The 40,815-nt window shown below is 67.3% G+C and carries 30 protein-coding genes and 3 pseudogenes; 15 read left to right on the plus strand and 18 right to left on the minus strand.

What is annotated here, in order from left to right:
* The 5 genes from KVT44_RS52060 to KVT44_RS52080 form a co-directional block, all read left to right on the plus strand.
* Positions 1 to 641 (plus strand): alkane 1-monooxygenase (locus KVT44_RS52060; RefSeq protein ID WP_217575754.1); only part of this gene is annotated, 641 nt, incomplete at its 5' end.
* The gene (locus KVT44_RS52065; protein WP_217575756.1) at positions 638 to 808 is read left to right on the plus strand and encodes a rubredoxin; all 171 of its coding nucleotides are present in this window, start codon (positions 638 to 640) and stop codon (positions 806 to 808) included. The genes KVT44_RS52060 and KVT44_RS52065, both read left to right, overlap by 4 nt.
* A complete protein-coding gene (locus KVT44_RS52070; protein ID WP_217575758.1) occupies positions 805 to 978 on the plus strand; it encodes a rubredoxin in 174 nt (57 codons plus the stop codon). Before KVT44_RS52065 ends, KVT44_RS52070 begins: the two co-directional genes overlap by 4 nt.
* A gap of 133 nt (positions 979 to 1,111) precedes the next feature.
* Positions 1,112 to 1,429: an FAD-dependent oxidoreductase gene (locus KVT44_RS52075; protein WP_217575760.1), complete on the plus strand. Its 318-nt coding sequence runs from the start codon at positions 1,112 to 1,114 to the stop codon at positions 1,427 to 1,429.
* Positions 1,411 to 1,755 carry an FAD-dependent oxidoreductase gene (locus KVT44_RS52080; RefSeq protein ID WP_217575761.1) on the plus strand — a complete coding sequence of 115 codons (345 nt, stop codon included), beginning with the start codon at positions 1,411 to 1,413 and terminating at the stop codon, positions 1,753 to 1,755. The genes KVT44_RS52075 and KVT44_RS52080 overlap by 19 nt, the downstream gene beginning before the upstream one ends.
* A 202-nt stretch (positions 1,756 to 1,957) precedes the next feature.
* On the opposite strand, the gene KVT44_RS52085 is transcribed toward KVT44_RS52080, so the two are convergent.
* Both KVT44_RS52085 and KVT44_RS52090 read right to left on the minus strand, forming a co-directional pair.
* Positions 1,958 to 2,620, minus strand: a complete 663-nt coding sequence (locus KVT44_RS52085; RefSeq protein WP_217575763.1) for a TetR family transcriptional regulator — start codon at positions 2,618 to 2,620, stop codon at positions 1,958 to 1,960.
* A 955-nt stretch (positions 2,621 to 3,575) separates the two neighbouring features.
* On the minus strand, positions 3,576 to 5,738 hold the full coding sequence (locus KVT44_RS52090) for a carbohydrate-binding module family 20 domain-containing protein (protein ID WP_217575765.1): 2,163 nt from the start codon (positions 5,736 to 5,738) through the stop codon (positions 3,576 to 3,578).
* A gap of 707 nt (positions 5,739 to 6,445) precedes the next feature.
* Here KVT44_RS52090 and KVT44_RS52095 point away from each other — a divergent pair.
* Positions 6,446 to 7,303 (plus strand): annotated as a pseudogene (locus KVT44_RS52095) (cytochrome P450); the annotation flags it as partial.
* Positions 7,304 to 7,906: 603 nt separating this feature from the next.
* Here KVT44_RS52095 and KVT44_RS52100 read toward each other — a convergent pair.
* The 7 genes from KVT44_RS52100 to KVT44_RS52120 form a co-directional block, all read right to left on the minus strand.
* On the minus strand, positions 7,907 to 8,803 hold the full coding sequence (locus tag KVT44_RS52100) for an NAD(P)H-binding protein (RefSeq protein ID WP_217575767.1): 897 nt from the start codon (positions 8,801 to 8,803) through the stop codon (positions 7,907 to 7,909).
* 366 nt (positions 8,804 to 9,169) lie between these two features.
* Entirely contained in the window at positions 9,170 to 10,015 is an 846-nt protein-coding gene (locus KVT44_RS60375) for a hypothetical protein (RefSeq protein WP_302832242.1), read from the minus strand.
* A gap of 48 nt (positions 10,016 to 10,063) precedes the next feature.
* Positions 10,064 to 10,225, minus strand: coding sequence for a hypothetical protein (locus KVT44_RS59470; protein WP_254651076.1), 162 nt, complete (start codon positions 10,223 to 10,225; stop codon positions 10,064 to 10,066).
* On the minus strand, positions 10,210 to 10,854 hold the full coding sequence (locus tag KVT44_RS59475; protein ID WP_254651077.1) for a hypothetical protein: 645 nt from the start codon (positions 10,852 to 10,854) through the stop codon (positions 10,210 to 10,212). The genes KVT44_RS59470 and KVT44_RS59475 overlap by 16 nt, the downstream gene beginning before the upstream one ends.
* A 197-nt stretch (positions 10,855 to 11,051) precedes the next feature.
* Positions 11,052 to 11,690, minus strand: coding sequence for a bifunctional 2-polyprenyl-6-hydroxyphenol methylase/3-demethylubiquinol 3-O-methyltransferase UbiG (locus tag KVT44_RS52110; RefSeq protein WP_254651078.1), 639 nt, complete (start codon positions 11,688 to 11,690; stop codon positions 11,052 to 11,054).
* A 541-nt stretch (positions 11,691 to 12,231) separates the two neighbouring features.
* Positions 12,232 to 12,873, minus strand: coding sequence for an NAD(P)-dependent oxidoreductase (locus KVT44_RS52115; protein ID WP_217575769.1), 642 nt, complete (start codon positions 12,871 to 12,873; stop codon positions 12,232 to 12,234).
* Positions 12,874 to 12,878: 5 nt separating this feature from the next.
* Entirely contained in the window at positions 12,879 to 13,661 is a 783-nt protein-coding gene (locus tag KVT44_RS52120) for an MBL fold metallo-hydrolase (protein ID WP_217575799.1), read from the minus strand.
* Between the two features lie 99 nt (positions 13,662 to 13,760).
* On the opposite strand from KVT44_RS52120, the gene KVT44_RS52125 reads away from it, so the two are divergent.
* The 6 genes and pseudogenes from KVT44_RS52125 to KVT44_RS52150 all read left to right on the plus strand — a co-directional run.
* Positions 13,761 to 14,630, plus strand: coding sequence for an AraC family transcriptional regulator (locus KVT44_RS52125; protein ID WP_217575801.1), 870 nt, complete (start codon positions 13,761 to 13,763; stop codon positions 14,628 to 14,630).
* A gap of 347 nt (positions 14,631 to 14,977) precedes the next feature.
* Entirely contained in the window at positions 14,978 to 15,739 is a 762-nt protein-coding gene (locus KVT44_RS52130; RefSeq protein ID WP_217575803.1) for a MerR family transcriptional regulator, read from the plus strand.
* A 129-nt stretch (positions 15,740 to 15,868) separates the two neighbouring features.
* The gene (locus KVT44_RS52135) at positions 15,869 to 16,231 is read left to right on the plus strand and encodes a hypothetical protein (RefSeq protein ID WP_217575771.1); all 363 of its coding nucleotides are present in this window, start codon (positions 15,869 to 15,871) and stop codon (positions 16,229 to 16,231) included.
* A 92-nt stretch (positions 16,232 to 16,323) separates the two neighbouring features.
* Positions 16,324 to 16,989 (plus strand): annotated as a pseudogene (locus KVT44_RS52140) (transposase); the annotation flags it as partial.
* Between the two features lie 537 nt (positions 16,990 to 17,526).
* Positions 17,527 to 19,308: a reverse transcriptase/maturase family protein gene (locus tag KVT44_RS52145; RefSeq protein ID WP_217575773.1), complete on the plus strand. Its 1,782-nt coding sequence runs from the start codon at positions 17,527 to 17,529 to the stop codon at positions 19,306 to 19,308.
* A gap of 109 nt (positions 19,309 to 19,417) precedes the next feature.
* Positions 19,418 to 19,591 (plus strand): annotated as a pseudogene (locus KVT44_RS52150) (IS5/IS1182 family transposase); the annotation flags it as partial.
* Between the two features lie 3 nt (positions 19,592 to 19,594).
* On the opposite strand, the gene KVT44_RS52155 reads toward KVT44_RS52150, so the two are convergent.
* The 3 genes from KVT44_RS52155 to KVT44_RS60895 form a co-directional block, all read right to left on the minus strand.
* The gene (locus tag KVT44_RS52155; RefSeq protein ID WP_217575775.1) at positions 19,595 to 20,200 is read right to left on the minus strand and encodes a TetR/AcrR family transcriptional regulator; all 606 of its coding nucleotides are present in this window, start codon (positions 20,198 to 20,200) and stop codon (positions 19,595 to 19,597) included.
* A gap of 935 nt (positions 20,201 to 21,135) precedes the next feature.
* The gene (locus tag KVT44_RS52160) at positions 21,136 to 23,166 is read right to left on the minus strand and encodes an alginate lyase family protein (protein ID WP_217575777.1); all 2,031 of its coding nucleotides are present in this window, start codon (positions 23,164 to 23,166) and stop codon (positions 21,136 to 21,138) included.
* A gap of 518 nt (positions 23,167 to 23,684) precedes the next feature.
* Complete coding sequence (locus KVT44_RS60895) at positions 23,685 to 26,573, minus strand: LuxR family transcriptional regulator (RefSeq protein ID WP_217575779.1); 2,889 nt, start codon at positions 26,571 to 26,573, stop codon at positions 23,685 to 23,687.
* Between the two features lie 451 nt (positions 26,574 to 27,024).
* Here KVT44_RS60895 and KVT44_RS52170 point away from each other — a divergent pair, with 451 nt between their 5' ends.
* Both KVT44_RS52170 and KVT44_RS52175 read left to right on the plus strand, forming a co-directional pair.
* On the plus strand, positions 27,025 to 27,726 hold the full coding sequence (locus tag KVT44_RS52170) for a hypothetical protein (RefSeq protein WP_217575781.1): 702 nt from the start codon (positions 27,025 to 27,027) through the stop codon (positions 27,724 to 27,726).
* 88 nt (positions 27,727 to 27,814) lie between these two features.
* Positions 27,815 to 28,843: a hypothetical protein gene (locus KVT44_RS52175; protein WP_217575783.1), complete on the plus strand. Its 1,029-nt coding sequence runs from the start codon at positions 27,815 to 27,817 to the stop codon at positions 28,841 to 28,843.
* Positions 28,844 to 29,071: 228 nt separating this feature from the next.
* Here KVT44_RS52175 and KVT44_RS52180 read toward each other — a convergent pair whose 3' ends face one another.
* From KVT44_RS52180 to KVT44_RS52195, 4 genes are all read right to left on the minus strand, one after another.
* On the minus strand, positions 29,072 to 33,334 hold the full coding sequence (locus tag KVT44_RS52180) for a S8 family serine peptidase (protein WP_217575785.1): 4,263 nt from the start codon (positions 33,332 to 33,334) through the stop codon (positions 29,072 to 29,074).
* A gap of 43 nt (positions 33,335 to 33,377) precedes the next feature.
* Positions 33,378 to 33,668, minus strand: coding sequence for a hypothetical protein (locus KVT44_RS52185; protein WP_217575787.1), 291 nt, complete (start codon positions 33,666 to 33,668; stop codon positions 33,378 to 33,380).
* A gap of 59 nt (positions 33,669 to 33,727) precedes the next feature.
* Complete coding sequence (locus KVT44_RS52190; protein ID WP_217575789.1) at positions 33,728 to 36,331, minus strand: tetratricopeptide repeat protein; 2,604 nt, start codon at positions 36,329 to 36,331, stop codon at positions 33,728 to 33,730.
* A gap of 472 nt (positions 36,332 to 36,803) precedes the next feature.
* Complete coding sequence (locus KVT44_RS52195; protein WP_308314382.1) at positions 36,804 to 37,628, minus strand: TetR family transcriptional regulator; 825 nt, start codon at positions 37,626 to 37,628, stop codon at positions 36,804 to 36,806.
* Here KVT44_RS52195 and KVT44_RS52200 point away from each other — a divergent pair.
* Complete coding sequence (locus KVT44_RS52200) at positions 37,609 to 38,553, plus strand: NmrA/HSCARG family protein (RefSeq protein ID WP_217575791.1); 945 nt, start codon at positions 37,609 to 37,611, stop codon at positions 38,551 to 38,553. The two genes, KVT44_RS52195 and KVT44_RS52200, sit on opposite strands and share 20 nt — an antisense overlap.
* 85 nt (positions 38,554 to 38,638) lie before the next feature.
* Here KVT44_RS52200 and KVT44_RS52205 read toward each other — a convergent pair whose 3' ends face one another.
* Together KVT44_RS52205 and KVT44_RS52210 are read right to left on the minus strand one after the other, a co-directional pair.
* On the minus strand, positions 38,639 to 40,057 hold the full coding sequence (locus tag KVT44_RS52205) for an aldehyde dehydrogenase family protein (RefSeq protein WP_217575793.1): 1,419 nt from the start codon (positions 40,055 to 40,057) through the stop codon (positions 38,639 to 38,641).
* Between the two features lie 33 nt (positions 40,058 to 40,090).
* A partial coding sequence (locus KVT44_RS52210) for an aldehyde dehydrogenase family protein (RefSeq protein WP_217575795.1) occupies positions 40,091 to 40,815 on the minus strand: 725 nt, incomplete at its 5' end.

A 40,815-nucleotide genomic window follows, 5' to 3' on the forward strand; every position in this document is an offset into this window, starting at 1 on the left:
CCACCCCCGAGGACCAGGCCAGTGCCCGGCTCGGCGAGAGGTGCTGGCGCTTCCTGCCCCACACCGTCGCAGGCAGCCTGAGCTCCGGCTGGCGCTTGGAGAAGACCCGCCTCGACCGTCTCGGTAGGAGCACCTGGACCCTGCGCAACGACGTACTCAATGCCTGGGCAATGTCACTCGCCCTTTTCGGCGCACTGGTGGCCTCGTTCGGCCCGGCCGTCCTGCCCTACCTGGCCCTCCAGGCCGTCTTCGGATTCTGCCTGCTGGAAGTCATCAACTACACCGAGCACTACGGCCTGCTGCGGCAGCGGACCTCCGGCGGACGCTACGAACGCTGCACTCCCCAGCACAGCTGGAACAGCGACAACGTCGCCAGCAACGTCTTCCTGTACCACCTCCAACGGCACAGCGACCATCACGCCAACCCCACCAGGCGCTACCAGGCACTGCGCCACTTCGAAGAGGCCCCCGAACTGCCCACCGGCTATGCCGGAATGATCGTGCTCGCCTACTTCCCGCCGCTGTGGCGCCGGGTCATGGACCATCGTGTCCTCACCCACTACGACGGCGATGTCACCCAGGCGAACATCCAGCCCTCGAAGCGTGCCGCCCTCCTCACCCGGCACGGAGCGACCGTATGAGCCGCTACGGCTGCCCGGTCTGTGGCTACGTCTACGACGAGGAGACCGGCGCACCCCGGGAGGGTTTCCCGGCCGGTACCCCCTGGCCTCAGGTGCCGGACAACTGGTGCTGCCCTGACTGCGGCGTACGGGAAAAGATCGATTTCGAGCCCGAGGGGGCGTCATGAAGTCCTGGCGGTGTCTGGTGTGCGGATGGGTCTACGACGAAGCGGAGGGATGGCCCGACGAGGACATCGCTCCGGGTACGCGCTGGGAGGACATTCCCGTCGACTGGTCCTGCCCGGACTGCGGCGCCGCCAAGGCGGACTTCGAGATGGTCGAAATCACGCATGCCTGACCCTCTCGTCATTGTCGGCAGCCGAATCGTCGGCGCCCCGGCGGCCCTCACCGCGCGCAACGAGGGCTTCGACGACGCCTTGTCATGATCGGCGAGGAGCTCGAGGCCCCCTACCGGCGACCGCCCCTGTCGAATGGAAGTGCTGCGCGGCAGCCAGGCGCCCGCCAGGACCCTGCTGCGCCCGGCGGCCACCTGGTCGACGCAGGACATCGAGCTCCTGACGGGCACCACCATCGCCGATCTCGACACGGCCGCCCGGAAGATCACTTTGGAGGACGCCACCCACATCCCGTACCACCGGCAGCTGCTCCCCACCGGGAGCCAGCCCCGCCGCAGGCCGGGGACCCGTGGGCTGCGCCAGGTCCATTATCTGCGCACCCTCGCCGACACACAGGCGCTGCGCGGAGCCCTGATCACCGGCGGTTCGCTCTGGTGGTCGGTGCCAGGCTGATCGGGCTCGAAGTCGCCGCAACCGCCCGGGCCCTGGGATGTGGCATCACCGTGGTCGAAGCGGTGCCCGAAGCACTCGGCCGGGTATTGCCCCCAATGATCGCCCAAGCCATCACCAGGCTGCACCAGCACCACGGCGTGGACATACTCGCCGGCCTTCAACTCAACCGTTTCGAGCAGGTCGGCGGCATGGTGGCAGCCATGGACCAGAACAGCACATCCATTGTGGCGGACACGGTCGTCACCGCAGTCGGCATGACTCCCGCCACCTCACTCGCGGAACGGGTGCGGTGCCCCCGGCCTTCACCGTGTCACGGCAGCTGTTGAGCCCACATCCTTCTTCTCCTGTTCTTGCTCAGGTGCGCGGGACAGAACGGTGACGGGCGCGGACGTCTGCCGTCAACAGCGAGTACGTCTCGATACGACGTAGGGCGGTCGCAAGATCTGCGACGATCATCTGTGCGCCGACCACCAGATCGCCTTGGCCGCTCCGAACGCGTAGGGCGCGAGCGGACGGCCACTGGCCAGACTAGGTCTCAGCTGAGTGCCCCTTGTCAGGGGTCGTCTTACGCAAGGCGATGCTCGCCTGAGTAAAGGCGGTGTGCATATAGGCAGCCAGCGGGGTATCAGCGTCTGCCGCGTCCACCCAGCAGCGGACTGCTGCCATGCTGGTGAAGATCACCGCGTTGGCCGTTGCCCGAGCGGTGATCTCGCGGTCCGGGCCGGCTGGCAGGTGCTCCTTGAAGAGACCGGCAAGTTGGTCGGCCCAGCGTCGCGCGCCGACGGCGGCCGGCGCGTAGAAATGCGGTGACCGCATGGCTCGCTCCAGCCGACTCCAGTTCCCTTCTTCTGCAGCGAAGTCGGCAAACGCCTCGGTGTAGGCAGCGAAAGCAGCGGCGGTCATCTCCTGGCCCTCCGCGATGCGCTGCGCAGTCACCGCCAAGTGCTCCTCAATCGGGTTGTCCAGATCGACGTAGATGACGTCTGCCTTGGTGCGGAAGTACCTGAAGAACGTACTCACCGAGATGTCGGAACGCTCAGCAATGGCCTCAACTGTGGTCTTCTCGAAACCACCGCCCCCCTCACCGCCGTTCTCCTCAAACAGTGCAGCGGCCTCTTGGACGATCCGTGCTCGCTGCCGCGCCTTGCGGCGCTGCGCTGGGCTGAGTGCTGTGGCCCTCTCGGGACTCACGGATGTCGTCTCCTCGTCGGTTCGGGCCGTCGCCGCAGGAGCATGCACCGCAGTCGGCTGACACTGATGTCATAACGATAGTCGATGCGCGGACGGTCAAAGCGGGCTCGGAGGCGCGGGGCGAAGCCTCGTCTGTGCGATCCTCCCGCTCCGCGGCGCGAGATACGCGAATCGTTGCCGGCCCCCGTCGGCCGAAGGGCAGGAAACTGCGACACGAGCCGCTGGGGGTACCTGGGCTCATTGAATGAGGCGACGACGCTGTCGCATACGCAACAACACCGCCAGCGCACTGCGACCGAATTACGCTGGTTTAGGATCAGTCGCTCACCTCAAACATCCGTATTGCACCACATCGAGCAATCATTGGCGTTCCCGTGCCTGTTCTGCGTGACGGGAGCGGCCCCGGGCGACGGTCCACACGAGGACGCCACTCGCGGAAACGAGGTCGGGCTTGGATGCAGTCTTTGGCAACCGAATGCTTTCAATGCGCAAACTCCTTTCATGCGCCACCGGTTCGAGGGATCGGGACCTGCGTGAATCGATTCGCGGCGATCTGCGCTCCTGTCCCGCATCCGGGAGGAAGCGTGAACCGACACCAGCGCATCGCCACCGCCAGCCCGGCACCGGCAACAACGGCCGGGCATCGGCCCACTCCGCGTCCGGCAGGTCGAGTACCGGCGCTCGCGCATCCGGGCGGCAGCGTTTCCGAACCGGTGAGCCAGGCAGTCACACTCCCGCGTGATTGCCTGGACTGCCCAGCCCTCGACACGGAGCACTGCCGCACCAGGGCCTCCTGGTGTTGCTCGGTGATTCGACACCGTCGAGCTGTTCAGGAGGCCCTGCTCGTATGCGCCGAACACCCCGCGACCAACAGCCACTCAGCTCACACAACCGACTCTGATTTCTTCGCGGGTCCGCTGGACGAACTCCCTGACGGTCGGCTGGCGCAGAAGTGCTATTTCCAGGTGTCGTTGAGGTTGACTGAGCCGGAAGCACCCGTGGTGTATGTGCGGTTGGTGCCCGATTCCCAAGTGACGTTGCCCGCACTGTCCTTGACGATGTACTTGTACTCGAAGGCCGTATTGCCGGGGATCGCGACGGTGCCGGTCCAGTTGGGGTAGTTGGCCGAGGACAGGGCGACCGCGGAACCGGGCGCCCAGTTGCCGAGCTGGGGGATCGAGCCGACGACGTACACGTTCTGACCCAAGACCGTCGTCTTGTTCTCGCTGAAGTTGACGCTCACCTGCTTTGTGCTGCCGCTGCCGTTCCAGGTGTCGTTGAGGGTGCCGTTGCTCGAACCGGTGCTGGCAGTGTGATTGGCACCGGATTCCCAAGTGACCTTGCCCGCACTGTCCTTGACGATGTACTTGTACTCGAAGGCCGTGTTTGCGGGCAGGTCGACGGCGGCACTCCAGGTGGGGTAGCCGGCCGAGGAGAGCGGGATGGCGTCGGCAGGTGCCCAGTTGCCGAGCTGGGGCAGCGAGCCGGCCAGAAAGACGTTCTCGCCCCAGACCGTCTGCCGGGTCTCGTTGAAGGTCTCCGAGACGGTCGCGTTGGTGGGCGGGGTGGTCGGCGGATTGGTGGGGCAGTCCGTGGTGCATGGCGTGCCGAGTGCGTAGAGAGCGAGAGCGTCGTGAGCCTTGACTGTGGCGGTGGCCTTGCCGGCGCTGTCCACGGTCACCGTCGGCCCGGTGCAGGCGGTGCCGGTGGCATCGCCATGGATGACATCGCAGTACGTACCGGGGGCCAGGCCAGTGGTGAACGTCTGGGTGACGTCGGAAGAGCTGTTGTTGAGGGCGACCCAGCCCTTGTCGCCGCGACTGAAGGCGATGGCGTTGTTGCCGTTGTCCCACCAGTTGGCGACCTGCTGGCCCTTGGTGGCGTTGTGCCAGCCGACCATGTTGGCGATGCCCTGGTTACGGTCCGTGCACACCCAGCTGGTGGAGCAGTTGGTGTCGGTGACATAGCCGCCCGCGTCGGCGGGCGGTGAGTCGTCGCGGTTGGCGAAGGCGAAGCCGGCGTAGACCTGCGGGGTGCCGTAGTTCCAGGCGAGTTCGAAGATGTGCGCCAGGGTGTACTTCGCGCCGTCGGTGTAGGTGATCGTGGTCTTGTCGCGCTCCAGGTCGTGGTTGGTGACCATGACCGCCGACTTGTCGCTCGGCTCCAGGCCCCAGCTCTGGCCGAACGTCTTCAGGTTGGCGATGTTCCCGTTGAACTGGTCCTTGAGCTTGTACGCGTAGGTGAACTCCAGCACGCTGCCATTGGATTCGAAGGCGGACGGGGCGAGCTGACCGCTGCTGCCCGGGAATACCTCCTGGTAGACGTACGGGCGGGCGTTCCACGTGGTGTTGTGCAGGCGGGAGATGATGTTGGCCATGTCGGCTTGTGCGATGTGCTTGGCCGCGTCGACGCGGAAGCCGTCCACGCCGACGTCGATCATGGTGTTGAGATAGCCGGCGATCTTTCCGCGGACGTAGTCGCTTTCGGTGTACAGGTCGGACAGGGACAGCAGCTGGCACTCCTGGACCTGGGTGACGTTGTTCCAGTCGTTGATGCCCAGATTGGAGTTGGGGCACGGCGGTGAGAAGTGGAAGTCGGACCGGCTGTAGGGGACGTCGTTGTAGGTGTAATTGGCCGGGTTGAACGAGGCGTCGCCGTAGGAGTTCGTGCTGGTCTGGTTCGAGCCCGCCATGTGGTTGATCACGGCGTCGGCGTAGACCTTCACCCCGGCGCTGTGGCAGGCCGCGACCATGTCCTTGAACTGGGCCTCCGTGCCCATGCGGCTGTTCAGCTTGTACGAGACCGGCTGGAAGACCTCCCACCAGGGGTGGGCGCCGCTCAGCTTGATGGAGTCCTGGGGCGGGGCGACCTGGACGGCGCCGTAGCCCTTGGGGCCGGGCACCGTGGTGCACTCGTTGGCCACGGACTTCCAGTTCCACTGGAAGAGGTTGGCGATCACATCACCGCCGTTGGGTGCGGTGGCGGCCTGCGCACTGCCGTGGAGGCCGAGCGGCAGCAGGCTGCCGACCAGCATGGCACCGGCGGTGAGCAACCCGATGCGCAGGCGGCGGGTTCGGAGCGCGGGTGGTGGGGTGTCGGCTCTATGGGGTGAACTCATGAGTGTACGGCTCCCGGTATGTGGTGGATGTGGGCATGCCTGCAAGCGTGGCCATGCCCAAGCGCGGGCAGGGTCAGCGGCCACCGGCGGGCACGCACTGGTCCGGGCGGATTCGGGGAATGACAGCTCCTCGGTTCCACCGGTGCCACCGCGCGAGCGATACCTGCCGGTTTCCCAGACGCCCCGTCCGGAAGGTGGCCAGTATCCGCGCGGACGCCGTGGCACCGACTGCGTGTGCCACGACCCGCCGTCCGCGGGGAGGCGGCCGCCGGGTGCGCGAGGAAGACGATCCCCCCGCGCCCGACACATCGTCAAGGGTTCAAGCAAAGATATTCAGCAAGTTTCCGCAACAACTTACAGTCGTATAGGGGGACTTCAACGCGCCGGTCAGCGGGGTATCGCGGATTTCGGCCGACCTGCCAGGCCAGCCGGACACTGCACATGCCGAGGCGGCACAGCCCCCGCCTCACAGGGACCGTCGGTGGCCGGCTCCAGCGGATCGCCGATCATCCGGCAGCTGCCCGGCTTCGGGCCGCCTCGGCGCCTCTCTGGGGCCCCGCGCCAGGGGAGAGTACGCCCGTCGATCCGGGCTCCAGATCGGAGCAGTCGGCGGCGCGCCACGGCCAGGTACGCCGACGGCGATCGGGTGGGCGGCGGAGCCCCGGCTGCGGCGGTATGCCACGGTCGCCGCGAAGAGCACCGACCGGAAGGGCACTTTCGACTTCGTCGCCGATGTCTCCGCCGACTTCCCCATCAACGTCCTGGCCCGACTGCTCGACGTACCGCCCGAGGACAACCAGCAGCTCATCGACTGGGGCAACCGGATCATCGGCAACACCGACCCCGACTACGCCGACGTACTGCTGCACAGCGCGGAGAGCGAGAAGTACCGCGACCTGCCCTTCCAGTCCCCCGCCTCGCTCGAAGTCTTCGAGTACGGACGGGAACTGGCCCGGTAACGGCGCGGCGGCGAGGGCACGGACCTGGTCTCCAAACTCGTCAACACCACCCCGCGCGACGGTGTCCCGCTGTCAGCGCAGGACTTCGACAACTACTTCCTGCTCCTGGTGGTCGCCGGCAACGAAACCACCCGGCACACCATCACCCACTCCATGCTGGCCCTCCTCCAGCACCCCGAGCAGCTCGCCCGCCTCCGGGCCGACCCGTCGCTCATCCCCGGCGCGGTCGAGGAGTTCCTGCGCTGGGCCTCCCCCGTCTACCACTTCCGGCGCACCGCGACCCGCGACGTCGAGCCGGGCGGCAAGCAGATCAAGCAGGGCGACAAGGTCGTCATGTGGTACGCCTCCGGCAACCGTGACGAGGCCGTCTTCGGCAATCCGTACGACTTCGACGTCGCCCGCACGGACAACGACCACGTCACCTTCGGCAAGGGCAGTCCGCACCTGTGCCTGGGCAATCTGCTGGCCCGCACCGAGATCCGGATCATGTTCGAGGAGCTGATCCCGCGCCTCGCCGACATCCGGCTGACCGGGGACGTCCCCCGAGTGCGCTCGAACTTCGTCAACGGGATCAAGAAGCTACCGGTCGAGGTCACCCTCGTCTGACGAAACGATCGAGCGGATGCGCCGGGCCGTTGCATCCACCGTCGTGGTCCCACCGCTCCCCCGGTGGGACCACGACACCACGCGTGCACCGTTTCAACGGCAACTGCGAATCGGGGCTGACCTCGGCCGGTATGCCGCCGCGGAGGAGAGCCCGGTCGCCACCGCGGAGCCGACTGGCCGGGGCTCGCTGGACGACCTGCTGGCGGTGTGACGCCCGATCGGACCGGCCATGTCTGGGGGATACCTTACGAGCGGTGTACGGCATCACCGGTCGGACCCCGGCGGGCTGTACCGCGAACTCGACGGGAAGCGGTCCAGCACAACAGCCCGTCCACCCGGACCGGGCTCGAGGCCCCCCGCATATCCATCACGCCTTCATCCCCGTCGGCGTGCACTGGCTGAACCCGCCGGAAGGCTGGTGGCGCATCTTCCGCAAGGCCGCCCTCGCCGACCGGTCATTGACCGACAGCGATGACATCGACCAGGCCACCGCGACTCTGACCGAGCAGCCCAACTCCCGTGCCAACCAATGGATCTGGGGCAGACCCGCCCCACCCACACACACCGACGGCGATACACGTATGTCCTTTGACGAACCCAGCGTCAGCGGGCCGTCATCTTCTTCAAGAATCCAGAAACGGCCTCCTCCGCCGTGGGTACAGCGCCGAAGACCACACCCTGACGCGTGGTGTCGGCCACGTATCGCCCCGAGTTGATGTACCGCAGCATGGCCGCCACGTCCTTGATCCTCGGTTTGAACCTCCCGAGCACCCAGTCCGCGCCATTGACCAGACCCGCTGGGATGGTGCGCACAGCGAACGCCTGACCCGACTGCTCCGCCAAGATCCTCGCGAGGCCGTTCATAGTCACCGGCTGATCCCAGCCGAGGTCGAGAATCTCGCCGTCGACGCCTGGCGCATCGACGGCGAGGGCAAGGGCGTCTGCGACATCGGCACTCAGGACACAGGTGAATTCAGCGTCCGGGTTGCCGACCCAGTTCAGCCGCCCCTTGCTGAGGTCCGCGCTCTTGACCAAGGAGTCGAGAAATGCCCCCGGACGCAGGGAAACGAAGGGAACACGCTTCTCAGCAAGTCGATCCTCGACGAGCTTCTTGTGCCAGAAGTGCGGAACGTCCACGGCCTGGTCGCAAGTGAGGACGCTGGTCAGAACGAAGCGTCGGACACCGACCTGGCTCGCTGCGTCGACAAGGTTGCGATTGCCGATCGTGTCGATGTCTCCATCATCGCCCTTCGTGTGGCGGGTATACCCGGCCGCCGAGGTGACCACGGAATCGGCGCCGTCGATCGCGCGCACCAAGGACGCCGGGTCCATCAGGTCGCCACGCACAATCTGCACTCCGGCCTGCTCCAGACGCTCAGCGTTGGATGCCGGCCGCACCAGAGCGCGCACCGGAAGATCTCTGGCAAGAAGCGCAGAGACGACCTGGGCACCGAGAGCGCCGGTGCCACCGACCACAAGCACGGGTGCATCGCTTGCCATCTTGAAAACCTCCCGAGGTTCAACGCTCTGTCAATCGACTGACACAGTCAGCTATATGAATGTCAGCCCAGAATGGCAGTATAGTCAAATTGAGATGGAAGCCATCACGGAGGGGCCCATGAGCCTCGACCAGACCCGGCGCCTCACAGCGGCGCAACGCCGACGGGCTCATCAATGAGCACGGACCCATCCAGAAGCGACGGCACTGTTCGATGGGGAACGGCGACGAGGACGGCGACGAGCGCGAGAAGACGACGGTCGAGGCGATCGCCGAGCGCTCTGGCATCTCGGTGAGCACGTTCTTCCGATACGTCTGCGCTCGAGCGGCTGCGGCCGCCTGCTTGACACCGCTTCCGCCGTCGTCCGCTACTGGGCGGAGCCAGGCCATGGCAGCGCTCCGATCGCTCCAGTGCTCCGCGCGGCGTACCAACAAGCTGGCGCAGAACTCACTGCCGCGACCTGCACTACGACGGCCCCACAGACGGTCATCCCCTGAGAAGCCATCGCCCTTCCGGACTTGAGGACTGCGCTTTCGATGGTCGGGCATAGGGGCGGCGATCCCGTGGGAGGCGTGCGGCTTCCTCCCGCAGCCCGTCGACTCCCTGAAGGAAGTCGAGGTGGCCGAGTTCGCCGCCGTGGGCCTGGGCGAGGCGGGCATCGAGGGTCTCCAGCATCCCCGACAGCCGCAGGGACTTGATGACTCGCGCACTTCTTCCGCAGCCCGAGAACCCCCTGGGCGGCACGGAGCCGGTAGAGCGCGTTGACCTCCAAGAGCTGGTCGACGACCTCGCGGCAGGCGTCACCGATCTCGGATGCCTGGGTGCGGCACCAGACGGGGGTCTTCATCTGGAAGGCGATCTTCTCCGGCGGGTAGTCGCTCCTGTCGGTGCGTTTTCCCTGGTCAAGTGCCGCGTGGGTCTTGACCAGGTCGCCGTCGAGGAAGACCTGCACCATGGTGGCGGTGGAGCGGACGTCGACCTTGCGGCCGATCAGTTTCCAGGGCACGGAGTAGAGGGTGCGGCCGACCTTGATGATGTCCGGGCCGACGGTGGCCGTCGACCAGCGGGCCAGCGTGAACGGGGTGGGCGGCAGCGGCAGCAGGGCGGCGGCCTCAACGGCGCCGAACAAGGCCATCGGCGCCACCCCGCCCAGTGGCCGGCACTGCCGGCGCCCGGCGACCTGCTGGGCCCAGGTGACGGCCTCGGTCTGCATGTGCTCGATCGGGGTGAACTCCCGCCCACGCCAGAACGAGTCGCGAACCTAGGGCATGGGCCGCTCCACCCTGGGCTTGCCCTTCGGCTTCAAGGCTCTCGCCGGATCCACCAACGCCCCGTAATGGGTGGCGAGTTCGGCATACGCTTTGTTGATTTTCGGGTCGTAGAGGTCGGGCTCGTCGACGCCGGTCTTCAGGTTGTCGGGCACCAGACGGCGCGGGACGCCTCTGATATGCGGAAGGCCGCGACGTGCGCCTCGGTCCACGCGTGCTGGTCCAGGTTCAGGACCGGGCGGACGAACATGTGCCGTGAGCAGGGCAGCACCATCACGAACGCCCAGACGCGGTGCCGTTTTCCGGTGCGGGGGTTGGTCCACTGACCCAGGAAGCCGTAGTCGATCTGGGCCTCCTCGCCCGGCTCGACCTCGTCGCGCAGGACGGTGACCTGTGAGCGGCTCACCTCGTCGGGCAGTGTGGCGTGCACCCAGCGGCGGAACGAGGAGACCGACACCTTCAGTTTGTGCTCGTCCCGCAGTCGCTGGTGGATCGTGGAGACCGTCACCGTTCCCAGCAAGTCCTTGATGTAGTCGCAGTGTTCGTCGATGTCGGACCATGTGACCTGCCGCAGTCTCCTGTCGACGAGGCCGGGGAACCACCCCTCGATCAGCCCGGCCCAGTCGGCCTCGCTCATCGGCGGGCCGCCCAGGGTGATCCCGGATGCCTCCGTCGGCGCCAGGTACTTCCTGACCGTTTTGCGGTCCACCCCCAGCGACGCGGCCATCGCGCTCTTCGAGCGGCCCGCGTACCAGTGGACGTAGATCTCGGTGATGTCGACCACGACGAACGTTCTCCTTGCCAGCCGGGCTGCCCATCGGCCTGCCGAAGCACGGGGCGAGGAACACGGACAGCTCCGCGACAACCAGGTCCCTCGGTCCCGGACTCCGCGCTACCCATAGAGATTCAGGAGGAAACGGCATAGAGGATCACGTGACATTCAAAACGCCCAGGGCGGGGAAAACCGTCATCAATGATGGATCAGCGGGCGGGTTTCTCCCAGGTCAGCGAGTACCGGCGCAGCAGATGCCGGCGGTAGCGCACGCCGGGCAGCAGCAGCCGGACAGCTGCCCGCACCTGCCCATAGCTCATCTGCGGGGCGGTGACCGGCATGCCCTGCGGGTCGCGCGCGCGATGCAGCATCTTCGTGATCTGCACGATCGGGGAAGCTGCGATAAACGCCGCCCACTCCGTCACGCTCGCCTCGCGGGCCAGACCGACCACCACCAGCGTGCCGCCAGGCCGCAGCAGCTCACGCATGCGGACGAGTGCCGCCTCGAAGTCCATGTGATGGATCGTGGTCACCGAGCAGACTAAGTCGTACTCCGCACCGGGAAGTTCCGCGGTGAGGAAGTCTCCCTCGACGAAGGTGAGTTGCGGGTCGCCGGCAGCGGACTCGCGTGCACGGGCGATCATGTCCAGCGACTTGTCGATCCCAGTGACGTGTTTCGCCCGCCCGGCGAGCTTCCGCGCCAGCAGCCCGTCCCCGCAGCCAACGTCCAGGGCATCGCCGCACCCGTCAGGAACAGACCGGAGGATGCCCGGGTGCCGGGCAACGTTGGTGTTCCAGTACGACTCTGCGGCGGGCTGGCGCATCGGATGATCGTAGAGGCCGGTCATGGCCTGCCTAGTACACACCAACGAATTCGCCGTCCCCATGGGGAGTCGTAATCGCAAGGATGGGGAATTACGTGAAGCTGATCATGTAGATCGTGGGGAATTGCCTGGTTCTGGCCGTCGACACCAACCACCGACGGCATCGACGACCCCCAGGGGAGCGGCAAGCCGACTGGCCACCACTCCCACCGAATCACCGGTCCCACGCCCGACCAGCGCGAACGCAGCGATCCCGTCCGATAGACAACAGCTTCCAACGGAGTCTTACTACCTGGTTGGCGGATCCCGCCGCGGGGCACCGGTCCGCTCCCGTCAGCGCCGGCACTTGGTTGCGAGCCGGACGGCCCACCACCGCCGTAGGCAACAACGGCTCCAGCACCAACCACTGCTCGTCTGAAAGATGCCGATGTCGACGGTCACGTGAAATGTATGACCGCTGACACTGCGGCGGTGTCACCTTCCACCCCGGAGCCCGTCTCTACACGAACGACAACGAAGTTGTGGTGCCGGTACCGGGCGCTAAGGCAAGGGCAACGCAGTTCGGTCAGTATCCGACGGTGAACCGGTGGTTGAGATGCTTGGGCTGCTCGATCTCGTCGACGAGTGCCATGGCGAAGTCCTCGTAGGAGATCCGCGCCTGGCCGTCCGCACCAACCACCGGCTGGTCGAGCCCCGTACGGTAGGTCCCCGTGCGCTGCCCGGGCGCGAAGTGGAGCGGTGGCGGGGAGAGATAGGTCCAGGTGACGCCGCTGGAGCCCTGGTAAGAGTCCAGGGCCGCGATCTGGCCTGCGGCGTAGGGGCGGTACTCGGCAGGAAAGGAGTCCGTGTCGTAGAAGCGGACTCCGTGCTCGTTGAGCAGGCTGGCGCCGCCGCCCATGTGGATGATGCGTGGTCCGTCGGGGCCGAGGGCCGCGACGGCCTGAGTCACGGCGGCGACAGCATCGGTGTAGACCTTCTGGTCGGGCCCTCCGACGGCAAGCACCAGCACGTCCGCGTTCTTGGCCAGCACGGACACGCTCTCCTGGTCGGTCACGTCAGCGACTACGGTGGAGGCTCCGCGAGGAAGATCGCCGAGGCTTCTCCCCTCACGGGCCACCGCGATGACCTGATGACCGCGTGAGGCGGCCTCGGTCACGATGCGCGAGCCGGCCTTTCCCGCCGCGCCGAAGACCACAACCCTGCTCATCGCCGTCACTGCTCCTGTCCACCGAAGAGGTACTGGTTGCCGATGTCGATCAGGAACGGGCTGCCGTAGCTCGGGAATCGCTCGACGATCGCCTTCTTGTACGCCTCGCCGTCGTCGCCCAGCAGTTCGCGCGCGGCGGCCAGGTACTCCAGCATCTCGCCGAACACCTCGCGACCGGCCGGCAACCCGTGCCCAGCGAGGATGGTGTCGTAGGCGTCATCGGAGGCAAGCCTACGCGTCGTGGCCTCCCAGCCATCGATGTCGTTCTGCCCCAGGAACAGGTGAGCGTGGTGGTAGACGAGGTCCTGAGCGACGAGTACACCGTGGTCAGGAAGCTTGATGACGAGTTCGTCGGCGGCTTCGCCGCCGGAGACCGCTTCATAGACGAGAGTGATCCCGTCGATCAGCTCCGTGCCGGGCGTGATCACCACTGTGGGGATCACCTCGGAGGCCGGAATGACCGCGCCGCTCGGGTCCTGGCCGTCGCCCTGCGCGGCAATCGCGTCGCGGACGGCGGCAAGGGCGTGGACGGGCGCTCCCAACCGGCCCGCGCCGTGGAAGTGGTCGGGGTGCGCGTGCGTGATGATCACTCGCTGCAGGGGCTTACCGAGGCCCGCGACGTACTCAGCGACCTCATCGGCATAGGCCAACGCGTACTGGGCGTCGACCGCGATCACGCAGGCCGCCGTCTCGATCAGCTGGGTGGTCACATTCAGACTGTCGTCGGGCGCCATATAGCTGTGCACCCGCACGTCGCCCTTCTCGATAACGGTGACGGTACCCTTCATCAGACTCATCCTCCAAGGTAAAGCGGCGACATCCCTGGTCTTCACCATCGAGGATGGCCCGGCATCACGTACTTCCACGAGGTGATCTGGAGACCTCTCATGGTTAATCCCGGACATGGTGAGATTGCCGAGTTCGGCTTTCACCCACCGCACCGTCCTCAGCTGGGCATCGAGGCCACGACTCTGGCCGAGATTGTCAGCCGTGTGCCCGGGCGGCAGCTGTCGCGCCCGCACCGCACCGACTTTCACGCGCTCTTCCTGATCACTGCCGGAAGGGGCGAGCATCTGATCGACTTCGTCGCCCATCCGTGCCGCCCCGGAACTCTGCTGTGGGTACGCCCCGGCCAGGTACAGAGCTTTGGACTCCAACCCAGACTCGACGGTGGGCAGTTGCTGTTCACCACGACGTTCCCTCCCCAATTCAGCGCCGCGTATCGCATGATCGCCGACTGGTTCGGCCCCGCCCGCTGGCAGCTTCACGACGCGGACCTGGCCGCTGTTGGCGCACTGTTCGAGCAGATCGGCGCCGAGTGCGCCCGCCCGGCAGACCAGGCGAATGCCGAGATCGCCCAGCACCTGCTGGCCGCGCTGCTCCTGGAGATCGACCGCCTGCCGACTGGCGACGCCCTCGCTCCGACCACCGCCAGCAGCGATGTCTTCACTCGATTCCACGCCGAACTAGAGCGGTCGTACGCCCACACGCGGCGCGCCGAGGACTACGCGGACCGGCTCGGCTACACCGTCAAAAGCCTCACCCGCGCCTGCCTGACCGCCACGGGCCACCCGGTCAAGTACGTCATTGACAGCCGTGTGACCCTGCAGGCCAAGCGGCTGCTCGCACACACCGACGACCCCATCGCCCTCATCGCACGACACCTGGGCTTCACTGAGGCCACCAACTTCGGCAAGTTCTTCACACGCCACACTGGCATGACACCCGGCGCGTTCCGCGAACAGCAACGCTCCTGACTCGGACCTGCCCGCAGTACGGCGGCTGGTCCGCGCCCGCGCCGCCTTCTACAGCCGAGCAGGGCTACCAGGGACAAGAGAGGCGCAGGCAAGGAAGAGATACGGCCGCAGCATTGGGCGCTCCGTCAGTCCACTGGATCAACGCTCCGGCCCCATAGAGAGCCCGGCAGTAGGTGGTTCGAACAGCGACTGTTGGTGATTAGTGGTTCATGCGAGCGGCGGACCTGTCGCGCTTACTGAGCGTGGTGAGAGCGATGCGTACCGGGTCTCTTGCGCTTTCCGCTACGTCAACTCCTACGGTCATTGGTGTGGCCGGAGAGACCGGCCCGGCGATGAAGGGCACGGCTATGGCCTGGTCCATCGCGGACGTGGCCCGGATGTCCGGGGTGACGTCCCGGACGCTGCGGCACTACGACGGGATCGGGCTGCTTGTTCCTGCGCACATCGGGAGCAATGGCCACCGCTACTACGAGGAGGCAGAGCTGCTGCGGCTGCAGCAGATCCTGCTGATGCGGGAACTCGGTCTGGGACTGCGCGAGATAGCAGCGGTCCTGGAGCGCCAGGTCGACCAGGTGGCCGCGCTGCGGGAGCACCACCGGAGGCTGCTGGCGGAGCGGGAGCGGCTGGATGTGCTGGCCGCCACAGTCGGCCGCACCATCGCTGAACTTGAGGAAGACAAGGACACCCACGACATGGCGAAGATCAGCAGGCCGAAGAACCTCTTCGAGGGCTTCGATGCCGCCCGACACGAGGCGGCCGCCCGCGAGCAGTGGTCTGACGAGGTGGAGCAGTCGAGGCAGTTCGCCGGCACGCTCACCGACGAGGACCAGGCGCGGCTGCAGCGGGAGGCGACCGCGGCAATGGTCCGCATGGCCGAGTTCGCGGCATCCGGCACGCCGGCGACCGACCCGGCAGTGCAGGCTGAGATCGATGCCCACTACCGGGGCATCTGCCGGATGTGGACCCCGAACGCGGCCGCGTTCAAAGCCCTCGGGCAGACGTATGTCGACGATCCGCAGTGGCGCGCGGCCTACGACCAGGTCGCTGACGGGCTCGCCGCCTACCAGCGGGACGCGATGGCCGCCTACGCGGACGCCCGCCTGAGCTGACCGGGCCACCGGCAGCTGGAGGGGCTGCAGACCCCCAGCTCGGACATCTTCCACCCGATCTGATCCACTACCCGGCGATGCCCTGTCCACGCGATGCGGCATCGCCGCACACCCATTGGAGCATCCGCCGTGATCCCCGCCCACTGGGCCCGCCACCACCGCCGTGAGGACAGCGAACTCCTCGGCTACCTGCGCCCGGTCGACGACAACCCGCTTCTGTTCACCCCGGTCACCATCTTCGGCCACCCGCTCGGCGCACCCACCAACGAGCATCACGCCCGCCAGTGCCTTGACCGCATGGGGCTGAGCTACCTGGCCCAGGACTGGCTGCTGTCCCTGCCCGGCCGCCCGGACCCCATCGCCGTCCAGATCGTCGAAGCCACCCCGCAACAACTCCGGGTGAAAAACGTCGACTACGGCTACGCAGACGCGAACATCGGCCACATCTTCGTCCTCGATGTCCCCGCCGCCGGGCAACTCCACCCGCGCTGACCCCAGCCCAGCAGCCCCGGTCGCATCAGCAACGCTGGACGGGACGAGAGCGGCGGCACCACATGTCGGCGTCATCCCCTCCCGGAGATCTCGTGCCCGTCCTGCCGTCCTGCCTGCTCGAACCCTTGTGGGACCAGTTCGCGGCGCTGCTACCTGAGCATGTGGACACACACCCGCTGGGCTGCCACAACCCGCGCATACCCGACCGGGTTTTCGAGCATGTCATCGCCGCGCTGGTGCACGGCTCCGGCTACGAACGCATCGCCAGTCCCGGCTGCTCGGACCGCACCATTCGACGCCGCGTCAAGTACTGGGCCCAGCTGGGAATAGCCGAGCAGATCCACGCGCTCGCCCTGCAAGCGTACGACGCATGATCGGCTTGGAGCTCGACGAGCTGTCCGTGTACGGCTGCATCACCAAGGCCCCGTGCGGCGGCGAGGCCGCCGGGCGCTCCCCGGTGGACCGGGGCAAACAGGGCCTGAAGCGCTCGGTGGCCACCGAGGCCACCGGCGTCCCGCTCGGCATCGTCTCGGCTGGGGCCAACCGCCACGACTCCCCGCTTGCTCGTGCCCACCCTCAAGGCCGCCGACGAGCAGGTCGGCGGGCTTCCCGACCAAATCAACGTGAACCTGGACCGCGGCTACGACAGCGACAAGTCCCGTTGTCCCCTCCGGGAGTTGGGCTTCACCGGCGAGATCGCCCGCAAGGGCGTCCCCGCCCCGATCCAGGCCGGCAGGAGGTGGGTGGTGGAACGGAGCCAGTGCGCCACGAGGCGCTCTGTTTGTATCCCCGGATTATCCGGGCGGAACTCGGAAGGAGGTTCCTGGGTCAATGACTTACCTGGAGCCGAAAGGTAGAAGGGGACAATAGCCTGTCAGAAAACCAGTGACCGGGCCCAGTTGTCAGAGACGGTGCACTGGGCGGCCCGCGCGATATGGCGAAGACTGAATTGTTTGAAGCCCAATCTCCAGCAGATGCAAGTTCCCATCCGTCGGAAAGACAGCTGAAACCGACGTCGTGATCTGCCCTTGCTTCTTTTGGCTTGGCGGGGGCAACTTCCGGTTCACGGAGCGATGCCCAATGAGGGCATTCAAGGAGATGAGTGGGACGCCTACGTCGCGCTATGACGTACAGCAGAGACGAACGTGGGATCGCCTACGGGACGCGAGTCCTATGGCGACGGAGGCCCCGTAGTAGTCGCCGGAGCAACGCCCGGCCAGGGAGGGCGGGAAAGCCGTCCGCAGGGCGAAGGGGGCCAGGTGGTTCGGACACCCGAGACTCGGGAGGTATGCGAAATGCAGAGCGCCGCAACGGTGCTGGGTGTCCTGCGTGAACGCGGCAGGCGCGGCCTGCCGTGCAGTGAACTGTATCGACAGCTGTTCAACCCGCAGTTGTATCTGTTGGCCTACGGGCGCATCTACGCCAACCATGGCGCGATGACGCCCGGGGTCACGCCGGAAACCGTGGACGGCATGTCCCAGCGGAAGATCAGCCGGATTATTGAGGCGATGCGTCACGAGCGTTACCGCTTCCGCCCGGTCCGGCGCGTCCATATCCCGAAGAAGCATGGGAAGACGCGTCCGTTAGGACTACCGACATGGTCGGACAAACTCGTGGGCGAGGTGGTTCGCCTCCTGATGGAGGCGTATTACGAGCCGACGTTCTCCGATCGCTCTCACGGATTTCGCCCTCGTCGTGGATGCCACACCGCTTTGCGGGAAGTGGGACACACCTGGACCGGGACGGCCTGGTTCATCGAGGGCGACATCGCTGACTGTTTCGGCAGTTTGGACCACCAGGTTCTCCTGGCGATCCTCGGCGAAAAGATACATGACCAGCGGTTTCTGCGGCTGGTGCGGAACATGCTGACAGCCGGATATCTGGAGGACTGGAAGTGGGGAGCCACGCTCTCCGGAGCACCGCAAGGCGGAGTGGCCTCCCCGATCCTGTCCAACATCTACCTGCACAAGTTGGACGAGTTCGTAGAGACAGTACTGATTCCGGAGTACACCCGAGGGGAACGGCGGGCCCGAAACCCGGCGTATTTGGAGCTGCAGAGTCTGCTGCGGACAGTCCGTCAGCACGGCGACCGGCCTTTGGCTCGTGTCGTGCGCCAGCGGATGACCAGTCTGCCGAGCGCGGACCCGAATGATCCGCACTACCGGAGGCTGCGTTACGTCCGCTACGCAGACGATCATCTCCTCGGTTTCACCGGACCACGAGCCGAGGCCGATCAGATCAAACAACGCCTGGCGGCGTTCCTGCGCGAGGAACTCAAGCTGGAGCTCTCCCAGGAGAAAACTCTGATCACTCATGCCCGTACCCAGGCAGCGAAGTTCCTCGGCTATGAGATCGCGATCCAACACAACGACACGAAGAAGACCGGCCGTTACCGGCGGGTCAACGGCCAGGTCGCCCTACGTGTTCCCCAGGACGTGATCAAAGCCAAATGTGCCCCCTACCTCGCCCGCGGTGATCCCGCGAAGCGAAAGGAACTCGTCAACAGCAGCGACCATGCGATCGTTGCCACGTTCGGGGCCGTCTATCGGGGCATCGTCCAGTACTACCTGCTCGCCGGGAATGTCTCCCGGCTGCACCGGTTGCGATGGGTCATGGAGACTTCCATGCTCAAGACCCTTGCGGCCAAGCACCGTTCGAGCGTGTCGAAGATGGCCGCCAAGCATAAGGCCAGAATCGACACCGAGAAGGGCCCACGAGTCTGCTTCGAGGCCCGCATCGAGCGGAAGAACAGGAAGCCGCTGGTGGCACGGTTCGGAGGTATTCCCCTCTATCGGCAGCGGTCGGCGAAAGTAGTCGACCGCCGGCCGGTCTGGGTGGACTATCCGCATAAAGAGCTGGTCACACGGCTCTTGGCGGACACCTGTGAGATCTGCGGGAGCAACGGTGATGTCCAGGTGCATCACATTCGTGCTCTTGCCGATCTCGCTCATGCCGGATGGCCGCCGTCCGATTGGGCGCGCGTCATGCTCGACCGGCGCCGCAAGACAGTTGTGGCCTGCGACGCTTGCCACGACCGAATCCATGAGGCGCAAGCGGCCAGATCATTCACGCCGTGATCACTGGAGAGCCGGATGATCGGGAAACCGTCAAGTCCGGTTCGGCGGGAGGCCGCGAGGAAAAGGACCTGACCACAGGCACCTCGCCACGCGGCCGACCCAACGTACCGCGTGGATGAACGGCTTCGCCAAGCTGCGGCGCTGCACCGAGAAGCGCAGCCGTGTCGCGGATTTCTACCTCTACCTGTCCGCCGCGATCGTCACACTGCGTATGCTCATCCGCCGCGCGACCCCGCGCTACCGGTGGTGGGACGGCCGCCCCACCACCAAGCGCTTGAAGTGACGCCTACTGCCGGGCGCTCTTAGGCATACAGCCGTCCAGAAACAGGTCGAGGTGACGGTGCATGGCTGCCTCGCCGTAATGGCTGTCTTCGGCGCCGGCGTCAGGGATGGGCCTGGTCAGCAGCCTGACCGCGGTCGCGAGGTCGGCGAGGCCCACGTCTGCACGCAGTTGGCCCGCTTCGCGTGCTCTGGCGACCATTCCTCCAATCTCGTCGACCAATTGGCAGAGTGCCAGGCCCAGCTCCGAATCGCCGTCGGCCGCAAGGTCGGAGAGCGCAGGGTAGAGCGCACCGACGCGGTGTTCAGCCGCACCGTGGATGTAGCACCGCAATGCGCCGAAGGCATCGGAATCATTCGCGACAGCGGCTTCCGCCTCGGCCTTCAGGACAAGGAGGACCGACGACGCGGCTTCATGGAGGAGCGCTCGGCGGTCCGGAAAGTGACGGTAGACCGTGGCGTTGCCGACGCCGGCCCGTCGCGCAATGTCGTCCAACGCAACGTCTGTGCCATGCGCGACGAGGGCATCGCAGGCAGCAGAGAGAATCCGCTGGTGGTTGCGGTCCGCGTCTACCCGGCGCCGACTACGCGCACCGACGTCGTGCTCAGCCATGGTTCAGCCGTTTCGAAAGAGACCCCGAGGTCGGGACGTTGTTTGGTCCGGCGGACGCCGGGGGGGGGAACAGCACCGCCCCATCCGTCTACATGACCGCAACGTACAGTTTGCGCCACGAGAGCATATACGCCAACTCAGCCGATACGCCGATCGGTGTCGTCGTGGGCGAACAGCGTCCTGAAGTCCCTGAATGACCACATGCCGTCCGGCTCTCACCTCACGGTCGGGCCAGCAGGCAGACGAGACTCGCGATCAGGAGATCCTGTCTCCCAACCTCGTTCGCTTCGCCTGGGAGAAATCCCGTGCCTGCCACTTTGATGCCCCGCTGCCGAACTCTGGCGACGGCTCTCGCCTTCGCCTTGACTGCGGGCGTCACCACCACGGCCACTACTCTTCCAGCCGACGCCTCGCCAAAGAGCTCACGATCTACGTCCGAGAACGACCAGCTCGGCGCCTTGTATGCTAAGGCCAAGGCGGAAGGCGCGACCCTCACTGTCTACGCGGGTGGCGAGCTCTGCACGGGCAGAATCGAATTGGTCGTGGTCGTTGCGCAGCAACAACTCAATCTTCCCCTGACTCCACCGGCTCTATGAACGGGACAATGACGGGCTGTTCATTGAAGCAGCGAGGCGTCGGGGTTTGCGCACCAGCGGTCGTCAGGCCCGGGAAGCCGACAGTCGAGGATCTTGAAGCGACAATGGCGCCATGCTCGTCGCGTTACGTCTCGCCGTGTTTTCGCTGCCCCATAGCGATTGTGCCGGTACCGCCGACCACCTTCAACTGGTCAACGACGAGGCTGAGCATGCCAGAACAGTGAAGACCTCAGCCTCCCAAGCTCAGAGCGCGCGTAGTGGAAGGGGACTCGCCCTCCTCGAGGGCTCCCTTGGAGAGAGGGAACCCTCGGGCGGGTGCTCAGCGTTGCCCGGACGTGATCAGGGGGTTGCCGCTGTCGCGCGGGAGCTGTTGCTCAGGCCGCCGAAGCTTGCGGTGCGGATGACGTAGTAGTACTTCGTCCCATTCGTGACCTTGGTGTCCTTGTATGTGTTGCCGCTCACGCGGGCGGCGGCGAGCTTGTAGGGGCCGCCACTGCGGGTGGCGCGCAGCACCTTGTAGTAGACGCCCTCGTCGACCGCGCGCCAGCTCAGGGTGACCTTGCCGCCGGAGGCGGTCGCTTTGGGGGCCGATGGTGCCGCTGCCAGGGAGGAGGAGGCGCTGCCGGTGGCGACATGGTCGAAGGTCGAGGTGTTCGGCACGGAGGTGTCGCCGGAGGTGGTGGCGAGCCCGATGTACACCGTTTTCGACAGGCCCGGGAAGATGACGTTCTGGGCAGGGGACCAATTGGTGCCGTCCGGTGAGGTGTAGCCGTAGACGTAGTTGCCGCGGCGGACCAGCTTGAGCCAGTACGGCGCGTGGACGTCCTGGTAGTTGATGTAGTTCCCGCTGAGGACCCCGCCGCCGGGGCGCCAGAATGCCTGCGCGTAGCCGCTGCCGGTGAGCCGCAGGTAGGTGTACGGAGTGGCGGCGCTCGCGTCGAGGCTCCGGCGTAGCATCAGGCCGGTGGATCCGCCCTTCGCGGTACCTGTGCCCGTCACGCGGGCGACGATCGTCCCGTCGCCGGTGAGGGTCTTGTAAGCGTAGTGGTAGCCCTTGTCCTGGCCCTGGTCGGAGCTCTTCAGCGTCCAGGTGCCGCCGGAGTAGGAAGCACTTCCGGTGGATCCGACCCTTCCGATGTCCGCGCTCTTCAGGCTGGTGGCGGTGGCGGCCGTGGTCTTCGGGGCTGACCAGACACCTGTCGGCTTGGTCGCCTTGGAGGCGTCCGCATCCCTGCGGTAGACCATGCTCTGCGGCGTCTGGTTCAGCTGGCCAAGGAGTTTGGTGGTGTAGGGCGCCTTCAGGCCCTTGCGTACGACGTACGCCGTCCGGATGAGTTCGAGGCCCTCAGCGCCAGGGGTCCACCGGGCGCCGCCGATGGACGAGTAGAGGCCGTAGCCAGTGCCGGAGCGGATGAAGGCGGGGCTGCCGCCCAGGTTGTACTTCGAGAAGTACTCGCTGGCGGCAAGCAGCCGGTTGTTCTCAGCCGCGTAGAGGTCGACGCCCTGCTTCCAGGCGACCTCGGCGACGAACGCCAGGTGCAGCAACTCCCCGAAGGCGTGGCCCTGGTCCCGGCCGGTGTCGCCGATCTGGCCGTTGGGCAGGGAGTTGCGGATGCCGCCAGCCGGGTCTGTCAGGTAGGCGTTCACCACCGCGTTGAACTTCGCCCGGTCGTCGTTGAACACGGCGATCGCCATGGCGCCCTGGAGCTGGTCGGCCCCCTGGTTGGCGGACCGCACATGAGTGCCGGCGCCCAGGTCACCGGTGCTGAGGCTCCACAGCGGCCAGTACACGGTAGCGAAGTGCTTCTTGCACAGGGCGGTGTCGGCGTCGGTCCAACCGGGGTAGGTACCGCGCAGGATGTCGGCCCCGGCCACCGTGCGGATCACATAATCGGCGGCGGTGAGATAAGGTTCCGCGCCCGTCCACGCGGTCTGCGTACGGCACCAGTCGGTCATGATGCCGGTGGCCTTGGCGCCGTACGCGGCCTTCCCGGTCAGGGAGTACATGAGAGCCAGCTGGTACACGGCCGTCATATCGTTCTTGTACTTGTAAAGGTTGACGTCGGGGGTCCGTCCCACCTGGGCGAACGGGCCTTCCTCAGGGTAAGTGAGCGAGGAGTGGGAGTCCGTCCGCAGGGACTCGTACGCGGCCTTCCACGGCGCGGTGTTCCGGTTCGCCTTCAGCCGCTTGAGATCGGCGCTGTTGAAGGCGATACCCGGGTGCACGAAAGCCAGCTTCAGGGCGCCCACGGTCGATGCCGACGCCGTCACGGCCGTGCTAGTCGTCCCGGTCTGCGAGCCGAGGCTCGCCCAGGCGGCCACGCCACCCACGGCACCCCCGACCAAGCCGACCAGCGCCCCGGCCAGCATGATGAGCTTGCGTATCCGTTTCGACGCCGCATGTCGCCGCCCGATGTGTGCATGGCGCACAGTTCGCGCCCTCCCGTCATTCCGATTCGCTTCGACAGAGGAGTTGTCCCTCCGGCATGTAAGACGGGGGCGGCCAACGCGAAATAACAACTCTTCGGGAAGCTGCGGCAACGCGCCCCGCTCTCCGGCCGATGACGGCCCCGGCGACATCCCCGGAGTGGGGTCGCCTCCTTAGACGCGGTCCCGGACGTACGGACCTCATCCGGTGCTTGACGGGACAGCGAATCACGGCCGACATCAATGCCCAGGTAGCGCACTACGCAGCGGGCTCGGGCCAGAAGCGGAAGCCGAGTGCTGCAGTCCCGCCGCCATCGGAAGGGGCGTGCTGGGCGGGGCGAGCCGACGGGGGCAGGCTGCCACTGTCCTCCGCCCCGGCACGCGGGATCAGGTCGCGTTCAGGGGGTGCCGTCCCCGGACTACACCGGCCGAGGCGCGTCCCTATTGGATCCGGATACGGTTCAGGGAACGGCCCGGCCGTCGCCGATCATGCCCACGGCCTGTGCTCGGTTGCGTACGCCGAGCTGGCGATACATGTTCGACAAGCGTCGTTCAATGGTGGGCACGCTCAGGTGCATGGCTTTGGCTATTTCGGCATTGGTGAGTCCGGACCGGGCGAACGAAAGGATCTTGATGTCCCGTGGAGCGAGAACCGCAGTGAGACGGCCTGCCTGGCTCGGTAGGTGACCGGGTCCTGGCAGGTCCAGGTCTGTATCGGCTGCCGATGAAGCCGACGCATTGGGTGTTCCGCCCGTGGTGCGAGCTTCGGAAAGCGGCACCGTCGCCCCTGACGCGGCCTCCAGCTGCCCCAGGATGTGCCCGCCCGACTCGGAGATGAGTTTGAGCGACTCGTCCCGGGCGATGCCCACTGCCTCCGTCAGCGCCTTCGCTGCGGCGGCCGGGTCACTTCCGCGCAACAGACGACCGCGCTGGACGAGACAGTGCGCTGTCCAGGCCCTGCTGCGCAGCGCCCGGCTGAGGTACTCGGCTCGCGCGTTGGCTTCGATGGCCTCCTCACTGCGACCCAGGAGCCACAGTGGCTCGGCGAGGAACCAGCCGACCGGCCCCAGAGGCAGAGATTGGCCGACGACGACGAACTGTCCGGTGAACGGGCCCAAGTGCTCGACTGCCGCCCGGCACAGCGACACGTCGCCGGTCAGTGCGCCGGTCCTGGCCTGGATGGCCATCCAGGCCGACCAAGTGCGGTCGAGGGGGAGGCTGCCCGGGTCCGGCATCCGGGAGGCAAGCCCGGCCAGGCGCCGGAGTTCGTCCTGGCCGCCGTGCTCGGCCGAGATCAGACACTGCACCGCCTCACCCAGCAGCGAGAAATGGCATGGCGTCTGTGGTGTCGCTTCCGCCGGCGGCGGGAGCAGCAGCGTTCTGCCGGTATGCGCCTGCCACACGCAAACCACCGCGGGGGTGTAGATCGAGGCGAGCGGAGGCGCCTCGGACGCGAGTGACCGCAACGCGGCCAGCACTTCCGGCTCATCCCCGTCCAGTAGAGCGCAGCTCGCCCTGAGCAGCGCCAAGTGGGCTCGGGCCGATGCGTCCGGCGTCGCGGCCTCCAGCGCGGTGAACTCCCTTCGGGCCGTGTCCAGAGCGTCCCGGTGTCCGGTTGCGATCGCCGCGTAGGCCAGCGCGCCGAGCGCCGACGGGCCAGGAAGTTCTGCTGTGAGGTCCGCGTACTCCTCCACCTCGTGAGGTGTCGCGTGCACGATGCGGACGGTGAGCGCGGCGCCGAGGGCTTCTGGGTCTCCGCTGTGCAGGGCGAGGCGAAGTGCACGGTCGGCAACCGCGCGCTGCGCCCCGCTGTCATCCGGGGGCATCGTTCGGGCCTGGTGCGCCTCCAGACGCGCTCGCATGGCGGTCGCCCCAGGTGGACATCTCTCCAGCCCTCGCGCCACCAGACGGCGCGTGGCGGAGTCCACCGGCTCGCTGGTCTCTGCAACGTCCAGCAGTTCCACGACGGCCTCGGCGAACAGCGCGCCATCTCCCGCGCGTGAGGCGGCCGACACTGCTGCCCTGAGGATGACAAGCCCCCGGGCCGGCAGCCCGGACCTAGCCTCGCAGCGTCCGGACACGATCAGCAGTTCGCACCGTGTGGCCGGATCAGGGCCCGATTCCAAGCCCCGCGACGCCAGCGCGACGGCCTCCGTGAGACGGCCCTGGGAGGCTTCCCAGCGGGCGGCCCGCAGACACTGGCGGGCTGTGTCAGTTCCCAGTCGGCCCGCTGCGACCAGGTGCCTGGCTACCGCGGCGGCGGTCGGTGACGGCCCCTCCGGGTCCTGCATCGCGATCAGGGCCGCTGCCGCACGCTGGTGGAGCCATGCCGTCCGTTCCGGGCCCGCCAGGATGAGCGCGGCCTGCGCGACCAGCGGATGGGAAACGTCGTAGCGAGGGGTGACGGTCCCGCTGCGGGTCAGCAACCCGGCAGCAGTCGCGGCCTCCAGCATGTGGGCGGTCTCGCGGCGCGGAATTCGTAGGGTGAAGGCGACCACGCGGGCGCACAAAGGCTCACCAAGTATCGCGACAGCAGCGATACATCCGTGTGGGTCGGCCGTCTCTATGGCGCTGCGGAGCGGTGCCCCCTCCGGGGCCTCGGCGTACGGATTCGGCGTACTGGCACCACCGCCTGAGAGGTGGCGCTCATGCTCCTTCCACCGGCACAGGACATGTGCGATACCCGGGTTGCCCCCGCTGGCGGCGGCGATGCGGGCCCGCTCTTCAGGAGCGGTGTGCGGCAGCTCGTGTCGTACGAGTGACAGCGTCAACTCCTCCGGGAGCGGCTTCAGATGGAGGTGGGTGACGCCGAACAGCCGACTCCATGACAACAGCCGCAGCCATGCTTCCGTACCGTCACCGGGGCGCGCTGTCGCGGTGACGACCAGCAGTAGGGGGAGTTCGTGCAACTCCGGCAGGAGTTCCTCGATTACGGCCAGGGTGTACGGGTCCGACGCGTCAAGGTCCTCCAGGACCACCGCCAGCGGGGCGCCGTGCGTGTGTGTACGCACCGCCGCCGCCGTACGCGGGACCCGGGCAGCGGCGTCACCCTCCGCCTCGGGGCAGAAGGGCCCCATGAGGCTTGCGGCATCGAGACCGCGTACGTCCGCCAGTCGACGCAGCGCCTGCCGCCACGGCCACAACGGCGCCACCGGTTCGGAGGAGTCGGCCGCCCCTCGAACGCAATCCACGACCAGTTCGGCGCGTGCACCCACCTGGCGCGCCAGCGCGCTCTTGCCGATTCCCCGGACGCCCGTGATCAGCAGCAGACTGCCGTACCCCTGGCAGAGCGTGGACAGTTTCCGTTCGAAGAGGGCCAACTCCTCTGTTCGGCCAACGAAGTTCCTCACGTCGTCGCTGTCCTGTCTGGCTCTGTGCCTGGTGCATGTACGCGTGTGTGTATGTCTGTGGATCTTATGTCCGGCTCGGCACCTTTTAGATATCGCTAATTTCACGTTCGGAAAGTGTTATCGCCAGTCATGTCCGCGCCTCTTCATGAGATTGCCTCGCCGAGTGAGGGAAAACCATCGGGTGCCACTGCGCACAAGGTCCCGGCGGACCGGACCATCGCCCGTGCGCGCTCGGCAGAATGGCCGGTGTGCGGGTTCCGGTACGAGTGAACGGCACACATCCGAAGGGGAAGTCGATGGCTTTCCAGCTTCCGGTGACAAGGCTGCGACGCCAACAATCCTGATCAGCACCGGCCGGACACCACTGGCCGGGCGGCGGAGCGCCACCGTCTTCACACATGACGCGACTCCAGGCCTGACCAGCCTATTCACCGGAGCGGACGGAGATCTCGTGTCCATCATCAACACCACCCGAGGACGCTGGGGCGCCAGAGCCCTGGCTGCCCTCGGCTTCGCGGTACTGCCCACCCTGGCCCTCCAGGGGACCGCGAACGCAGCCAGCTGCGTGGCATTCAGCGGGTCAAAGGACTACAACGTCGAGAATCAGCACTGGACCCACTGGAACGGCTCCCTGCGGTCGCCTGGGCACAACGGCGAGTCCTACAACGGGGGAATCGATTGGAGGGGCAAGCAGTACGACCGGGAACTGTGGAAGGGCACGGCCTACCGCTGCAACCCCGCCGCCATCGACTGCAACTACGCGTGGGGCCAGTCGAAGACTGTCTCCACCCAGTGGAGCGTCGGACTCAACATCGGCGGATCACTCAAGGGGGCGGCCAGGGAGTTCGCTGCGGAGGTGAGCCCCGGCTACTCGCGTACTACCAGCTACTCCGAGTCGTTCACCTGGCAGGTCCGTCTCTACCCCGGCCAGTACGCGCAGCCCTACATGGCTTCGAAGATGGAGCCACAGTCCGGCCTCATCCGCGGCGCCTACAAGTCGCCGGGAAGCAACGGCACCCAGTGCACCATCTACAGCAATCGCGGTGGGCGTGCCGTCGGCTACTCGGCCGACTGGGACCCGACCGGAGTCGTGGAGCGGTGGACCACCAACGTCAGGCAGTGGGACTTCGCGTCCTACTACATCTGGCGGTAGCTCCCCTGCCGTTCCGGCGCCGGGCGGGAGACCGCTCGGCGCCGGAACGGCCACCCGGCACCGAGCCGCAAAGCCCGAAGGACGCATCATGGAACAGCGTGACACGGCGCTCACCGTCATACGGCAGGAACCGGGCGCCGAACCGAGGGAAACCCATGGGGAGATGACCCGCCGCCGACCTGGGCGACGTGCTTTGCTGATCTGCATCGCGCTCGCCGTCCTCGGTGTGACCGGTGCCATCGCGATGGACTCCGGCAGCGACGCAACCCGTGGCGTTGTCGCCGCCCCGGACTCGACCGACCCCACCGACACGGCATCGGCGGGCCCGCGTGTCCTGCCGCCCAAGGAACTGGACGGCCCACCACCGAGTGCAACCTCCTCGCAGTCCGAGGACTCGAAACCCAGCGCGGGGCAGCTACCCGTCACCCCGCCCGGCAAGAGCCGGGTGATCTACCCCGACGGCACCGCAGTGACGTGGCCCGCCCCGGCGTCCGGCCGCTCCTGGGTGGACCCTGACGCGGGCGAGACCGAAGCAACGTGGGGCGGACGCCAGTTCGCCGATGCACTGCGCGCACTCGTGCACGGATCCGAGGTTCCTCCCGAGTTCGGCATCTACCAGGAGGGAAAGGCGGGGCGTGTCGGCTCATACGGCGCGACCGTCGTCGACGGACACGCCTCCTACGACTCCAAAGGGGCCGTGGACCACGGACGTTTCGTCATCGCCCGGGCCACCCGCGGCGGTACCTCCGTCCTGGGTTCCGACTACGACCGGTGTGGCCGATGGCCCTCTGACGGGAACAACCTGGGCATGGAGGGACTGACGCCCACCGCGCCTGCCCAGAAGCTGCCCGATTCCGCCGGCACCCTGCGCTGCTCGCTGACCAGGACCGCCGGCGGTCTCGTGGTCGTACACGCCGAACGCTCCGCGCACGGAGACCCCAAGAGGCCCGGCTCCGCCTCCGGTATTCAACGCGATGCCTTCACCATCCTGCCCGACGGGACCGCGGTCAGTGTCAGCAGCTCCGCAGTGGCCAGGACCGGAGAGCCCACCCGGCCGCGCGACTGGGGATTCCTCGATCGGCTCCTTCTCCACATCAAGTACCCGGAGAGCCCGTGAGCTTGGGCACGAAGCCGACAGTGGGGCTGTTGGCCACTCGATTGTGATCCTTTGCAACGCGCCGCTCAGCCCCGGGCACCCTGACGGCCGCGAGCAGAACACCTTCTACCTTGGCCCTCCGAAGGGAGCCTCTCCGACCCAGGACGCGTTCCCCGACCGAGCCTGAGCTGCCGCTCGGTCTCTGAGAGCTCCGGGCGCACGGCACCACGCCGTGCGCCCGGATGCCGGTCACGTCAGATCAGGCCGCTGCACCACCTTTACCGCGTTGACGACGGGAAGTTGGTACGTGCGCAGTTTGTCGAAGCGGATCCCGATGCTGCCCGCCTCACCGACCTTCACCAGGATCGTGCGTCGGTCGGCGGTGAGCTTCCCCGCGGTCTTGGTGATGTCGTAGGAGGCGAGCACGGGGGTGTCGTTGGCGAAGACGTTGAACATCCGCCAGCCGGGCCGAGCCTGCTTGCGTAGTTCGGCGAAGTCGAGCGTCACCTCGTATGTGCCGGCGGGCAGGGCGTCGAAGCGGTAGCCCGTCATGCCCTCCCGCTGAGTGCGGTAGATGGCGTCCTCGTCCGTGCCCTTGATGTCGGTGTTCCTCCCCACCCTGTACGTATCGGACTTGCCGACCCAGCCATGAGAACCCGCGGTGTACTTCGGATCGTTGTCCGAGCCCGCATCCACGGTCAGCACGTACTTCGGCACGACGAGCTTGATGGGCACATAGGTGGGTGCGGGACGTGCCGCGTCCGTGAAGAACTCCAAGTAGCCCTTGTGGGTACCGCTTTCGAGCTGGGCGGTGTCCGTGTCGACCGTCACCGTGGTCGACTCCCCCGGCTCCAGCGTGGTGTCGTCGGCCGTGACCGACAGCCAGGGGACGTCGACCGCGGACTGCCGTCCCGTGCTGATCCGGTAGGCCGTCCTGGCCCGGTGGGAGGCCACCCACAGGTCACCCGACGGATCCACCGCGATGCCCGACAGAGACAGCGGGTTGGGATCGGGATCGGGCAGCGTTCCCACTTCCTTGCAAGCGACCGGATCGAACTCATGGATGGCGTTCGAACCAGCCAGGCTGGTCAGATACAGGTTTCCGGTGCCCGCGTGATAGGCCACCCCGTTGATCGCCCTGTTCCACTGGCAGCTGCTCAGCACCTTGCCCGGGGCCGCGTGTGAGGCGCCCGCCACCCGGTAGACCTTCCCGGTGTCGCTGCTGCCGAGGTAGAAGGTGTCGTCGTCGGCGCGGTACGCGACGCCCGGCATGTACCCGCCGCCCACTCCGGAGACGTCGATCGTCTGGGTGATCTTCTCCGTGTCGGGGTCGACGCAGTTGATGACGGACGCGGTGGAGTTGCGCGTCGGCTGACACACGAGGTCACGCTTGGTGTCGTACGTGATGCCGAAGTCTCCGTCGGTGTACCAGGAGAGGACCTTGCGGCCGGTGGGAGCGTGGGTCTCGCGGTCGTACTCGACATAGCGCCTGGTCGTCGTGTCCGCGACCCAGATGTTCCCGGTGCCGCCGACCGTGACACCCATCGGCTTCTGCAGATCCGGCGTCGCTATCTTGGAAATGACCTCACCGGGATCGCGCAGGGAGCCGGTGCGCAGCTTGCCGCCGATCTCGGCGGTGTCGAAGTTCAGCGCCTTGCCACCGGTGTTGGAGATGGTGACGGGCACCTTCGCCGTGGCCCCCTTGGCCACCACCCATGGGTCGAGGTCGCCCTTCAGGGTGACCTTCAACGCTCCTGCGGGTAGCGAGAAGCCTGTGATGGTCCACTTGTTGTCGCTCACCGCGGCGGTGGCCAACTGGGTGCCGTAGCCCTGGGCGTCGACCGCGAGGTCGTATCCGCTGCCGGACTTGAGACGGAAGGCGTACCGGCCCTCGTCGTCGGTGGTCGTGGTGTCGAGCCGTCGGCCACCGGCGGAAACGGTGACCGTGGCACGCGCCACCGGTCCACCGTCGTTGGCGTCCTTCACCACTCCGCCCACGAAGCCGGAGTGGTTCGGGGTGATACGGATCGCGGTGGCGTCCGAGAGCGCTGTGGAACCCTCGTACGCGTACTGCAGCCCCTCGCCGCCCGTCCCGTCCTCGATCCCGACAGTCGCCGACAGTCCGGTCTCGCGCGGCTCGTCCGGATTCAGGTTGCGGTACGCGAAGACGATCTCGCCGGTCGTCTCGTGCAGCACCACCTCGAAGTCGATCCTCACCGCCGACGCACCGAACATCGTCACGTCCCGCTGCTCGATGACGAAGCGGCGGTTCGGGGCCTCACCGAGGGTCTTCGTGTAGACCTTCGAGAAGGCGGGGTCGATGCGCAGGTCGTCCCAGAAGGGGTAGATCACCGCGTTGGGTGTCTTCCCGTCCGGAATCCGGTTGTTGAAGGGGTTGACGACCTTGCTGGTGAAGCTCAGGTAGCCGTCGGTGGAGAGGAACGCGCCGCGGTACACACCCGTGTAGAGCGGGAAGTCGAAGGGCAGCGGCAGATCGGCGCCGGCCTCGTCGCCGCTGAGAGCGAACGGGGTGTCGCCCTCGACATATGCGGACTTCTCGGTGGCACACGTGTAGCCGAAGGAGTCCGTCTTCGGGTCGAGGGTGACGTCGGCGGTCTCCTCGCCGTCGACGGTGAGCGGGGATTCGGCGTCGGCGACGCAGCCGAGCGGCGAAGCGACGGACAGGGTGTATGTCCCCGCCGCGACGGACGGCAGCGTGTACCGGCCGCTCTCGTCGGTGTGGACCGGTTGGAGGGGCGTGCCCGGCACCGACAGCGTGGCACCTTCCAACGCGTCACCGGCGGCGGTCCTCACCGTGCCGGTGACCTTCCAGGCCGGCTTGGGGGTGAGCGGGAAGTCCGTGGTCACGGTCGCGTCGTCGGCAGCGGTGACCTCGACGGACGAGGAGTCGTATCCGTACACGGACACGACTGCGGTGTAGTCGCCCGGCACCACGGTCAGTCGGTAGGTGCCGTCGGCCTCGGTGGTGATTGTGCGTGAGGACGTGCCGGTCAGTGTGATGCGCGCGCCGGCGACCGGCTTGCCGGTGGTGGCATCGGTCACCGTGCCGGTCAGGACGCCGGCCTCGGCGCCGGGGGCGGCCTGGACGGCCGCGAGGACGTCCAGCTTGCCCTCGCCCCAGACGTTGTTGTCGGCCGCGGAGCCACCGCATGTGGTGTCGTCCACGTCGTGAGCGGTGCCGTCCAGGAGTTCCGTGGTCTCCTTGATGTGGCCGATCAGACCGGGGGAAGCCGACCAGAGCAGCGCTACGGCGCCGGAGACATGGGGTGCGGCCATCGAGGTACCGTCCGCCGCGCCGTATGTGCCGCCCGGCAGCGACGAGCGGACTCCCGCGCCGGGCGCGGAGATGTTCGGCTTGAACTCCCCGTCCGCGCCGGGTCCACGGCTGGAGAAGTCGGCGATGGAGCCACTGGAGGTGAAGGCGCCGACGCCGTAGGCGTTCTTGCCGTCCGCGGGTGAGCCCGCGGTGTCGCAGCCCTTGCGCCCGTCGTTGCCGTTGGAGAAGGTCCCGAAGATCCCGGAGGCAGTCCAGGCCGCGACGACATCGTCGTACCAGGGGTTCTCCACACCGCCATTGGGCTCGCCCCACGAGTTGTTGATGATGTTCGGACGCAGATCGGGACGCGGGTCGGCACCGCCGAGGTCCGTGGGAGCCAGCATCCACTGCCCGGAGGTGAGCAGGGACTCCTCGGAGCAGTTGGCACTCTCGCAGCCCTTGGCGGCGATCCACTTGGCACCGGGTGCGACCCCGATCTGATTGCCCGCCCCGTCGTCGCCGACCATCGTGCCCACCGTGTGGGTGCCGTGTCCGGCGTTGTCGCAGGGGGCCGTGGACGGGTTCCCGCAGACGTGAGCGGGGTCGTACCAGTTGTAGTTGTGGTTGTACGTTCCGTCGGCCTGGCGCCCCCGGTACTGGCGGGTCAGCGCGGGGTGATCGTATTGAACACCGCTGTCGATGCTGGCGACCGTGATGCCCTCGCCAGTGTCCGCGTACTCCCTCCACACGTCGTCGGCGTTGATGGCGGCGAGGCCCCACTCGACGGAGTTGACCTCGGGTACGGCATCGGTCTGCTTGGGCTCTTCCAGACTCAGGTCCTGCGGCCCGGTGATCTCCTGCACGTTCGGCAAGGCCGCGAGCTTGGTGACCAGGTCTTCGTCAGCGCCTGGCACATGGATCTGGTTCGATATCCAGTACGAAGTGAAGTCGGCGCCGGCTGCCTCCAGGCCTGCCCGCGCCTCGGCCTGGCTCGACTTCGCGGTCGCCTTGAGCGCGTCGACGACGGCCTGGCCGCGCTTGTTCCAGTCGCCGACCGCCGCGGCCTTCGACAGATCGGCCTTGTCGTCGAAGACAAGCCAGACATCCGCCGCACCCTTGTCGTCGAGGGTCCTTTCCACAGCCGCGGTGATGTCCGCCGGGTCGTCCCCGGAGTCCAGCGCGGCTGCTTCAGGAGCCGTGAAGACCGACGCGCACAGGAACAGAGCCGCTGCCACCGCGACGACGCGGCCACCACGGCCACGTCTTGGCTGTGGTGGGCTACCGGTCTCTCTCTTGACCAGAAACAACATCGGCACTCCATCGGGGGTCGCAGATACGGATACGCAGACCGGTCACGCCCTCGTGCACCTGGGCGGTGAGCACCGCATGGCCGTGTTCACCGCACCACCGGGTCAGGGCATCCGGAACGTCCGGATGCCCGGTGTGGATCTCCAGGACTCCACCCGCGAGATCGAGCGCATAACGTTCCAGCAGGGCCTCGACCCGTGGCCAGGACTCCCCACCGGCGTCGACCACCACATCCGCCGTTGCGGCGGTGTCGTCGTGCATGGATCCTCACGATCACTACGAGCGTGTCCGGTCTTTGCGCGCACCTTAGGACGCGGGCGTTACCGAGGTGTCCCCCCGAGCGGTAACGGCCTCACGTCTGCGAGGAGTTGGGTGGCGTTCTCCCGTACTTGGCGGTCTCCCGTGACCTCCGCCAGACGAAGGGCCTCGGAGAGATCGCGTTCGGCGTCCGCGACACGGCCCTGCCGCATGAGCACGCGCGCGTGGTTGACCAGGGTGTACGGCAGACACCACGGGCTCTCGCCAAGTCGGCGGGCCAGCGCCACGGCCTGCCCCGCCAATCCCGCCGCGGCGTCGATGTCGCCCAGGTTCAGATGCTCACGGGCCAGGCCACTGCGAGCGAACGCGATGCCGGCCGGATCCCCGGTGAACTCGGCCAGCTCCAGGGTTCGTTCACCGTAGGTGCGGGCATCCTCATGCCGGCCGTCGCGGGCCGCCAGATTGCCGAGGATGTTCACCACCGCGACCTGGACCGCCGCGTCGCCCGCTCGTTCCGCGTGGGTGAGCGCGGCCTCGGCAGCCATCCGGGCTTCGGCCAGCCGGTCCAGCATCACCAGCGGCGCCGCCTGGTTGACCAGGGACCGCGCACGCAGCAACGGCTCGTCGCCGCTCAGCGGTTCGGCCCTCCGGGCCGCTTCCAGCGTCTGCGTGTACCGCCCGGTCCCGAAGAGCAGCACGCTCCGCGCGAGATGGAACAGCGCCGCGGCATCCGCGTCCACCGACTCGGCATCGTGCCCGGCCAGTACGTCCAGTCCCTGAGCGGGCCGCCCGGCACGCCCCAGCACCTCGGCGAGCGCGGCGGCGGTCCGCACGGCGTCGTTCGTCTCGCCCGCCTCACGATGCGCGGCCCTCGCCCGGCCGAGCACCTCCACTGCCCTGTCGTACTGCCCTTGCCGCCGCAACACCGCTCCCCACGCGAACCGTTCCGTGGCGGCGGGCAGCCCGGCCTGGTCAAGCCTGGCCACCAAGTCGCTGTAGTAGCCGTCGGCGGCGTCGTTGGCGTACATCGAGGCCGCCCGCCGCGCCGCCCGCCGCAGAAACTCCACCGCCCTCGGGTCGTCGGCGCGGCTGAGGTGGTACGCCACCACGTCAACCGCCTCGGGCCGGTACCGCACGAGGACATCGGCGAGAACGGTGTGCAGCCGACGCCGTCTCGCGGACGTCAGCCCAGCGCGGCAGGCGAGCCGGATCAGCGGGTGGCGGAAGACGTACTCCACCGTCGAAGGCCCCCCGTGCAGTGCCGGGGACTCGCCGATGATCCGGCTGCGTACTGCTTCGTCCATATGGTCCAGGAGCGCCACCTCGCTCATCCCCAAGCCATCGGCGAGGGCAGCGAGTTCAGCCGTGCGTACCGGTTCGCCGGCCACCGCGAGCAGTTCGACCACTCCCCGCGCCTGCGGGCTCAGGGACTGGAAGCGCCGCTCTGCCAGATATCCGATGCGCTCCGGCACCCCACCCGTACCGTGCAGCAGACCCGCGGCCTGGTCCGGGGCGGCAGCCAGCTCTCTGGCGAACAGCGGGTTCCCGCCGGACAGTTCACAGCAGACCCGCAGTGTCTCGCCGTCGATCTCCTCGTTCGCGTCGGCGACCACCAAGCGGCAGTCCGACTCCGAGAGCCGCATCAACTCCACCCGGCCCGCGAGCTGCTGGGCCAGCAGCGCGGTCAACGGACGCCGGCGGGGGTCCGCCGCAGGCACCTCCTCTTCGCGCAGGGTCGCCCACACCTTCAGCCCTGGCCCCGCCGTCCGCGCCAAGTGGTACAGCAGCTGGAAGCTGCCCATGTCGGCGGCGTGCAGATCGTCCAGTACGACCCGAACCCCGGCCGCCTGGTCCGCCTCCGCCAGCAGGGCCGCGACAGCACGGAACAGCAGTGCACGTTCCGCCTCCGGCCCGGCGGACGGCTCGGAGTTACCAGCGGTGGACAGCAGCCGGCCCAGGGCCGGGTGGCGTACCAGCAAGGCCATGCGCTCGTCGGACGGCAGCGTCGCCGCGTAGTCATCGATGGCGCCCGCGATCATTCCGTACGGTGTCGGCCCCTCGGCGTCGTACGCGGTCCCCCACAACACCGTGGCCCCGGCGTCGGCGGCCAGGCGCGCGGCTTCCGCCACCAGCCGGGTCTTGCCCACCCCCGCCTCCCCGCTGATCACGGTCATCGTCCAGCGTGGCGCGGCCAGTGTCTCCAGCACCCGCTGTCTGCCGCGCAGCGGAGTGTCCCCGTGTCTCAGCCATGCCTTCGGTCGGCGGCCCGACGTGGCCGGGGACGCCAGTGCCCCGCGCAACTCCTGCCTCAGTGCGGCGAGTTCCCGCACATGGGGGGCGAGCCAGTCGGCATACCGGTCTTCCGGAAGCAACTCCACGGCGAGCCGGGAGACCGCCTCCGTCATCGCACCGCGATCACCGGCACGCAGTGCGGCCCGCGCGCCGGACACCAGCTCGGCCACATCCACCCGGACGTGACAGAGGATCACCGCGTCGCCGTCGCCGACGAGATGGCCGGAGCCACTTCCCAGAAACTGCCGGGCCGCGTGCAACGCGACCCGGAGGCTGCGCCCGGCCGCGACGTCGTCGGCCTCCGGCCAGCACACGGCGGTCAGCTGCTCACGGCGCATCCGGTGTCCGGGAGCGAGAGCCAGCAGTTTCAGCACCGTTCTGGCACTGGAACGGCGCCACTGCCCGGTGAGGGACCGATCTCCACGGCTGAGGACGAATCCACCGAGCAGAGAGACAGTCAGAACAGGCGGCCCACCTGTCATGTCCCCTCCCGTGAGTCTTCGCGGCAGCCTAGGCAACAACCACCTCACCCGCAAGATCGGGCTGGTCGGCCTGCCTGGTGACCGGCCCACGGACTCGCTCGCGCGAAGCGTCACCCGACAGGCATCCGCCCGCTCCATTCATCACACCTCAGCCGGCCGCGTTCCCACGCCACCGAGCAGTCGCTGCTCGCTACCGGCTCGGAGCCTGTCGGGTGACTTTCGATCGAAGGATGAAAGGGACCTGGTGCGTGCGATCGCAAGGCGCCGGAAAGCCCTAGTAGTGGAGCTACCAGGGCGTTTCGGCAACGCGGCGAGCGTGTGCACCAGGCCCCGGGCGCCCGGTCAGAGCCCGCCCGCCAGGCTCTCAGACCGGTCGCGCCGCGTGGTCCCGCACCGGGGTGAACACACCGGGCGGCGGCTTCTCCAGGACTCTGCCCAGCAGAGCCTCCAGCGCACGCCGGTCCGGCGGGAGTTCCGACAGCAGTGCCTGGACGAGCAATCCGCCCACCGTGGCGGTCACCGCGCGGGCCGTGAGCGGATCGGTGAACCGCGACAGTGCCGTGTGCAGCTCCTCGACCCAGGCAGTGAAGAGCGGACGCAGGCTCGGGTGCCGTCTCGCGGCCACGACCAGTTCCATCTCGACTTTCAGACGATCACGCTTGGGACCGGCAGAGCGCTCGATGACCCAGTCCGCGAGCCGGGCGGGCAGATCGCAGCCGTCGTCCAACTCCGAAGCCCAGGCCTGAACATCGGCCAGGTGCGTCTGCGCGGCGCGGACGAGCGCGGCCGACAGCAACTGGTCAAGATCCTTGAAGTAGTACGTCGTTGATCCCAGTGGAACGCCGGCGGCCGCCGCGACGCTCCGGTGTGTCACGACACCGACACCCAGCTCGGCGATCATCTCGATTGCCGCGTCGATGATCCTGTCGCGTCTGCCTGGGTCCTTTGCACCTCGCCCGCCGCGTCCCGTCGCCGCCACCTGATCCGTCCACTTCCCATTGGCCCCGCTACGCCAACGCCGCTGATTCCCAAGAGTGTTGGGGCGGGGAGTTCCGGTGCCGCCCGGTCCGCCCGTGTGTATCTTGACATGCACCATCATGTACAAATGTACATGACCGCTCGCCTCCCTCCCGGCGCAGGAGGCGGCATTGTCGGCACAGGAGGACTCCTTGACAAGCAAGAAGATCATTGCGGTGGTCGGCTCGACAGGCGCCCAGGGCGGCGGCCTCGCGCGAGCCGTCCTCGACGACCCCGATGGCCCGTTCACCCTCCGCGCTCTGACGCGCGATCCCTCGTCGGACAACGCCATGGCTCTCGCCGCACGCGGCGCCGAGGTCGTCCAAGCCGATGTCCGCGACGAGGCGAGCCTGGTGAAGGCATTCGACGGCGCTCACAGCGCGTTCCTCATGACGAATTTCTGGGAACACATGTCGCCGGAACAGGAGAAGGCCGACGCGGGCCGGATGGCTCTGGCTGCCAAGAGCGCCGGCCTGCACCATGTGATCTGGTCCACGATCGAAGACACTCGGGACTTCATCCCGCTCGACGACGACCGGCTGCCGACGCTGCTGGGCCGCTACAAGGTTCCGCACTGCGACGCCAAGGCCGAGGCCGACCGCTTCTTCACCGAGGCGGGGGTGCCCACCACTTTCCTGCGGACCGCGTTCTACTGGGAGAACCTGCTCGCCCTGGGACAGCCGCAACGACAGAGCGACGGCAGGCTTGCCACCACCCTCCCGATCGGCGGGAGCAAGATCGCGGGCATCGCCGTCGAGGACATCGGCAGGACCGCGTACGCCATCCTCAAGCGGGGCGAGGAGTTCACCGGCAGGACCATCAGCATCGCCGGCGAGCATCTCACCGGCGCCGAGATCGCGGCAGCCCTCAGCGGTCCGCTGGGCGAGGAAGTGCTCCACCGGCCCATCAGCGCCGACGCCTTCCGGGCACTCGGCTTCCCCGGCGCGATGGACAACGGCAACATGTTCCAGTTCTTCGCGGAGGTGCCGGAATTCGTCACCGCACGGAACATCGATTCCGTACGCGCCATCAACCCCTCACTGCAGACCTTCGAGCAGTGGCTGGAGGGGAAGAAGGGCCGGTTCACCACTGTCTGACACCACGTCCGGATGGTGGTGACCCGCCGTGCGCGGTCGCTCGGGGCGAGCGCGCACGGCGGTTGTTCGGGGATCGGGCGGAGCCTCAGAACTGCAGCGACTTCGGCTGCAGGAACTCCTCCAGGCCGTACACGCCCAGCTCACGGCCATTGCCGGACTGCTTGTACCCGCCGAAGGGCGCGATCGGGTTCAGCGCGCCCCCGTTGACATCGACCATGCCGGTGTCCATGCGGCGAGCGAAGGCGACAGCGTGCTCCTCGCTGCCGGAGAAGACCGCTCCGGACAGTCCGTACACGGTGTTGTTGGCGATGCGCAGGGCATCCTCCTCGTCCGTGTAGGACATGAGGACGATCACCGGACCGAAGATCTCCTCCTTGGCGATCGTCATGTCCTCGGTGACATCGGCGAAGACCGTGGGCCGGACGTAGTAACCGACCGGCAGTTCGGCGGGCGGCTCCGCTCCCCCGGTCACCAGCCGGGCACCCTGGCTCAGTCCGCCGGCGATGTACTCCCGCACCCGGTCCCGCTGCGCGGCCGAGGCCACGGGGCCGACCTGGGTCCGGTCGTCGGCCGGGTCACCGACCACCACGTTCTCGGCAGCCTTGCGGGCCAGCTCCACCGCGCGCTCGTAGGAGTCGGTGTGGACCAACATCCTCGTCCACGCGGTGCATGTCTGACCAGAGTTGAACAGGACGTTGGCGATGCCCTTGTTCACCGCCGCCTCAAGGTCCGCGTCGGGCAGGATCACGTTCGCCGACTTGCCGCCGAGTTCCAGGGCGACGCGCTTGACACCGGCTGCTGCAAGCTCCCCGATCCTCTTTCCGGCCCGGGTCGAGCCGGTGAAGGAGACCATGTCGACGTCCGGATGGGCGACGAGCGCCTCACCGACTCCTTGGCCCGTACCCGGTACCAGATTGAAGACACCCTTGGGCAGACCGATGGCGTCGACGACCTCCGCCAGAAGGTAGGCGTTGAGCGGCGTCACCTCGGACGGCTTGAGCACCACCGTGCAGCCGGCGGCCAGCGCGGCGGCGACCTTGGCGATGACCTGGTGCAGGGGGTAGTTCCACGGGGTGATCGCCGCCACCACCCCGATCGGCTCCTTGACGACCAGCGAGTTGCCGATCCGCTCCTCGAACTCGTACGACTCCAGCAGCCGTACGTACGACTCGGCGACCGCGATGGGGAGTCCAGCCTGCGCGGCCAGGGATATCTGCAGCGGCGTTCCCATCTCGGAGGTGACCGTCCGGGCGATCTCCTCGGCGCGCACCGCCAGACCCTGATGCAACTTGCCCAAGTAGGACCCGCGTTCGGCCGCGCTGGTGCGGGACCAGGTGGTGAAGGCGGCGCGGGCTGCAGCGACAGCCGCATCGACGTCTTCGGACGTGCCGGCCGGGACGGTGGCGATGACCTGCTCGGTGGCCGGGTTGACCACCTCGGTCACAGCATCGCCGGAAGGGCGGCGCCAGGCGCCGTCTATGTAGATGTTCGTTTGCTGGAGCACAGTGATCAGACTGCCTTTCGGTTGTGCGGAACCTCAGTGACGGCCGAACATCTGCGGATTTCCCTCGTCGATCCAGACCGACTTGGTCTCGGTGTAGTCGTCGAGGGCATCGGGGCCGAGTTCCCGACCGATGCCGCTCTGCTTGAACCCACCGAAGGGAACCGCGTAGTGGACGACGCGGTAGGCGTTCACCCAGACCGTGCCCGCGCGCAAGCGCTTCACCATGCGGTGCGCCCTGCCGACATCGCTCGTCCATACGGCGGCGGCCAGACCGAAGTCCACGTCGTTGGCGAGCCGGGTCGCACCGTCCTCACCGTTGAACCTGACGACACTCGCCACCGGCCCGAAGATCACCTCCTGAGCGAGCCGCGAGGCGTTGTCGACCTCCGCGAAGACCGTGGGCCGTACGAACAGGCCTCGCTCCAGCTCCGGTGTGGAAGTGTCCCGGACGCCGCCCTCGGCCAGCTTCGCGCCCTCCGACTGCCCGATGTCGATGTAGTCGAGGACCTTGTCGAACTGGTTCCGGCAGGCGAGCGGTCCCACGTCGACGGTGGGGTCGAGCGGGTCCCCGAGGGTGAGCTTCCCGGCGGCCGCGGAGAGCTTCTCGACGAACTCGTCGTACACGCTGTCCTCCACCAGGACGCGCGAGCCCGCCATACAGGTCTGGCCGGTCGCCGCGAAGATGCCCCCCATCACACCGTGGACGGCGTTGTCGAGGTCGGCGTCGGCGAAGACGATGTTGGGCGACTTGCCGCCCA

The organism is Streptomyces sp. GbtcB7 (assembly GCF_019091445.1).
Taxonomy (GTDB): domain Bacteria; phylum Actinomycetota; class Actinomycetes; order Streptomycetales; family Streptomycetaceae; genus Streptomyces; species Streptomyces mirabilis.

Coding starts and splice junctions, on each gene's coding strand:
- KVT44_RS52110 (WP_254651078.1), bottom strand. CDS start 11,690: ATGACCGGCCTCTACGATCATCCGATGCGCCAGCCCGCCGCAGAGTCG.
- KVT44_RS52155 (WP_217575775.1), bottom strand. CDS start 20,200: ATGGCTGAGCACGACGTCGGTGCGCGTAGTCGGCGCCGGGTAGACGCG.
- KVT44_RS52075 (WP_217575760.1), top strand. CDS start 1,112: ATGGAAGTGCTGCGCGGCAGCCAGGCGCCCGCCAGGACCCTGCTGCGC.
- KVT44_RS52125 (WP_217575801.1), top strand. CDS start 13,761: ATGGTTAATCCCGGACATGGTGAGATTGCCGAGTTCGGCTTTCACCCA.
- KVT44_RS52100 (WP_217575767.1), bottom strand. CDS start 8,803: ATGGCAAGCGATGCACCCGTGCTTGTGGTCGGTGGCACCGGCGCTCTC.
- KVT44_RS52145 (WP_217575773.1), top strand. CDS start 17,527: ATGCAGAGCGCCGCAACGGTGCTGGGTGTCCTGCGTGAACGCGGCAGG.
- KVT44_RS52175 (WP_217575783.1), top strand. CDS start 27,815: ATGGAACAGCGTGACACGGCGCTCACCGTCATACGGCAGGAACCGGGC.
- KVT44_RS52120 (WP_217575799.1), bottom strand. CDS start 13,661: ATGAAGGGTACCGTCACCGTTATCGAGAAGGGCGACGTGCGGGTGCAC.
- KVT44_RS52185 (WP_217575787.1), bottom strand. CDS start 33,668: ATGCACGACGACACCGCCGCAACGGCGGATGTGGTGGTCGACGCCGGT.
- KVT44_RS52090 (WP_217575765.1), bottom strand. CDS start 5,738: ATGAGTTCACCCCATAGAGCCGACACCCCACCACCCGCGCTCCGAACC.
- KVT44_RS60375 (WP_302832242.1), bottom strand. CDS start 10,015: ATGCAGACCGAGGCCGTCACCTGGGCCCAGCAGGTCGCCGGGCGCCGG.
- KVT44_RS52160 (WP_217575777.1), bottom strand. CDS start 23,166: ATGCTGGCCGGGGCGCTGGTCGGCTTGGTCGGGGGTGCCGTGGGTGGC.
- KVT44_RS52130 (WP_217575803.1), top strand. CDS start 14,978: ATGGCCTGGTCCATCGCGGACGTGGCCCGGATGTCCGGGGTGACGTCC.
- KVT44_RS52070 (WP_217575758.1), top strand. CDS start 805: ATGAAGTCCTGGCGGTGTCTGGTGTGCGGATGGGTCTACGACGAAGCG.
- KVT44_RS52065 (WP_217575756.1), top strand. CDS start 638: ATGAGCCGCTACGGCTGCCCGGTCTGTGGCTACGTCTACGACGAGGAG.
- KVT44_RS52115 (WP_217575769.1), bottom strand. CDS start 12,873: ATGAGCAGGGTTGTGGTCTTCGGCGCGGCGGGAAAGGCCGGCTCGCGC.
- KVT44_RS52195 (WP_308314382.1), bottom strand. CDS start 37,628: ATGATCTTCTTGCTTGTCAAGGAGTCCTCCTGTGCCGACAATGCCGCC.